The 44920-nt window shown below is 73.6% G+C and carries 34 protein-coding genes, 6 tRNA genes and 1 riboswitch (1 of these 41 running past the window's edge); of the genes, 24 read left to right on the forward strand and 16 right to left on the reverse strand.

The features are described from left to right. From C593_RS0105180 to purM, 4 genes are all read left to right on the forward strand, one after another. Positions 1-317: the 3' portion of a maleylpyruvate isomerase family mycothiol-dependent enzyme gene (locus C593_RS0105180; protein ID WP_018846242.1), read on the forward strand. The gene continues 475 nt to the left of window position 1, outside the view; the window shows 317 of its 792 coding nt (coding positions 476-792); its start codon lies off the left edge, out of view; the stop codon is at positions 315-317. A gap of 72 nt (positions 318-389) precedes the next feature. Next, positions 390-1196, forward strand: a complete 807-nt coding sequence (locus C593_RS0105185; RefSeq protein ID WP_026277369.1) for an META domain-containing protein — start codon at positions 390-392, stop codon at positions 1194-1196. Between the two features lie 531 nt (positions 1197-1727). Next, the gene (purF, locus tag C593_RS0105190; protein WP_018846244.1) at positions 1728-3254 is read left to right on the forward strand and encodes an amidophosphoribosyltransferase; all 1527 of its coding nucleotides are present in this window, start codon (positions 1728-1730) and stop codon (positions 3252-3254) included. 36 nt (positions 3255-3290) lie between these two features. Continuing rightward, positions 3291-4364 (forward strand): phosphoribosylformylglycinamidine cyclo-ligase, encoded by a 1074-nt coding sequence (gene purM, locus C593_RS0105195; protein WP_018846245.1) that lies wholly within the window; start codon positions 3291-3293, stop codon positions 4362-4364. Between the two features lie 171 nt (positions 4365-4535). Here purM and C593_RS0105200 read toward each other — a convergent pair whose 3' ends face one another. Further along, positions 4536-4799, reverse strand: coding sequence for a DUF3073 domain-containing protein (locus C593_RS0105200; RefSeq protein WP_026277370.1), 264 nt, complete (start codon positions 4797-4799; stop codon positions 4536-4538). A gap of 281 nt (positions 4800-5080) precedes the next feature. Beyond that, a complete protein-coding gene (locus C593_RS0105205; RefSeq protein ID WP_026277371.1) occupies positions 5081-6172 on the reverse strand; it encodes a Glu/Leu/Phe/Val dehydrogenase dimerization domain-containing protein in 1092 nt (363 codons plus the stop codon). A gap of 198 nt (positions 6173-6370) precedes the next feature. On the opposite strand from C593_RS0105205, the gene C593_RS0105210 reads away from it, so the two are divergent. Together C593_RS0105210 and bldC are read left to right on the forward strand one after the other, a co-directional pair. Next, positions 6371-7201, forward strand: coding sequence for a DUF8083 family protein (locus C593_RS0105210; protein ID WP_018846248.1), 831 nt, complete (start codon positions 6371-6373; stop codon positions 7199-7201). 475 nt (positions 7202-7676) lie between these two features. Next, a complete protein-coding gene (gene bldC / locus C593_RS0105215) occupies positions 7677-7883 on the forward strand; it encodes a developmental transcriptional regulator BldC (RefSeq protein WP_003949541.1) in 207 nt (68 codons plus the stop codon). A gap of 422 nt (positions 7884-8305) precedes the next feature. Here bldC and C593_RS33595 read toward each other — a convergent pair whose 3' ends face one another. The 3 genes from C593_RS33595 to hrpA all read right to left on the reverse strand — a co-directional run bounded on the left by C593_RS33595 (position 8306) and on the right by hrpA (position 12862). Continuing rightward, entirely contained in the window at positions 8306-8569 is a 264-nt protein-coding gene (locus C593_RS33595; RefSeq protein ID WP_078521181.1) for a DUF6274 family protein, read from the reverse strand. A gap of 164 nt (positions 8570-8733) precedes the next feature. Beyond that, a tRNA-Asp gene (locus C593_RS0105225) sits at positions 8734-8808 on the reverse strand. A 70-nt stretch (positions 8809-8878) separates the two neighbouring features. Beyond that, positions 8879-12862, reverse strand: a complete 3984-nt coding sequence (gene hrpA / locus C593_RS0105230; protein ID WP_018846250.1) for an ATP-dependent RNA helicase HrpA — start codon at positions 12860-12862, stop codon at positions 8879-8881. Positions 12863-13024: 162 nt separating this feature from the next. Here hrpA and C593_RS30895 point away from each other — a divergent pair, with 162 nt between their 5' ends. The 3 genes from C593_RS30895 to C593_RS0105245 are packed head-to-tail and all read left to right on the forward strand — an operon-like array spanning position 13025 to position 15333. Then, positions 13025-13624, forward strand: a complete 600-nt coding sequence (locus C593_RS30895) for a hypothetical protein (RefSeq protein ID WP_051093616.1) — start codon at positions 13025-13027, stop codon at positions 13622-13624. A gap of 51 nt (positions 13625-13675) precedes the next feature. Next, positions 13676-14476: a DsbA family protein gene (locus tag C593_RS28890; protein WP_018846251.1), complete on the forward strand. Its 801-nt coding sequence runs from the start codon at positions 13676-13678 to the stop codon at positions 14474-14476. Between the two features lie 2 nt (positions 14477-14478). Continuing rightward, positions 14479-15333, forward strand: coding sequence for a cytochrome c biogenesis CcdA family protein (locus C593_RS0105245; RefSeq protein ID WP_018846252.1), 855 nt, complete (start codon positions 14479-14481; stop codon positions 15331-15333). A 100-nt stretch (positions 15334-15433) separates the two neighbouring features. On the opposite strand, the gene C593_RS0105250 is transcribed toward C593_RS0105245, so the two are convergent. From C593_RS0105250 to C593_RS0105265, 4 genes are all read right to left on the reverse strand, one after another. Continuing rightward, positions 15434-15507, reverse strand: a tRNA-Phe gene (locus tag C593_RS0105250). A 22-nt stretch (positions 15508-15529) separates the two neighbouring features. Beyond that, positions 15530-15604: transfer RNA gene (locus C593_RS0105255), tRNA-Asp, on the reverse strand. Between the two features lie 39 nt (positions 15605-15643). Then, a tRNA-Glu gene (locus C593_RS0105260) sits at positions 15644-15716 on the reverse strand. Between the two features lie 93 nt (positions 15717-15809). Continuing rightward, a complete protein-coding gene (locus C593_RS0105265; RefSeq protein ID WP_018846253.1) occupies positions 15810-17483 on the reverse strand; it encodes a metallophosphoesterase in 1674 nt (557 codons plus the stop codon). A gap of 113 nt (positions 17484-17596) precedes the next feature. Between C593_RS0105265 and C593_RS0105270 the strand changes: the two genes are divergently transcribed. The 11 genes from C593_RS0105270 (at position 17597) to C593_RS0105320 (ending at position 26531) form a co-directional block, all read left to right on the forward strand. After that, positions 17597-17947, forward strand: coding sequence for a metallopeptidase family protein (locus tag C593_RS0105270; protein WP_199789999.1), 351 nt, complete (start codon positions 17597-17599; stop codon positions 17945-17947). Continuing rightward, positions 17944-18417 (forward strand): FluC/FEX family fluoride channel, encoded by a 474-nt coding sequence (locus C593_RS0105275; RefSeq protein WP_018846255.1) that lies wholly within the window; start codon positions 17944-17946, stop codon positions 18415-18417. Before C593_RS0105270 ends, C593_RS0105275 begins: the two co-directional genes overlap by 4 nt. After that, complete coding sequence (crcB, locus tag C593_RS0105280; protein WP_018846256.1) at positions 18414-18776, forward strand: fluoride efflux transporter CrcB; 363 nt, start codon at positions 18414-18416, stop codon at positions 18774-18776. The genes C593_RS0105275 and crcB overlap by 4 nt, the downstream gene beginning before the upstream one ends. Positions 18777-19014: 238 nt before the next feature. After that, positions 19015-19635 (forward strand): hypothetical protein, encoded by a 621-nt coding sequence (locus C593_RS33260; protein WP_018846257.1) that lies wholly within the window; start codon positions 19015-19017, stop codon positions 19633-19635. Between the two features lie 206 nt (positions 19636-19841). Continuing rightward, positions 19842-21965 (forward strand): DEAD/DEAH box helicase, encoded by a 2124-nt coding sequence (locus C593_RS0105290; RefSeq protein WP_026277372.1) that lies wholly within the window; start codon positions 19842-19844, stop codon positions 21963-21965. Positions 21966-22127: 162 nt separating this feature from the next. Beyond that, positions 22128-22298, forward strand: a complete 171-nt coding sequence (locus tag C593_RS0105295) for a hypothetical protein (protein ID WP_018846259.1) — start codon at positions 22128-22130, stop codon at positions 22296-22298. A gap of 99 nt (positions 22299-22397) precedes the next feature. After that, positions 22398-22473: transfer RNA gene (locus tag C593_RS0105300), tRNA-Lys, on the forward strand. Positions 22474-22574: 101 nt separating this feature from the next. Further along, positions 22575-23477: a bifunctional helix-turn-helix transcriptional regulator/GNAT family N-acetyltransferase gene (locus C593_RS0105305; protein WP_018846260.1), complete on the forward strand. Its 903-nt coding sequence runs from the start codon at positions 22575-22577 to the stop codon at positions 23475-23477. Between the two features lie 84 nt (positions 23478-23561). Beyond that, positions 23562-23635 (forward strand) — tRNA-Met (locus tag C593_RS0105310). A gap of 238 nt (positions 23636-23873) precedes the next feature. After that, positions 23874-25100: a PP2C family protein-serine/threonine phosphatase gene (locus C593_RS0105315; RefSeq protein WP_018846261.1), complete on the forward strand. Its 1227-nt coding sequence runs from the start codon at positions 23874-23876 to the stop codon at positions 25098-25100. Positions 25101-25314: 214 nt separating this feature from the next. Continuing rightward, a riboswitch (cyclic di-AMP (ydaO/yuaA leader) is annotated at positions 25315-25470 on the forward strand. Between the two features lie 11 nt (positions 25471-25481). After that, the gene (locus C593_RS0105320) at positions 25482-26531 is read left to right on the forward strand and encodes a M23 family metallopeptidase (protein ID WP_026277373.1); all 1050 of its coding nucleotides are present in this window, start codon (positions 25482-25484) and stop codon (positions 26529-26531) included. A 219-nt stretch (positions 26532-26750) separates the two neighbouring features. Here the strand turns inward: C593_RS0105320 and C593_RS0105325 are convergent, their stop codons facing one another. From C593_RS0105325 to C593_RS0105340, 4 genes are all read right to left on the reverse strand, one after another. Then, complete coding sequence (locus C593_RS0105325) at positions 26751-28130, reverse strand: PrsW family intramembrane metalloprotease (RefSeq protein ID WP_018846263.1); 1380 nt, start codon at positions 28128-28130, stop codon at positions 26751-26753. Between the two features lie 134 nt (positions 28131-28264). Continuing rightward, positions 28265-29050, reverse strand: a complete 786-nt coding sequence (trmB, locus tag C593_RS0105330) for a tRNA (guanosine(46)-N7)-methyltransferase TrmB (protein ID WP_018846264.1) — start codon at positions 29048-29050, stop codon at positions 28265-28267. Positions 29051-29304: 254 nt separating this feature from the next. Further along, on the reverse strand, positions 29305-30546 hold the full coding sequence (lhgO, locus tag C593_RS0105335; RefSeq protein ID WP_018846265.1) for an L-2-hydroxyglutarate oxidase: 1242 nt from the start codon (positions 30544-30546) through the stop codon (positions 29305-29307). A gap of 205 nt (positions 30547-30751) precedes the next feature. After that, positions 30752-32230 carry an NsdA family TPR-like regulatory protein gene (locus C593_RS0105340; RefSeq protein ID WP_018846266.1) on the reverse strand — a complete coding sequence of 493 codons (1479 nt, stop codon included), beginning with the start codon at positions 32228-32230 and terminating at the stop codon, positions 30752-30754. 674 nt (positions 32231-32904) lie between these two features. Between C593_RS0105340 and C593_RS0105345 the strand changes: the two genes are divergently transcribed. Then, positions 32905-35067: an asparagine synthase-related protein gene (locus C593_RS0105345; protein WP_106434566.1), complete on the forward strand. Its 2163-nt coding sequence runs from the start codon at positions 32905-32907 to the stop codon at positions 35065-35067. A 284-nt stretch (positions 35068-35351) separates the two neighbouring features. Here C593_RS0105345 and C593_RS0105350 read toward each other — a convergent pair whose 3' ends face one another. Both C593_RS0105350 and C593_RS0105355 read right to left on the reverse strand, forming a co-directional pair. Then, positions 35352-37334, reverse strand: a complete 1983-nt coding sequence (locus tag C593_RS0105350) for a sigma-70 family RNA polymerase sigma factor (RefSeq protein ID WP_026277376.1) — start codon at positions 37332-37334, stop codon at positions 35352-35354. A gap of 361 nt (positions 37335-37695) precedes the next feature. Next, positions 37696-38490, reverse strand: coding sequence for a TetR/AcrR family transcriptional regulator (locus C593_RS0105355; RefSeq protein ID WP_018846269.1), 795 nt, complete (start codon positions 38488-38490; stop codon positions 37696-37698). 335 nt (positions 38491-38825) lie between these two features. Here C593_RS0105355 and C593_RS28900 point away from each other — a divergent pair, with 335 nt between their 5' ends. Both C593_RS28900 and C593_RS0105365 read left to right on the forward strand, forming a co-directional pair. Beyond that, positions 38826-40331 carry an NAD(P)/FAD-dependent oxidoreductase gene (locus C593_RS28900; RefSeq protein ID WP_018846270.1) on the forward strand — a complete coding sequence of 502 codons (1506 nt, stop codon included), beginning with the start codon at positions 38826-38828 and terminating at the stop codon, positions 40329-40331. Between the two features lie 187 nt (positions 40332-40518). Beyond that, positions 40519-42204 carry a SpoIIE family protein phosphatase gene (locus C593_RS0105365; protein ID WP_026277377.1) on the forward strand — a complete coding sequence of 562 codons (1686 nt, stop codon included), beginning with the start codon at positions 40519-40521 and terminating at the stop codon, positions 42202-42204. 56 nt (positions 42205-42260) lie between these two features. Here C593_RS0105365 and C593_RS0105370 read toward each other — a convergent pair whose 3' ends face one another. Further along, complete coding sequence (locus C593_RS0105370) at positions 42261-43535, reverse strand: MFS transporter (protein WP_018846272.1); 1275 nt, start codon at positions 43533-43535, stop codon at positions 42261-42263. A 164-nt stretch (positions 43536-43699) separates the two neighbouring features. On the opposite strand from C593_RS0105370, the gene C593_RS0105375 reads away from it, so the two are divergent. Next, the gene (locus C593_RS0105375) at positions 43700-44266 is read left to right on the forward strand and encodes a MarR family transcriptional regulator (protein WP_018846273.1); all 567 of its coding nucleotides are present in this window, start codon (positions 43700-43702) and stop codon (positions 44264-44266) included. Positions 44267-44920 lie beyond the last annotated feature (654 nt).

Raw genomic sequence — 44920 nt, forward strand, 5'->3', positions numbered from 1 at the left:
ACGACGCGGCCGGGCTGGAGATCCCGTACGACCGGCAGGCGCTCGCCGCGTGCACCCGGCTGCTCGCGGACGCCCTCGCCGTGAAGGCGCCCGGCGCCTCGACCGAGGTGCGCGTCCCGCCGTTCGCGGTCGTGCAGTGCGTCGAGGGCCCCCGGCACACCCGGGGGACCCCGCCGAACGTCGTGGAGACCGATCCGCTCACCTGGACCAGGCTCGCCACCGGCCGCCAGAGCTGGGCCGACGCCCGGGAGAAGGCGCAGGTCAGCGCCGGCGGGGAGCGGGCCGACCTGGGCGCGCTGCTGCCGATCCTCGGCTGAGCGGCGGGCCGTGTGCGCTCCGGGCCGGGACCCCGGAGGGAACCGGTCGGGGGCCGGCTCCGTCCCATCCGCATGCGCAACCGACTGAGCATCCCTGTGACCGCACTGGCCCTCCTCGCGCTCGCCGCCTGCGGCACGGAGTCCCCGGCGGGCTCCGCGGGCGGCGGTTCGGTGGCGCCGGACGTGCCGCTCTCCGGCGTCCGGTGGTCCGTCGACAGCCTCACCGTCGACGGGAAACGCAGCGCCGCCCCCGAGGGCGCCCATGTCGAGATCACCGACGAGGGGCGCGCCGAGGGCAGCTACGGCTGCAACCAGTTCGGCGCGGACGTCACCGTCAAGGGCGACACCGTGACCGTGGGCGAGAGCCGGATGACCGAGAAGGCATGCGAGGGGGAGGTGCAGGGCTTCGAGGACGCCCTGCGCGGCGCGCTGACCGGGGAGCTGAAGGCGAAGCTCACGGACGGCCGGCTCACCCTCACGACGGGCGAGGGGGACACCATCGCACTCTCCGCCGAGAAGCCGGCGCCCCTGAAGGGCACCAAGTGGACCGTGGACTCCCTCGTGGACGGCACGACGGCCGCCTCCGTGCCCGAGGGCACCGAGAACAAGGCGCACCTGACCATCGCCGAGGACGGCACGGTCGGCGGCAGCCTGGGCTGCAACCGCTTCTCCAGCACGGCGGAGGTGAAGGGGGACACGATCACCTTCGGCCGGATCGCCGCCACCCGGAAGCTCTGCCCCGGTCCGGAGATGGACCTGGAGCGGCAGCTCACCGCGCTCCTGGAGTCCGGCCCGGTGACGTACGAGGTCGAGGACCGTTCCCTGACGCTGACCGCCGAGAACGGCAAGGGCGTCGTGGCCCGCGCGGCCGCCTCCTGACCCTCCCGGCGCCCGGCCGGCGCGCAGCCGCCGCCGCGGGACCCGCCTGCCGCCCGCCCCGGCCGACGCGGCGGCTCCCGCGTACCGCCCCGGCCGACGCGGCGGCTCCCGCGTACCGCCCCGGCCGACGCGGCGGCTCCCGCGTACCGCCCCGGCCGACGCGGCGGCTCCCGCGTACCGTCCCGGCGGATGCGCGGGACCCGGCGCGCCGGTGTTCCGCGGCGGGTTCCGGTGTGAACTCGCCCACGCGCCGGCGGGGCGTTCCGGCGCGGTCCGCGCCGGGCCCCGGGCGGCCCCGTGCCCGGGGCCGCGCCGCCGGGGTGGCCTGTGGTGTCCGGCCGTGCGGCCAGGGGCCGTTCCGGCCGGCGCCGGGCCCGGAGGGCCGGGGCCCGAGGTGATCCGGAAGCCCCGCGCGCACCGTCAAAACGATCAGTTCCGAGGCCGGATCACATAGCCCCCGAGGCCGGGAGAAAGCCCTTGCACGGCATCCCCAATTCGGACCAGTGGTCGATCTCGCCTACACTCGGTGCCGTGCCACGTGGTGACGGACGACTCAACCACGACCTGCTCCCCGGCGAGAAGGGCCCCCAGGACGCTTGCGGCGTCTTCGGTGTCTGGGCTCCGGGCGAAGAGGTCGCCAAGCTCACTTACTTCGGGCTCTACGCCCTCCAGCATCGAGGCCAGGAATCCGCGGGAATCGCGGTCAGCAACGGCTCCCAGATCCTCGTCTTCAAGGACATGGGACTGGTCTCCCAGGTCTTCGACGAAACCTCCCTCGGCTCCCTGACCGGCCATATCGCGGTCGGTCACGCCCGGTACTCGACCACCGGCGCCTCCGTGTGGGAGAACGCGCAGCCGACCTTCCGGGCCACGGCCCACGGCTCGATCGCGCTCGGCCACAACGGCAACCTGGTCAACACCGCGCAGCTCGCGGAGATGGTCGCCGACCTCCCCAAGGAGAACGGCCGGGCCACCCAGGTCGCCGCGACCAACGACACCGACCTGGTCACGGCCCTCCTCGCCGGCCAGGTCGACGAGGACGGGAAGCCGCTCACCGTCGAGGAGGCGGCCGCCAAGGTCCTCCCCGAGGTGCGGGGCGCCTTCTCCCTGGTCTTCATGGACGAGTCCACCCTCTACGCGGCCCGCGACCCGCAGGGCATCCGCCCGCTGGTCCTCGGCCGGCTGGAGCGGGGCTGGGTCGTCGCCTCCGAGTCCGCCGCCCTCGACATCTGCGGCGCGGCCTACGTCCGCGAGGTCGAGCCCGGCGAGATGATCGCCATCGACGAGAACGGCATCCGCACCTCCCGATTCGCGGAAGCGAAGCCCAAGGGCTGCGTCTTCGAGTACGTCTACCTGGCCCGTCCGGACACGGACATCGCGGGCCGGAACGTGTACCTCTCGCGCGTCGAAATGGGCCGGAAACTGGCCAAGGAAGCCCCTGTCGAGGCCGATCTCGTCATAGCGACGCCGGAGTCCGGCACCCCCGCCGCGATCGGCTACGCCGAGGCGAGCGGTATCCCGTACGGCTCCGGCCTGGTGAAGAACGCCTATGTCGGTCGCACCTTCATCCAGCCCTCGCAGACCATCCGGCAGCTCGGCATCCGCCTCAAGCTGAACCCCCTCAAGGAGGTCATCCGGGGCAAGCGCCTGGTCGTGGTCGACGACTCGATCGTCCGCGGCAACACCCAGCGCGCCCTGGTGAAGATGCTCCGCGAGGCCGGCGCCGCCGAGGTCCACATCCGGATCTCCTCCCCGCCGGTGAAGTGGCCCTGCTTCTTCGGCATCGACTTCGCCACCCGGGCGGAGCTCATCGCCAACGGCATGACCATCGACGAGATCGGCTCCTCGCTGGGCGCCGACTCCCTGGCCTACATCTCCATCGACGGCATGATCGACGCCACGACGATCGACAAGCCGAACCTGTGCCGCGCCTGCTTCGACGGCGAGTACCCGATGGAACTGCCGGACCCGGAGCTCCTCGGCAAGCAGCTCCTGGAGACCGAGCTGGCCGCCGGGCCCGCCGCCACCGCGGCGGCCGACGCGCTGCGCCGCCCGTAAGACCCCCCGCAGTAACGACACGAAAGCTCTGAAGCCATGTCTCAGACCACCGGTGCCAGCTACGCCGCGGCAGGTGTCGACATCGAAGCGGGCGACCGCGCCGTCGAGCTGATGAAGGAGTGGGTGAAGAAGACCCAGCGCCCCGAGGTCGCCGGTCTCGGCGGCATCGGCGGTTTCGCCGGCCTCTTCGACGCCTCCGCCCTCAAGCGCTACGAGCGCCCGCTGCTCGCCTCCGCGACCGACGGCGTCGGCACGAAGGTCGACATCGCCCGGCAGCTCGGTGTGTACGACACCATCGGCCACGACCTGGTCGCCATGGTCATGGACGACATCGTCGTCTGCGGTGCCGAGCCGCTGTTCATGACCGACTACATCTGCGTCGGCAAGGTCCACCCCGAGCGGGTGGCCGGGATCGTCAAGGGCATCGCCGAGGGCTGCGTCCTGGCGGGCACCGCCCTGGTCGGCGGCGAGACCGCCGAGCACCCCGGCCTGCTCGGACCGGACGACTTCGACGTCGCGGGCGCCGGCACCGGTGTGGTGGAGGCCGACCGGGTGCTGGGTCCGGATCGCATCCGTACGGGTGACGTGGTCATCGCGATGGCGTCCTCCGGCCTTCACTCGAACGGGTACTCGCTGGTCCGGCATGTGCTGTTCGACCGGGCGAAGCTGGCGCTGGAGGCGCGGGTCGAGGAGTTCGGCCGCACCCTCGGCGAGGAGCTGCTGGAGCCGACCAGGATCTACTCGCTCGACTGCCTGGCCCTGATCCGCACCACCGAGGTGCACGCCTTCAGCCACATCACCGGCGGCGGGCTCGCGGCCAACCTCGCCCGGGTCGTACCGGACGGACTGCACGCCGAGGTGGACCGCTCGACCTGGACCCCGGGCGCGGTGTTCGACATGGTCGGGAAGACGGGTCAGGTCGAGCAGCTGGAACTGGAGAAGACGCTGAACATGGGCGTCGGCATGATGGCGGTCGTCCCGGAGACCTCGGTCGACGTGGCGCTCGCGACCCTGGCGGACCGCGGTGTGGACGCCTGGGTGGCCGGGCGGATCACCGAGCGTGGCGACCGGGCGACCGGCGCCGAGCTGACCGGGGCGTACGCCCGCTGAGGGCACGGGTCCGGGGATGCCGGTGACAGTGACGGCACGACGAGAAGGCGGCCGGCCCGGGAGGGCCGCCGCCTCACCGGCCGGCGGGTACGGGACCCGGGCCGGACAGCACGGAGAGCGCACAGAACCCGGTCCGGGGTCGGGCCTCGGACCGGGTCGGTGGGTGAAGCGTCAAGCGCCGCGGCGCTGCGACGAAGGGCCGGACTCGTCGTCCTCGTCCCCGTCGTCGTTGTACATGTCCGCGTACCGTGCGTACGGGTCGTCTTCCTCGTCGTCGTCCTCGAACGCCTCGCCGTTCGGCGGCTGGTTCGAGAGCTGACTCGAAGTCGATGCGCCCAGCTCGTTGGCCAGACGCGACAGGTCAGTCCCGCCGCTGTTGTACTTCAGCTGGCGGGCGACCTTTGTCTGCTTGGCCTTGGCCCGGCCGCGCCCCATGGCTCGACCCCCTCGGTGACGGGGCTCGACGGCCCCAGAGTCTTGACACGCGTTCATGATGCGGAACGGGCTCCCCTCGGAGAGCTCGGTCCGTAGGGCTTCAACGGTACCTGTTTCCGCGGCCATACGGTACGCCGCCCGCATGAGGTGCCACGTCACACAACCCGCGAGGCGCCCCGTCCTCGCTGGTCAACTGCGATTTTAACCTCTTCTTCGCGCCCGACCCGCCGACCGGGGTGAGTCTTGTCTCCCGGTCGGGCGGGCCGGGCGCCCGCGGCGGCTCAGCGCAGCCGTGCCTCCGCGATCCGCTGCTCGGCGATCCGGTCGGCCGCGGCGGCCGGCGGAATCCCGTCCTCCTTCGCACGTGCGAATATGGCGAGCGTGGTCTCGTAGATCTTCGACGCCTTGGTCTTGCAGCGGTCGAAGTCGAAGCCGTTCAGCTCGTCGGCGACCTGGATGACCCCGCCCGCGTTGACCACGTAGTCGGGGGCGTACAGGATCCCGCGGTCGGCGAGGTCCTTCTCGACCCCCGGGTGGGCGAGCTGGTTGTTGGCCGCGCCGCAGACGACCGAGGCGGTGAGCACCGGGACGGTCGCGTCGTCGAGCGCGCCGCCGAGGGCGCAGGGGGCGTAGACGTCCAGGCCCGGGGTGCGGATCAGGGCGGCCGTGTCGGCGACGGCGGTGACCTGCGGGTGGCGGTCGCGCACCCGGCGGACGGACTCCTCCCGCACATCGGTCACCACGACCTCGGCGCCCTCGTCGACCAGGTGGCCGACCAGGTAGTGGCCGACCTTGCCGACGCCGGCCACGCCGACCCTGCGGCCGCGCAGCGAGGGGTCGCCCCACAGGTGCTGGGCGGAGGCGCGCATGCCCTGGTAGACGCCGAAGGCGGTGAGCACCGAGGAGTCGCCGGCGCCGCCGTTCTCGGGGGAGCGGCCGGTGACCCAGCGGCTCGCGCGGGCGACGACGTCCATGTCGGCGACGTAGGTGCCGACGTCGCAGGCGGTGACGTAGCGCCCGCCGAGGGAGTCCACGAAGCGGCCGTAGGCGAGGAGGAGCTCCTCCGTCTTGATCTGCTCGGGGTCGCCGATGATCACTGCCTTGCCGCCGCCGTGGTCGAGACCGGCCATGGCGTTCTTGTAGGACATGCCCCGGGAGAGGTTGAGCGCGTCGGTGACGGCCTCCTGCTCGGTGGCGTAGGGGTAGAAGCGGGTGCCGCCGAGGCCGGGGCCCAGGGCGGTGGAGTGAAGGGCGATGACGGCCTTCAGGCCGGTGGCGCGGTCCTGGCAGAGCACGACTTGCTCGTGTCCGCCCTGCTCCGATCGGAACAGGGTGTTCAGTACGTCGACACTGGCGCCGGTCACATCGGTCACGGTGGTGACTCCCAAGAGAGAAGCGGCGGGGGGAGGGTCTTCCTGTGGGTGGGGAAGGCCCGGTTCGGCACGAGAGTAAGTCCTACGCGCGCGTAGGGCGGACACAGTGCCGAGGATCACCCGCTCGCGCCGCCCGCGACCGGCCCCGGGGTCCGGTCCGGCCCGCGGGAGACCCCCCGGGCGTGGAAGGATTTGCGTATGCCAGCGCTGTCCTCGGTCCTTGTCCCGTACGCGGCCTATCTGCGGGTCTACGAGCCGCTGGCGGCCTTCCCGGAGCCCGAGCGGGCGCACTGGGAGCGGTACGCGGCCCGGGGCGCGGGGCCCACCGCCCAGGACGAACTGCGCCGCTCGCTGGCCGACTTGGTCCCCGTCCCGCCGGTCCCCGTCCGGGTCCACGAGAGCGCGGACGCCTTCGTGGCGGAGGTCGGCGGGGTGGTGTGCGTCTGCCCGTGGCGCACCCGGCTGCGGGGCTGGCTGGCGCTGGCGGAGCTGCCCGGCCGGCTGCCGGGGCCGCTGCTCGACGCGGTCCTGCCGCCGGTGGTCCGGGCGCAGGCCGCGGCGGACCACGAGCGGTGGCGGGAGCGGAACCCGGAGGCGCGGCCGTGGATCAGGACGGCGGTGTGGGGGGTTCCGGTCGGCTGGTTCGTCCTCTTCGCCGACGAGGAGCGGGCCTGGGAGTCGGACGCGCCGCTGCTGCGGTACCGGACGCCCATGGTCGAGGCGCGCCGCCGGCTGGCGCGGGGGTTGCGCACCCTGCGGGAGGCGATCGACGAGGGGCCGCTGACCGAGAGCCTGGTGGACGTCGGCCGCTGGCTGGAGGAGTTCCACCCGCGCTCGCTGGTGGAGCTGGACTACGGCGGTCTGGTGCACGCCCTCCCCGGCGAGCTGCTGGCCGGCGACCGCTCGGCGGCGGACACCGCGCGGGCGCTGGCGGCGCTGCGGGACGGCGACGGTGAGACGGCCGCCACGGTGTACGGACGGCTGACGGAGCGCTGGCGGGCCGTGAGGGACCGTCAGTTCGCCAACTGACGGCCGGGGTGACGGCGGGCCGGGCCGAGGGGGACAGAGGTCCTGATCCGGACGATTCCCTCAAGGGTGACGGACCGCACTAACCGCTCCCTTGCGCCCATCGCCTCCCCTCGTGTCAAAATAGGACAAGGAGTCCGGGGAGGGTTCCTTCCGTCCTGCCGTGGGCGGATTGCTCAGCATTGCACTCTATGGGGGGTCTGACGACTCCTGATCGCTCTGTGACTGATCGTTACTGTGACATGACTGTCCGTTATGGCATGGTCCATCGGGCTTCGGCCACTGATGGACACCTGAGAGGGCAATTCCATCGGTTTGGCCGACGTGGCTGGACAGATGGTGTAGTTGTAGTGCCGAGGACAAGCCGTTCGTCCTATAACCGACTCGGCCCGCGTCTGCCATTTCGGGCGACGTGGGTCAAGGTGCAGAATTTAGAGGAAAGAACCGAGAACGTTCGGTTCTCCCGAGGAGGCCGCTCATGACCGCTCGCACCCCTGATGCCGAGCCGCTGCTGACCCCGGCTGAGGTTGCCACGATGTTCCGCGTGGACCCGAAGACGGTCACCCGCTGGGCTAAGGCGGGCAAGCTCACGTCCATCCGCACGCTCGGAGGACACCGCCGTTACCGCGAGGCAGAGGTCCGCGCACTGCTGGCGGGTATTCCGCAGCAGCGCAGCGAGGCCTGAACACCCCTTTTGACCGGGCGCTTCAGGGGCCCCCACTCCTGAACCACCCATCACAGGCTCCACCTGACGTGCACCTGCCCCAACAGGTCTTCGTCGTCGATCGCGCTGGACTCCGCCGGGTCCAGCGCGATTTTTTTCATGCCCTGAACAGGGGCTCCCGGGCTCCCGGGAGGCCGCGCGGAAGCTTTGGGCAGGGCATCCGGGCCGGCCGGTATGACATCGGTGTCGCGCCCCGGGAGGGTCCCCGTGCGACACCCGGGGAGCCCTGGAGGCAGTGCAATGGCACATACTAAATGTGGGCGTTGTAGGGAGGGGTTAAACGTGGGGGTTCCTGAAACATGTTCGGTGACACCCGTCACAGTGCCCAACTCTTGCCAAAATCCAGCGTGTCACTGAAGAGGGTGCGCTGCAGGGGGCGTTGGTCACCCGTCGGGAGGACCGTGGTCCCCGTCGGCGGGTCTCCCGGGACCCTCGGGTGCGGGTGCGGGTGCGGGTGCCGGTCTCCCGGAGGCGGGTGCCGGCGCGGGCCGCTCGGCAGCCGGCGCCTCCGGGCGTTCCATGGCGAGCCGTTGGAGGCGGTGGCAGACCGGACAGGTGCGTGTGAGGTGGCGGTAGCCCGTGGCGGCCGCCAGATGGGCGCGCAGCAGCGCGCGGGTCTCGTGCCGTCTCGCGGAGGACGCCGCCATGCGCGTCACCTCCCGGTGAGTGCCGTCCCCTCGGGCGTCCAAGGGCCTGGAGACCGGAGTACCGGGCCCCCGAGAGGACGTCAACCCTCCGCGCACACAGCGCCGTCGGCACGAAGGCGCACGACGAAGGCCCGCATCGACTCGATGCGGGCCTTCGACTGCTGCGGTCCTGACGGGATTTGAACCCGCGGCCTCCACCTTGACAGGGTGGCGAGCACTCCAAACTGCTCCACAGGACCAGGTGTCGCAGCCGGTGTGTTCTCCTGGCTGCGAGAGAGACTGTACAGGAGGTCGCTGGTCTGGTCGAACTCACCGAGCGCCACCGCTCCGTGACGGCACGGCCGCGTCGATCGCCTTCACGATCCGCTTGTCGGAGACGGGGTACGCGGTGCCCAGGGCGTGCGCGAAGTAGCTCACCCGGAGCTCCTCGATCATCCACCGGATGTCCCGCACCTGCTGCGGCACGGGCCGCCCCTGCGGCAGCTGCTCCAGCAGCCAGGCGTACTCGTCCCGCATCTCGTGGACCTTCTCCATGCGGGTGGTGTCCCGCTGCACGGAGGTCGGCATCTGCTGGAGCCGGCGGTCCGCCGCGACCAGGTAGCGCATCAGGTCCGGCAGCCGGGCGAGTCCGGTGCGGGTGACGAAGCCGGCCGGCATCAGGGCCGCCAACTGCTCCCGGACGTCCTGGACGTTCTTCACCAGGGTCGGGCTGGCGGTGGCCTTCAGCCGCCGCTCGCACGCCTGCCAGGCCGCCAGGATCTGCTGCACCCGGTCGACCGTGCGCACCGTCAGGTCCACCAGGTCCGCGCGGACGGTGTCGAACAGCTTCCGGTACGCCTCCTCGTCCCAGGCCGGGCCGCCGTGGTCCGCGATCAGCCGGTCGGCCGCCGCGGTGGCGCAGTCCTCGAAGAGGGCCTGCACGGAGCCGTGCGGATTACGGGAGAGGGCCAGCTTCTGCTGGTTCGTCAGCCGGTCCGAGGCGAACTTCGCCGGGTTGACGGGGATGTTCAGCATGATCAGCCGGCGGGTGCCCTGCCGCATCGCCTCCGCCTGCTCGGCCTCGCTGTCGAAGAGCCGCACGGCGACCGTGGCGCCCTCGTCGACCAGCGCCGGGTACGCCTTCACCGGCTGGCCCGCACGGCGGGTCTCGAAGACCTTCGGAAGGGTGCCGAAGGTCCAGTCGGTGAGCCCGGCGCGCTCCAGGGACTGCCCGGTGGGGCTGGACGACGCGGCGGCCCTGGAGAGGGCCTGGCGGGCCCTGGGCCGCAACTGGACCCGCAGGGCCTCCAGGTCCTTCGCCTCGGCCAGTTTCCTGCGCCGCTCGTCGACGATCCGGAAGGTGATCTTGAGGTGGTCGGGAACGCGGGAGAGGTCGAAGTCCTCCGCCGTCACCGGCACGCCCACCCGGCGCTGCAACTCGCGCGCCAGGGCCTGGGGCAGCGGTTCCTGGAGCGGAACGACCGACTCCAGGAACGCCTTGGCGTAGTTGGGCGCCGGGACGTAGTGGCGGCGGACCGGCTTGGGCAGCGAGCGGATCAGCTCGGTGACGACCTCCTCCCGCAGCCCCGGGATCTGCCAGTCGAAGCCGTCCTCGGTGACCTGGTTGAGTACCTGGAGGGGGATGTGCACGGTGACGCCGTCGGCGTCCGCACCCGGCTCGAACTGGTACGTCACGCGGAACTTCAGCCGGCCCTGGCGCCAGGAGTCCGGGTAGTCGTCCTTGGTGACCGCGCCGGCCTTCTCGTTGATGAGCATCTCGCGCTCGAAGTCGAGCAGGTCGGGCTGCTCGTGGCGCTTGTGCTTCCACCAGGAGTCGAAGTGGGCGCCGGAGACCACGTGCTCGGGCACCCGCTGGTCGTAGAAGTCGAACAGGGTCTCGTCGTCGACCAGGATGTCCCGGCGGCGGGCCCGGTGCTCCAGTTCCTCGACCTCGGTCAGCAGCCGGCGGTTGTCCGCGAAGAACTTGTGGTGGGTGCGCCAGTCGCCCTCGACGAGGGCGTTGCGGATGAAAAGGTCCCGCGAGGTCTCCGGATCGATCCGCCCGTAGTTGACCTTGCGCTGGGCGACGATCGGCACGCCGTAGAGCGTGACCTTCTCGTACGCCATCACCGCCGCCGCGTCCTTCTCCCAGTGCGGCTCGCTGTAGGTGCGCTTCACCAGGTGCCCGGCGAGCGGTTCGATCCACTCGGGCTCGATCCGCGCGTTGACCCGCGCCCACAGCCGGGAGGTCTCCACCAGCTCGGCGGACATCACGAACCGCGGCGGCTTCCTGAACAGCGCCGAACCCGGGAAGATCGCGAACTTGGCGCTCCGCGCGCCCAGGTACTCGTTCCGGCCGCCGCCGCCCTTGCGGTCGCCCGCCCCGGAGTCCTTGCCGGACTCCTTCACGTCCTTCAGCCCGATGTGGGAGAGCAGCCCGGCGAGGAGGGAGACGTGCACCGACTGCTCGGGGGCGTCCTCCTCGTTGAGGTGGATGCCCATCTGCTTGGCCACCGTGCGGAGCTGGGCGTAGATGTCCTGCCACTCGCGGATGCGCAGGAAGTTGAGGTACTCCTGCTTGCACATCCGGCGGAAGCTGGAGGAGCCGCGCTCCTTCTGCTGCTCGCGGACGTACCGCCAGAGGTTGAGGTAGGCGAGGAAGTCGCTGGTCTCGTCCTTGAAACGGGCGTGCTGCTGGTCGGCCTGCGCCTGCTTCTCGGCCGGGCGCTCGCGCGGGTCCTGGATGGAGAGCGCGGCGGCGATCACCATGACCTCGCGGACGCAGCCGTTCCGGTCGGCCTCCAGGACCATCCGGGCCAGCCGGGGGTCCACCGGGAGCTGCGCCAGCCTGCGGCCGAGCTGGGTGAGGCGCTTGCGCGGGTCCTTCTCGGCCGGGTCGATCGCGCCGAGCTCCTGGAGCAACTGGACGCCGTCGCGGATGTTGCGGTGGTCCGGCGGGTCGATGAAGGGGAACTTCTCGATGTCACCGAGGCCGGCCGCGGTCATCTGCAGGATGACGGAGGCCAGGTTGGTGCGCAGGATCTCCGCGTCCGTGAACTCCGGGCGGGAGAGGAAGTCGTCCTCGGAGTACAGCCGGACGCAGATGCCGTCCGAGGTACGGCCGCAGCGGCCCTTGCGCTGGTTGGCGCTGGCCTGGCTGACCGGCTCGATCGGCAGCCGCTGGACCTTGGTGCGGTGGCTGTAGCGGGAGATCCTGGCCGTGCCCGGGTCGATCACGTACTTGATGCCGGGGACGGTGAGGGAGGTCTCGGCCACGTTCGTCGCGAGGACGATCCGGCGGCCGGTGTGCGGCTGGAAGACCCGGTGCTGCTCGGCATGGGACAGCCGCGCGTACAGCGGCAGGACCTCGGTGAAGCGGTACGCCTTCTTGTTGAGCGCGTCCGCCGTGTCGCGGATCTCCCGCTCGCCGGAGAGGAAGACGAGGATGTCGCCCTTGCCCTCGCCCATCAGCTCCTCGACGGCGTCCGTGATCGCGGTGATCTGGTCGCGGTCGGCCTCCTCGCCGTCCTCCTCCAGCAGGGGCCGGTAGCGGACCTCCACGGGGTAGGTCCGGCCGCTGACCTCGACGATCGGGGCGTCGCCGAAGTGGCGGGAGAAACGCTCGGGGTCGATGGTCGCGGAGGTGATCACGACCTTGAGGTCCGGGCGGCGGGGGAGGAGCTGGGCGAGGTAGCCCAGCAGGAAGTCGATGTTCAGGGACCGCTCGTGCGCCTCGTCGATGATGATCGTGTCGTAGGCGCGCAGATCGCGGTCGGTCTGGATCTCCGCGAGGAGGATGCCGTCCGTCATCAGCTTCACGAGGGTGTCGCCGCTCGCCTGGTCCGTGAAGCGGACCTTCCAGCCGACGGCCTCGCCGAGCGGGGTGTCCAGCTCCTCCGCGACCCGCTCCGCCACCGTGCGGGCGGCGATCCGGCGGGGCTGGGTGTGGCCGATCATGCCGCGCACGCCCCGGCCCAGCTCCAGGCAGATCTTGGGGATCTGGGTCGTCTTGCCGGAGCCGGTCTCGCCCGCGACGATCACGACCTGGTGGTCCCGTATCGCCTCGCGGATCTCGTCCTTCTTCTGGCTGACCGGGAGCTGCTCGGGATACGTGATCTCCGGGACCCGTTCGGCCCGCCGGGCGGTCCTGGCCGCGGACTTCTCCGCCTCGGCGGCGATCTCGTCCAGCACGGCCTGCCGCGCGTCGGGCTTGCGGATGCGGCGGGCGCCGTCGAGGCGGCGGCCGAGCCGGTGGGCGTCGCGCAGGGACGCCCCGGCGAGGAGGGTCTGGACGTCGGCGAAGGAAGTAGACATACGGGCTCCAGGATCGCACCCCCGCCGAAGAGGTGGCGAACCCATTTCACCGTTGCCCCGTCTCAGGTGGTGCAGTATGGAGCGAATCGTTCACGCGCCGGCCGTCCGAAGGGTGCGCCCGAGCGCCGCAGCCCGAGCCCGAGCCGGAAGGACCCGCCGCCCATGCAGAGCGCAGCCACCGGCCGCCGCGGGCACCGCCGGGTGCCGGCGGTGGTGTGCGTGCTGCTCGGTCTGCTGCCGGCGCTGCTGGGGTGTGCGACCGCCGCCGGGGGCGCGCCCGGGGCGGGGTCGGTGCCGTCCGGGGCCGTGGCGTCCGCCGCTGCCGTGTCCGCCGGGGTCCTGCCTGCCGGGGCCGCGTCCGCCGAGGGCGAGGCTTCCGCCCGGCCCGTTCCCGCCGGGGCCGAGGCTTCCGCCCGGCCCGTTCCCGTCGAGGCCGTTCCCGCCGGGGCCGAGGCCGAGGCGTCCGTGCGCTCCGTGTCTGCCGGGGCCGTGTCGCCGGTGCCGGTCGTGGACACCCTGCGGGACGGGGTGCCCGGGTGCGGCAGGAGCGGGGCGCCGGGGGAGGACGGCGGGGCGGTGCCCGGAACGCCCGCGCGCGGCGCCTCCGTGTACGAACTGCTCCCCGGGCTGCACCAGGTCCCGGTGCTGACCGGCGGCGCGCTGCCGCCGGCCGCCTGCGCCGGGCCCGGGTTCGTGACGCACCGGGGCCCGCCGCCCGTCGAACCGCCGACCCCGGTCGGCCTGTCCGTGCTGCGCGTGTAGATCGGGCGCCCCCACCGCCGTCCCTCGTCACACCACGCCCAGGAGCACGCCATGCCCGCCACCTCTTCGTCCACCCCTGCCCGCAAGCCGCTCGCGATCGGCGCGGGCGTCCTCGTCGCCGCGCTGCTGCTCGGCTACGCCTCCTACACCGCCACCAAGCCGGAGGACCCGGCGCCCGCCCGGGGCTCGTCCGCCGCCGAGGTCTCCGCGGAACCGGGTGCCGGGACCCACCCCGAACTGGCCGCCCTCGCCCGCCGCGACGCCGGCGACAAGCTCGCCGTCGGCCTCCCGGACGCGCCCGTGGTGATGATCGAGTACGCCGACTTCCAGTGCGGCTACTGCGGCAAGTTCGCCCGGGACACCGAGCCCGAGCTGATCGCCGAGTACGTCGACAAGGGCGTGCTGCGCATCGAGTGGCGCAACTTCCCGATCTTCGGCGAGGAGTCCGAGGCGGCCGCCCGCGCCTCCTGGGCCGCCGGGCAGCAGGGCCGCTTCTGGCAGTTCCACGCGGCCGCCTTCGCGGAGGGCGCCAAGGAGAAGGGCTTCGGCGAGGACCGGCTGCGGGCCCTGGCCGAGGAGGCGGGCGTGCCGGACCTGGACCGCTTCGGCCGGGACCTGGACGGGGAGGCGGCGCGCAAGGCGGTGACCCGTGACCAGGAGGAGGCGTACCGGCTGGGCGCGGCCTCGACGCCCTCGTTCCTCGTCGGCGGCCGGCCGATCTCGGGCGCGCAGCCGAAGGAGACCTTCGTGCAGGCCATCGAGGAGGCGGCCCGCACCGCGAAGAAGTCGCCCGTCGGCGGCGCTTCCGGCACAGGCGAGGGCGCCGGCGCTTCCGGCCCGGACGCGGGCTGAGCATGGCGGACATCGGTTATCTGGCCGCTTTCCTCGGCGGCCTGCTGGCGCTGGTCAGCCCGTGCAGCGCCCTGCTCCTCCCCGCGTTCTTCGCCTACTCGGTCGGCTCGGCGGGCCGGCTGCTCGCCCGGACCGGCGTCTTCTACGCGGGCCTGGCCACCACCCTGGTCCCGCTGGGCGCGGCCGGGTCTTTCGCCGGGCGCCTCTTCTACGGCAACCGGGACCTGCTGGTCGCGGTCGGCGGCTGGCTGATCGTCGGGCTGGGTGTGGCGCAGATCCTGGGCATGGGCTTCGCATCGCGCCGGATCGCGGAGCTGTCCGGCCGCATCCGCCCGACCACCGTGCTGTCCGTCTACGCGCTGGGCATGGTCTACGGCCTCGCGGGCTTCTGCGCCGGGCCGATCCTGGGCAGCGTCCTCACCGTGGCCGCCGTCGGCGGCAGCCCGGTCTACGGCGGGCTGCTGCTCGCCGTGTACGCGCTCGGGATGGCGGTGCCCCTGTTCCTGCTCGCCCTGCTGTGGGAGCGCTTCGACCTGGGGCGGCGGCGCTGGCTGCGCGGGCGGGAGGTGACCCTCGGGCGGCTGCGGCTGCACACCACCTCCCTGCTCTCCGGGCTGTTCTTCGTGCTCCTCGGCACGGTGTTCCTGGTGTTCGACGGGACCACCGCGCTGCCCGGACTGCTGTCGGTGGACGACTCGTTCGCCGTGGAGCAGTGGGTGTCCGGTATCGGGCGCGCGGTGCCGGACTGGGCGCTGCTCGCGCTGGTCGTCCTGGCGGCGGGGGTGTTCCTCGTGGCCCGGGCGGTGCGCGGTGCGCGGTCCGCGCGGGCGCCGGAGGAGATCCACGAGAAGGTCTGAGGGGTGCCCGGGACGCGGTCCGAGCGGGCCGCCCCCGGGCGACACCCACCAGCCCGGGAACGGCGAAGGCCCCGATCCGGGGATCGGGGCCTTCCTGAGGTGGCTGGGGCCGGGGTCGAACCGGCGACCTATCGCTTTTCAGGCGATCGCTCGTACCAACTGAGCTACCCAGCCGCGGAGCTCTTGCGAGTTCCAGCGGTCCTGACGGGATTTGAACCCGCGGCCTCCACCTTGACAGGGTGGCGAGCACTCCAAACTGCTCCACAGGACCATGCATTGTGCGAGCGCAAGTCTCGCACACGGTGATGCGTGCCCCCAACGGGATTCGAACCCGTGCTACCGCCTTGAAAGGGCGGCGTCCTGGGCCACTAGACGATGAGGGCTAAGGGCCCGCCGTGGGCGCTTCGCAGCGCGTCGGGGACGTGAGAAGCATATGGGATGGGGGGAGCTATCGCCAAAACGGTTTCCGGGGCCGTTCACGGGGAGGGCGCCGGGGAGGCCGGTGAGGCGCCGGCCCCGGGCGGCGACGCCCCCGGCGACGGGTCGGCCCCGGACGCCGACGGGCTCGGCGAGGTGCTCGGGTCGGGCTTCGGCGGGTCGACCAGATGGCGCCTGACCTCGGCGGTGGTCAGCCCCAGCCCGCCCAGGGTGATCTCGTCCCACGCCTGGAGCCGCCGCTCGCCCCGGTCCAGGTAGAGCACCGAGGCGCGGACCTTCTCCGGCAGCTGGTTCTGGACCGCGCGCAGCCCGCCGCCGCCCGTCGACCCCTCGATCTTCAGCCGGGTGCCGTGCTTCAGGATCTGCGTTTTCCGCTGGTGGATGTGCCCGGCCAGGACCAGCGGCACCGTGCCGTCGGTCTCCGCCGCCGCCACCGGGTTGTGGGCGACGGCGATGTCCACCGGCGTCCCCGCGCGCTTCTGGTCGCGCAGGGCGGAGGCGAACCGGATGCCCGCCATCCGCTCGGCCGGGTCCCCCTGGGCGACGACCGAGCGGTCCGGGGTGAACTGGGGGTCCCCCGTGCCCGCGATCCGCAGCCCGCCCACCGTCACCGCCCGGCCCTCGTCGAGGACATGCACGTTCTTCAGGCCCTCGAGGTACTTCTGGGTGGCGAGGGAGTCGTGGTTGCCGCGCACCCACACATAGGGCGCGCCCAGGTTGGAGGCGGCGTCCAGGAAGCCGTTCTCGGCGGCGGAGCCGTGGTCCATGGTGTCGCCGGAGTCGATGATCACGTCGATCCGGTACTGCTTCACCAGCGAGGCGATGATGTGCCAGGCCGCCGGGTTGAGGTGGATGTCGGAGACGTGCAGAACCCGCATGGTGTCCGGGTCGGGCCGGTAGGCCGGGAGGGTTGAGGTGGCCTCGTAGAGCTTGGTCACGTTGGTGACCAGCCGGGCCAACTCCTTCTGGTAGACGTCGAATTCGGTGACGATCGAGCGCGCGTTGCCGACCACGGAGGGGGCGGAGGTCAGCAGGCCGGAGAACCGGGGTTCCAGCACCGAGCCGGGGTTCCAGGTCGCCGCCGCCGAACCGGCGGAGGCCGCCAGCAGGGCGAGCGCGAGACCGCCGGCGGCGAGGGCCCGCCGGGGCCTCCGGTAGACGGCGAGGCCGAGGACGGTCGCCCCGGAGACCACGGCGACGCAGGAGCGCAGGGCCAGGTCGGCGGTGCCGGCGCGGACGTCCTCGGAGACCTCGTCCCCCAGACCGGAGAAGAGCGCCGGGTTCTCGACCAGGGCCTGGGAGCGGGCCGGGTCGAGACGGTCCACGTCGACGTCCAGGCGCAGCGGGGCGATGTGCGATTCCAGCTCCAGGTCGCCCAGCGGAGAGACGTTGATCTTCGTGCCACCGCTGAGCGAGGGGCGCAGGGTCATGGTCGTGTCCATGGGGCCGACCGGCGTACGGACGTTGCCGACGATCAGCAGCCCGAGCCAGGCGCCGACCAGCACCACCGCCGTGAGCCCGAGCGCGCGCGTCCACGGGTTCGGGGCGGCGGCGAGTCCCAGGTCCGGGCCGCCGCTGCGGGGCGGGCGCGACGCGCGGGCCGCGCCACGCTCGCGCTCGGCACGCGCCGAGCGTGCGAGGAACGACGGGAGACGGAACGGCAGGAGGCGGCGGCGGGCGGGGCGGCTGCGGTCACGGGCTTGGCGGGCCATTGGTGCCTCATGCCCCGTCGCCGCGCCGGGCATGCCGGGGGGCGGCCGGCGCCACCCCGTACGGGACAACCGTCCGCCCCGTACGGGACAATGGCCGGGTGGACAATGGCCCGGTGCTGGAGATGACGCGCGAGGAGTTCGAGGAACTGGTCGCGGAGGCGCTGGACCGGATCCCGCCCGAGCTGACGCGGCTGATGGACAACGTCGCCGTGTTCGTCGAGGACGAGCCGGGCCCGGACGATCCCGAACTGCTCGGGCTCTACGAGGGCACCCCGCTCACCGACCGGGGCGAGTGGTACGCGGGCGTCCTGCCGGACCGCATCACCATCTACCGGGGCCCGACCCTGCGCATGTGCGAGACGCGCGAGGACGTGGTCGCCGAGACCGAGATCACCGTGGTCCACGAGATCGCCCACCACTTCGGCATCGACGACCAGCGGCTTCACGAGCTGGGCTACGGGTGAGCCGGGAGCCCCTGGACCCGGACGTCGACCTCTCCGTCCCCGCGCAGCGGGCGGAGTTCACCGGACGCGGCCGGTGGGCGGTGCTCGGCGCGATCGCCCTCGGCGGAGCGGCCGGCGCGGTGGCCCGGCACGGCGCCCAGGTGCTGTGGCCGGCCCCGGCGGGCGGCTTCCCGTGGGCCGTCCTCGGGGTCAACCTCCTCGGCTGCGCGCTGATCGGGGTGCTGATGCCGCTGGTCGCCGAGGACGGCCGGTCCGCGCATCCGCTGCTGCGGCCCTTCCTGGGCGTCGGCGTCCTCGGCGGCTTCACCACCTTCTCGGCGTACGCCCTGGACACCGTCGACCTGCTGGAGCACGGGCGGCCCGGACCCGCCGTGCTGTACGCGGCGGGCACGGCGGCCGGGGCCCTGCTCGCGGTGGGGGCGGCGGCCCGTGCCACCCGGGCCGTACTCGGCCGGCGGGAGGCGCGGTGATCTGGCTGCTGGTGGCGGCGGGTGCGGCGGTGGGCGCGCCCCTGCGGTATCTGACGGACCGTGCGGTGCAGGCGCGGCACGCCTCCGGCTTCCCGTGGGGCACCTTCGCGGTGAACACCGCGGGCAGCCTGCTCCTCGGGCTGGTCGCCGGGGCGTCGGTCTCGTCCCAGACGTACGCGCTGCTCGGCACGGGGCTGTGCGGGGCGCTCACCACGTACTCCACGTTCTCCTACGAGACCCTGCGGCTCGCCGAGCGCGGGCGGGTGCCGGCCGCCGCGGCGAACGTGGCGCTCTCGGTGGCGGTCGGACTCGGGGCGCTGTACCTGGGGGCGGCGGCTGCGCGCGGGCTGACGGGCTGACGGCTGACGAGTTGACGGGCTCCGGCGGTGCGGGACGCGCCTGGGCGGGGCCCGGGCCGGATGCGGCGCGCCTCGGCGGTGGTCCCGGCGGGCGGTGACGGGCCTTTGGGGACGGCGGCCCCGGGGCCCTTTCCGGCCGGGCGGCCCGGACCGCCGGTGCGCAGGGCGTGTCCCCGGCGGGGGAACGGTAGTTGGGCAGGGGGACCCGCGTCCCCCCTTTTCGTCACGGAGGTCCCCCGTGCGCCAGTTGCCCGCCCCCGGCCGGACGGCCGCCCTGTTCGCCGCCGCACTGGCGGCCCTGGCCTCGGCCGGCTGCATGAGCGTGGGCGACGACGACGTCCGCAAGCCGAAGCCCAGCACCTCGGCCGAGCGCACCGGCGCCGCCGCCGACGGGCAGGACACGGGTGGTGGTGGCGTCCCCGGCGGCCCTCAGGGCTCGCACCACGACGGGGCCGGGCGGACCGGCGGCGCGGCGGACCGGGACGAGGAGGGCGACGACAAGGAGGCCGAGGACGGCAAGCAGGCCGAGGACAGCGGCGGCACGGAGGCCACACCGGACCCCTCCGCCGGCCCGACGGCCGGCCCCGCGCCCCGGCCCGGAGGCGGCGAGGGCAAGCCCGCCCCCCGTCCGACCCCGCCGCCCGAGGAGCCGGGCGAGCCCGCGCCGACCCCGCCCGTCGACCCGACCCCGGAGCCTCCCGAGCCCACGCCCACCCCGCCGGCCGACCCCAGCCCGCAGCCGTCCGCCTCCTCGGCCCCGGAGGTGCACGGCGGGGCGATGCGGGCGATGCGGGAACCGGAGCCGGAGCGCGTCCACGGCACCGAACCGGTGGCGTCTCCGCAGGCCGGACCGGCGTGAGCGGGGTCACCCGGCCGTGGTTTGCCTTGACGGGGTGAGGGTGCGTATGGTGGTAGATCGTTTGATCCCATTGCCCGGCGCCGAAACAGAAGAGCGCCGTGTGGCGCGTTCTCTCCCTAGCCGTGGCTGACCGCATTGAGGCGGTCGATATGCGAATTCACGGAGTTTGGGCGCGTGCCGAGACTCCGGAAGGTTTCGCATTTCGCATGTCCACTTTCAGTACTGATCACGCCGTCATGCCCGAGAACGCCGCCGCCGAGGAGGCGCTCGTCGAGGCCGTGGCAGCCGCCCCCGCCGACGAGCCGCAGGAGCCGCAGGTCACCTTCGCGGACCTCGGCCTCCCCGAGGGCGTCGTGCGCAAGCTCGCCCAGAACGGCGTGACCGTCCCCTTCCCGATCCAGGCCGCGACCATCCCGGACGCCCTGGCCGGCAAGGACATCCTCGGCCGAGGCCGCACCGGCTCCGGCAAGACCCTCTCCTTCGGTCTGCCGACCCTGGCCGCCCTGGCCGGCGGGCACACCGAGCGCAAGAAGCCGCGCGCCGTCATCCTCACCCCGACCCGTGAGCTGGCGATGCAGGTCGCGGACGCCCTCCAGCCCTACGGCGACGTCCTCGGCCTGAAGATGAAGGTCGTCTGCGGCGGCACGTCGATGGGCAACCAGATCTACGCCCTGGAGCGCGGCGTCGACATCCTCGTCGCCACCCCGGGCCGTCTGCGCGACATCATCAACCGCGGCGCCTGCTCCCTGGAGGACGTCCGGGTCGCCGTCCTCGACGAGGCCGACCAGATGTCCGACCTGGGCTTCCTGCCCGAGGTCACCGAACTGCTCGACCAGGTCCCGGCCGGCGGACAGCGCATGCTGTTCTCCGCGACCATGGAGAACGAGATCTCCACCCTGGTCAAGCGCTACCTGACGGACCCGGTCAGCCACGAGGTCGACAGCGCCCAGGGCAACGTCACGACCATGACCCACCACGTCCTCGTCGTGAAGCCGAAGGACAAGGCGCCCGTCACGGCCGCCATCGCCGCCCGCAAGGGCCGCACCATCATCTTCGTCCGCACCCAGCTCGGTGCCGACCGCATCGCCGAGCAGCTGCGCGAGGCCGGTGTGAAGGCCGACGCGCTGCACGGCGGCATGACCCAGGGCGCCCGCACCCGCACCCTGGCCGACTTCAAGGACGGCTACGTCAACGCGCTCGTCGCGACCGACGTCGCCGCCCGCGGCATCCACGTCGACGGCATCGACCTGGTCCTCAACGTGGACCCGGCCGGTGACCACAAGGACTACCTGCACCGCTCCGGCCGCACCGCGCGCGCCGGCAAGTCGGGCACCGTGGTCTCCCTGTCGCTGCCGCACCAGCGCCGCCAGATCTTCCGCCTGATGGAGGACGCCGGGGTCGAGGCCTCGCGCCACATCGTCGGCGGCGCGGGCGCGTTCGACCCGGAGGTCGCCGAGATCACCGGCGCCCGTTCCCTCACCGAGGTCCAGGCCGACTCCGCGAACAACGCGGCCAAGCAGGCCGAGCGCGAGGTCGTCGAGCTGACCCGCCGTCTGGAGCAGGTCCAGCGCCGGGCCGGCGAACTCCGCGAGGAGGCCGACCGCCTGGTGGCGCGTGCCGCCCGCGAGCGCGGCGACGACCCGGAGGCGGCCGTCGCCTCCGTGACCGAGGCCGCCGAGGCCGAGGTCCGGGCGGCCGTGCCCGCGCAGGCCGCCGAGCCCGCCCGCGAGGAGCGCCGGGACGACCGGGGCAACTTCGAGCGGCGCGACCGCCGGGACGACCGTGGCGGGTTCCGCCGGGACGACCGCGGTGACGGCCGCGGTGACCGCGGTGGCTTCCGTCGTGACGAGCGCCGGGACGACCGTGGTGGCCGTTCCTTCGAGCGCCGGGACAACGACCGTGGCGGGTTCCGCCGCGACAACGACCGCGGTGACCGCGGCGGTTTCCGTCGTGACGAGCGCCGGGACGACCGTGGTGGCCGTTCCTTCGAGCGTCGCGACAACGACCGTGGCGGGTTCCGCCGTGACGACCGCGGTGACCGTGGCGGGCGTTCCTTCGAGCGCCGGGACGACCGTGGTGGCCGTTCCTTCGACCGCGACCGTTCCTTCGACCGCGGCGGCCGCTCCTTCGAGCGCCGGGACGACCGTCCGTCCGGGCACCGCGGCAGCGACCGCCCGTTCAACCGCGACCGTCGCGACGACCGCCCCGCGGGCGGCCACCGTGGCGGCGACCGCCCCTACGGCCGCCGCGACGACCACCGCGGCACGGGCGCCGGTTCCTTCGGCGGCGGCCGCCGGGACGACAAGCCGCGCTGGAAGCGCAACGGCTGACACCGTGTGACCCGCGTGTGAGGACAGGGCCCGTACAGCACTTCGGTGCGGTACGGGCCCTGCCCCGTCTCCGCAGGTGAAACTCGGTGCCGATGCCTGTGTGACTGCTGTCGCAGTCACTCCGCTCGCGCGCGGGGGCACGGCCGGGGGCCGTTTGCGTCGGTGTATCCGGCGGGTACGGAGCGGACGGCCGCGTCGAACCTGAACGTCGCCGCCGGGGTCACGGTCCCCAACCTCGTCGTGGTCCCCGTCAGGGACGGGAAGGCGACGTTCCGCAACAACGCCGGGTCCCTGGACCTGATCGCGGACGTCTCCGGCTACCACACCCGCTGACGCGGACGGCTCCCGGCCGTCCATCCCCACGACGGGCACGCGCTGATACCCGATCGGATCCGGGGATCACTCCCGCTATGCTCGGGGGTGTTGTGCCGGGGGCCGTTAGCTCAATTGGCAGAGCAGCGGACTTTTAATCCGTTGGTTGTGGGTTCGAGTCCCACACGGCCTACCACCCGCAGGCGCGAGCGCCCCGACCGTTTCCGGTCGGGGCGCTTTGCCGTTTCCCGGGCGGCCCGACCTGTCGTGCATCCATTCTCTGACTAGAGTCAGAGAATGGACACCGAACAGATCGCACAGGTCCGCCGCTTCCATCGCACCGTCACCGAGCGGGTGGGTGTGCTGCACGAGCGCTATCTGGGGCGGGACCGGGCCATCGGGGCGGCGCGGTTGCTCTGGGAGGTCGGGGAGGAGGAGCGGGAGGTGCGGTGGCTGCGGGAGCGGCTGGGGCTGGACTCGGGGTATGTCAGCCGGCTGCTGCGGTCGCTGGAAGCGGACGGGCTCGTCACCGTCGGGGCGGGGGTGCCGGACCGGCGGGTGCGGACCGTGCGGCTCACCGAGGCCGGGCGGACCGAGCGGGCGGTGCTCGACGCGCGGAGCGACGAGCTGGCCGGCTCGCTGCTGGCGCCGCTCAACGCGGGGCAGCGCGCTCGCCTGGCAGCGGCCATGGCCGAGGTGGACCGGCTGCTGACCGCCGGGACCGTCACGCTGGACGTGGTCGACCCGGACCACCCCGACGCCCGGGAGTGCCTGCTCGCCTACTACCGGGAACTCGGCGAGCGCTTCGACACCGGGTTCGACCCCGCCCGCAGTCTGCTGCCCGACGCGGGCGAACTCCGCGACCCGCGCGGGCTTTTCCTGGTCGCGCGGCTGCACGGGGAGCCCGTCGGCTGTGCCGGGCTGAAGCTGCCCGCGGACGCCCCCGCGGAGATCAAGCGCATGTGGGTCGCGCCGGACGCCCGCGGTCTGGGCCTCGCGCGTCGTCTGCTCGGGGAGCTGGAGCGGCGGGCCCTGCGCGGCGGCCGGGACGTCGTGCGGCTGGACACCAACAAGGCGCTGGAGGCGGCGGTCGGGCTGTACCGCGCGTACGGCTTCCAGGAGGTGCCCGCGTTCAACGACGAGCCCTATGCCGACCACTGGTTCGAGAAGCGGCTGGAGGGGGCGGCCGGCGAGGGCTGACGCCCGGTGACGGGGTGGCCCGGGCGGCCCGGCGGAAAAGTGGTCGGGAAGGCGCGCGGGATGGCGTAAGGTGGTGTTCACCGACGCGGGGTGGAGCAGCTCGGTAGCTCGCTGGGCTCATAACCCAGAGGTCGCAGGTTCAAATCCTGTCCCCGCTACTCATGGCAGAGGCCCGGAATCGACGATGATCGATTGCCGGGCCTCTGCCGTTCGCTCGTCCAGGGCCGGTCCCGGGCCCGTCCGGACCCGGCCCCGCGCCCGGATGCAGGCCCGCGCCGCTGGCCTGGTGTTTTGTGCGGGAGGGCGGTGGCAAGTCGCCACGGCGCCCGAGGGCACGCAGCATGGAAGGGCACGGCACCGGTCCGTGGCCGTGGGTGAAGCGGCAGGAGTGCAGCAGTGGGGCGAGAGCAGGTCGGCGGCTTCCGGACTCCGTGGTACCTGCGCATCCTGCCCGCCGTGATGCTCGTCGGCGGTGTGCTCTACGACTCGCTCGCCCCGCCCCGCTTCACCGCCGTCCCCCTCTACGCGGCCGCCCCGCTGATCGCCGCCTCCCTCGCCTCCTTCGTGGTGACGCTGCTCACCGGCATCGCCGCGGTGGTGGCCACCAGCGCGCTGCACTTCTACGACGACAACGTCACCGAGATCAGTTCGTTCACCGAGATCAGCACGGTCTTCACGGTGTCCGCCGTGGCCCTGCTCGTCAACCGGGTGGTGCGCAGAGGCAGCGAGCGGCTGGCCTCGGCGCGGGTGATCGCCGAGGCCGCGCAGCGGGCCGTGCTGCCCACCCCCGAGGACCGGATCGCCGGGCTGCACATCGCCGCCCGCTACGAGGCGGCCCAGGCGGACGCCTTCATCGGCGGCGACCTCTTCGCCGTGCAGGAGACCAAGCACGGGGTCCGGCTGTTCGTCGGGGACGTGCGCGGCAAGGGGATGGAGGCGGTGGAGGCCGTCGCCGTGCTGATCGGGTCGTTCCGGGAATCCGCCGACCAGGAGGGGAGCCTGGAGGAGGTGGCGCAGCGGCTGGAGCGGGCGCTCCAGCGGGAGAGCGCGCGACGGGCGGGGCTGGAGTCCTTCGAGGGGTTCACCACGGCCGTGCTGGCGGAGATCCCGGCGGTACGGGACGGGGAGGTCGTCGGGGCGAGCACGGTCCGGCTGGTGAACCGGGGCCACCCGGACCCCCTGGTCCTGCACGCCGACGGCCGGGTGGAACTCCTCCAGCCGGCCGAGCCGGCGCTGCCGCTGGGGATGGCGGACCTGGCGGGCTGGCCCGACCGGGCCGAGACCTATCCGCTGCCCGCCGGCTCCACGCTGCTCTTCTACACGGACGGGCTCTCCGAGGCCCGGGACGGCTCCGGGGTCTTCTACGACCCGGTCGATCGGCTGCGGGGCGCGATCTTCCCGGAGCCGGACGATCTGCTGGACGCCCTCGTCGACGATGTGCGCCGCTACACGGGCGGCGGGTCGAGCGACGACATGGCGCTGCTCGCGGTGAACCGGCCGGCCGCCGGGCAGCCGGAGCGCCGCCGCACGGTGCCGGTGGTGGCCCCGCCCCGCGAACAGGGCGCCATCGCGGCGACCGCCGGGCGGCGTGGCGTACGGGTACGGCGCAGGTACCGTCCGTAGCCGTCCCGTGCCACCGCATACGGCATATGACGGGGCATCAGAATTCTTCCGAGACCGAAGCGTGATCAACTCGCCCGATTCCGGCTGCTTCTGTCCCGGAAAGTCCTGGCCACAGTCGTTAACGATCAGTGGGAACGGCTTGGATTCCGACCCGGCCGTCTATTAACGTTCGATAACGCAGCGCGGTCGTCCCAGCCGCCGCCAGTGGCGGCGCCGCGCGCACGCGCCGAATTCCGCAAGGGAACCGGGGAACCACTCATTGGGGTGAATCGGGCATCTCTGCCGCGCAGTTGTGCGGCCGAGGCACCCGTAGGAGACCTTCCTGCTCCGAACCCGTCAGCTAACCCGGTAGGCGAGAAGGAAGGAAAGGAGTACGCCTTCGTGGCGTCCAACATGCCTGCTCCCGAGGCTCCGTCGGTCTCCTCCCGATTCGGCGGTGACGCCCCGGAGCGCTCGCCGGGGGAGTGGAATCCCACCGAGGAGTCCATCCGCCCGGTTCGCGGCCGGCACCGCGTGGCCAAGCAGCGCGGCGGTCTCGCGCGCAGCTCCACCGTCCTCGGCGTCGGTGTCATCGCCGCCGTCGGCGCGGGTGGCATGGCCACCGCGCAGGACAAGCCCGCCGTCTCCATATCCCTTCCCGATGTCGTCACGGACAATCTCCCCGACGCGGATTCCCTGCCGGGCGTGGGCTCGCTGATCTCCGAGGACGCGGGGACGGACACCGCCACAGCCCACGCGCCCCTCACCGCGATGACCCAGGTCGCCGACACGGGCACCGTCGCCGGGGCCGAGCAGGGCGCCAACGCGGGCGAGGCCCTGCGCGCCCGCATCCTCCAGCAGGCCGAGCAGCAGCGCGCCGAGGCGGACGCCGAAGCCAAGGCCGCCGCGGAGAAGGCGGCCGCCGAACAGGCCGCCGCCGAGGCGAAGAAGCAGCAGAGCGAGGCCGAGAAGAAGGCCGCGGAGGAGAAGCGCAAGGCCGAGGAGGCCGCGCGGGCGAAGGCCGAGGCGGAGCGCCTCGCCAAGCTGGCCGCGAGCTGGTCCCTCCCGACCTCCTCGTACACCCTCACCTCCACCTACGGGCAGTCCGGCGCCATGTGGTCCTCCGGGCAGCACACCGGCCTGGACTTCGCCGCCCCCACCGGCACCCCGGTGAAGGCCGTGCACGGCGGCACCGTGAAGGCGGCCGGCTGGTCCGGCTCCTACGGCTACCGCATCCTGCTGGAGCTGGAGGACGGCACCGAGGTGCTCTACGCGCACCTGTCCTCCATGACCGCGAGCGCGGGGCAGAAGGTCACCACCGGCGAGACCATCGGCCGCGTCGGCGCGACCGGCAACGTCACCGGGCCGCACCTGCACCTGGAGGTCCACACCCCCGGCGGCGCCGGGATCGACCCCCTCGCCTGGCTGCAGGGCAAGGGCCTGAGCGTCTGACACCACCTCCACGCCCCGCCCCGGGAGTGCCGCTGAACAGGCGGCTCCGGGCGGGGCGTTGTGGTTCCGTGAACCCGGCCTCCGCCTCCGGGGAAGCCCACGAGGGCGCGCTCGCGGACGCGGCGGCCCGGGCGTGGCTGCCCGGACACGGCTGCCCGGATACGGCGGCCCGGGCGTGGCGCGCGGCCGTCCGGGGCGCCGGGAGCGGTCCGGCGGCGGTCAGGTGCGGTACGGGTTGTAGCCGTCGTAGTCCCGGTGCGGCGGCACGTACGCGGTCCGGCCCGTCGCCCGGGCCGCGTACGCGAGGGCCGGGGCTGCCACCTCGCGCCGCAGCCACAGGCGGTGCAGCAGCTCCCGCTCGCGCTCCACGAAGTCCGGGCCCGCCGCGCCGCGGTGGGCCCGGTGGCGCAGGAAGGCGAGGGAGGTGGCCAACCGCTCGTACTCGGAGACCGCGTGCCCGGCCGCCGGGCCGTACGTCCGCCGGGCCATGTCCCGGGCCATCGTCCGCGCGCGCATCGAGGACAGCGCCGGCGGCTCCGCCGGGGTGAGCCAGCCGGCCGCCGCGTAGGCCGGGAGGTGCGTGGATATCGTGTGCAGCTCCCGCTGCCTGGTCCAGATGGTCAGCCAGGTCAGCAGCCCGAAGGCGGGCACCATGAACGCCCCGTACACCGCGTAGAAGCCCCACGGCCCGAAGAGGGAGGTGGAGCCGTTCCACAGGGCGTGCATCCCCATCGCGAGGAGGAGGCCCAGCAGCGGCAGCGCGATCCGGCGGAGACGTCGGCGGCGGGCGGTCGCGGCGGCCAGGCCGAAGCCGAGGCCGCACAGGACGGTGAAGAGCGGATGCGCGAACGGCGACATGACCACCCGCACGAAGAAGGTCGCCGCGGTCACCGAGCCCAGGCCCGAGGTGCCGAACGCCTGGTCCTCACCGAAGGCGTTGCCGAGATAGAGGATGTTCTCGGTGAACGCGAAGCCGGTCGCGGTGAAGCCGGCGACCACGATGCCGTCCACCGCTCCGGTGAACTCCCGTCGGCGGAAGCAGAAGAGCAGCAGAAGCGCGACCCCCTTGGCGCTCTCCTCCACGACCGGCGCGACCACGGTGGCGCCCCAGGTGTCCGCCGAGGCGGGGTCCGCGGTCGCGGTGGCTATCCAGCGGGTCGCGAAGGTGTTCGCGAGGAGGGAGACGAGGGCGGCGGCGCAGGCGCCCCAGCCGAAGGAGAACACCAGGTTCCGCCAGGGCATCGGCTCCACCCGGTCCAGCCAGCGGAAGGCCGCCAGCAGCAGGGGCACCGGCAGGGTCGCCAGACCCAGGCCCACCAGGAAGCCGCGGGTGCCCGTCTGCTCCCGTACCAGCACCAGGATCACCAGCCCGCAGAGGGCGAGGAGGGTGAACACCCCGCAGAGCCGGAGCGCCCGGCTCCGCCACAGCCGCGCGGCCCGCGCCCGGTGGCGGGCACCGCGCGCGCCGCCCGCGACCGCGGTCAGTTCCGCCTCGACCTGCCGCTCGTCGTACGCGGGCACCGCCGGACGCGGGGCGTGCGGCGGGGGCGCGGAGCTCTGGCGGTGCGCCGGGGACGGCTGCGGGGACGCGTGGGACACCCGTCGACCCTAACGACCGGCTCGGACAGCCCGCGACGGTGCTCGGACAGCCCGCGACGGTGCTCGGACAGCCCGCGACGGTGCTCGGACAGCCCGCGACGGTGCGCGGGCGGGCCGTACCCGGCGGCGGGGGGTCAGCCCTGGTGGGGGCGGCGGCGGAACAGCAGGTCGTGGACGGTGTGGCCCTTGTCCAGGCCCTGGCCCTCGAAGCGGGTCAGGGGGCGGAAGGCGGGGCGCGGGGCGTAGCCGCCCTCGGGCACGGTGTTCTCGAAGTCCGGGTGCGCCGAGAGGACCTCCAGCATCTGCTCGGCGTACTCCTCCCAGTCGGTCGCGCAGTGCAGGACGGCACCGGGCTTGAGGGTGCCCGCGGCCAGGGTCAGGAACTCGGGCTGGATCAGGCGCCGCTTGTGGTGGCGCTTCTTGGGCCAGGGGTCCGGGAAGAAGACGCGCATCCCGTCGAGGGAGCGCGGGGGCAGCATCTCGCGGAGCAGGATGATCGCGTCGCCGTTGGCCACCCGGACGTTGGTCAGGCCGGCGCGCTCGGCGAGGCCGAGGAGGTTGCCCTGTCCGGGGGTGTGCACATCGACGGCGAGGATGCCGGTGCCGGGGTCGTCGGCGGCCATCTGCGCGGTGGCCTCGCCCATCCCGAAGCCGATCTCCAGCACGACCGGCAGCCCGCCGAACAGCTCCTCCAGGTCGAGGACCCGGTGCCCGTCGATGTCGAACCCCCACTGGGGCCACAGACGCCGCAGGGCGTCGCCCTGGCCGGTGGTGACCCGGCTGCGGCGCGGCTGGAAGCTGCGGATGCGCCGCTCGTGGTGGGACCCGGCCGGGTCGGCGGCGGGGCCGCCGGGGAAGCGGGGCTCGCGGTCGCGCGGCAGCCGGAGGGCGTCGGGGGTGGTGTTTCGAGACTCAGACACAGTGCGTCGATTCTACGAGCCGGACGGCCCGTCCCGGCGGGGTGGCGGTGCGGCCGGGATGCTGCGGCGGGGGTGGGGTTCCGTTCCCGGGCGGGGTGGCGGCCCCGGCCGGGAACCTCCGGCCGGGAACCTCCGGCCGGGAACCTCCGGCCGGGAACCTCCGGCCGGGGAGTCTCCCGCGCGGGTCCGTGGTGCGGGTCCTGTCCGGTCCGGGTCCGGGCGGGGTGACGGGGTGCCGTGGGGCCGTGGCGCCGTCAGGCCGTGGCGGCCGCCAGGGACGCCAGGACCCGCCGCGCCACCTCGCGCCCGATGGGCAGGGCGGCGGTCGCCGCCGGGGAGGGCGCGTTCAGGAGGTGGACCGTGCGCGGGGCCTCGCGGATGAGGAAGTCGTCGGCCAGGGTCCCGTCCCGCAGTACGGCCTGGGCGCGGACGCCCGGTGGCGCGGGGCGCAGGTCGTCCGCGGTGACCGAGGGCAGCAGCCGGCGCACGGCCTCGGTGAAGGCGCGCTTCGACAGGGAGCGGTGCAGTTCGCCGGCGCCGTAGCGCCAGTGGCGGCGTGCGACCTGCCAGGTGCCGGGCCAGCTCAGCACGTCCGCCACGTCCCGGGGGCGCACGGAGGTGCGGCGGTAGCCCTCGCGGGCGAGGGCCGGGACCGCATTCGGCCCGACGTGCACCCCGCCGTCGATGCCCCGGGTCAGATGCACCCCGAGGAAGGGGAAGGCCGGGTCGGGCACCGGGTAGACCAGGCCGCGGACGAGTCCGGGCCGGGCCAGCTCGTAGTACTCGCCCCGGAAGGGGACGATCCGCATCCCGGGGTCGTCGCCCGCGAGCCGTGCCACCCGGTCGCACTGGAGGCCCGCGCAGTTCACCAGGGCCCGGGCGCGCACCACAGCCCCGGTGGTCGTCCGGACGGCGACTCCCCACGGTCTGCGGTCCACGGCGGCGACCTCCGCGCCGTAGCGCACGTCCGCACCCGAGGCCAGGGCGAGCCGGGCGGCGACCGCGCCGAAGTCGCAGACGCCGGTGGTGCCGACGTGGATCGCCGCGAGGCCCCGGACCTCGGGCTCGTACGCCGTGATCTGGGCCGGGCCCAGCTCGCGGACGGGGATGCCGTTCTCCCGGCCGCGCTGGACGAGGGCGTGCAGGCGGGGGAGCTCCTCCCGCTCGGTGGCGACGACGAGCTTGCCGGTGACCTTGTGGTCGATGCCGTACTCGGCGCAGAACTTGACCGTCTCGGCGGCCCCGCGCACCGCGAAGCGGGCCTTGAGGGAGCCGGGGCGGTAGTAGATCCCGCTGTGGATCACCCCGCTGTTCCGGCCGGTCTGGTGGCGGGCGGGGCCGGGCTCCTTCTCCAGGACGGTGACCGAGGTCCCGGGCGCCGAGCGGGTCAGGGCGTACGCCGTGGAGAGGCCGACGATCCCGCCGCCGACCACCAGGACGTCGCAGTCGTATGCCCGACCGCGCGCCGCGGCCGGTCCGTGCGCCGCCGTCACCACGTCCTCGTCACCTCTCGTCCTTCCGCCCCTCTCACCCCGATAGTGCACTGGCCCGCCGGGCGCGCCTTCAAACCCGCTCGGCAGGGTGCCGGGCGTCACGTCCGCGCGGGGTGGTGCGCCGGGGGCGCGCGGGGCTCACGCAGGGGGCGCCGGCAGCGGGCGCGGGGGGCTCGGGCAGGGGGGGCCGGCAGCGGGTCCGCGGGGCTCACGCGGGGGCGGCCAGCAGCGGGCGCGCCCGCTCCCGCAACTCCATGACCTGGGGCTCGTCCCCGTACGGCTCCAGCCGGTGCAGCAGGTCCCGGACGTACTCCGTGGTGCGGGCCGAGGAGATGCGCCCGGCGACCTCGACCGCCCGCACCCCCGCCGCGCAGGCCGCGTCCAGGTTGCCGGACTCCAGCTCGGCGACGGCGCTGACCACCAGCCGCAGCCCGTGCGAGCGCACGAACTCCTCCGTCGGCCGGGAGAGCGCCTGCTCGGTGAAGCGGCGCACCTGGCGGGGCGCCTTCAGGTCGCGGTAGCACTCGGCCGCGTCGGCGGCGAAGCGGTCGTAGGAGTAGAAGCCGAGCCAGGACGGGTCGGCGTCGCCCTCGCGGGCGCGTTCCAGCCAGCCCTCGGCGGCCTTCAGGGCCTGGCCGGCCGCCGCCGCGTCGTTCGCCTTGGCGTGCGCGCGGGCCTCCACCAGCCGGAAGAAGCTCATGGTGCGTGCGGTGGCCAGGCCGCGGTTGCGCTCCAGGGCGGCCTGGGCGAGGTCGACGCCCTCGTCGGCGAAGCCCCGGTAGGTGGCCTGGAGGGACATGGAGGCGAGGACATAGCCGCCGAGGGGGACGTCGGCGGCGGCGCGGGCCAGGCGCAGGGCCTGGATGTAGTAGCGCTGCGCGGCCTCCTGCTGGCCCGTGTCGAAGGCCATCCAGCCCGCCAGCCGGGTCAGTTCGGCCGTAGCGCCGAACAGGGCCCGCCCCACCTCGTCCGAGTAGGAGCCGAGCAGCAGCGGGGCCGCGTCCATCCGCAGGCACTCCGGGACCATGGAGGAACGCCAGTCGCCGCCGCCGTACTTGGAGTCCCAGCGCCGGGCGTCCTCGGCGGCCTCACGCAGTTTGGCGACATCGCTGTGGCCCACCCGCACGGCCGCCTCGGGGCCGTCGGCCGGGGCCTCGGTAGCGGATCCGGCGGCCCGGCCCTCGCCGCCGCCACCGGGCCCGGCGGCGACCAGCCGTTCGACCGACGGGTCCGCGGGGGTTATCAGCCACCGCGAGGCGGGTGTGGCGTACGCGCTGACCGCGAAGGAACCCGCCAGCGACTGCCAGATGCCCCCGCCGCCGGCCCGCCGCCCGGCCAGATCCAGCCGGTACAGCTCGGTGGCCGATTTCACCGCCTCGCCGACGTCCCGCGGGAAGGCGAGGCCCACCTCGGGCGCCGGGTCGGCGTCCGCGAGGCCGATCTCGTGCAGCGGCACCGGACGGCCCAGCTTCGACCCGATCGCGGCGGCGATGAGATGCGGGGCGGCGCCTTGCGGCACCATGCCCTTCGACACCCACCGGGCCACCGAGGTCTTGTCGTAGCGGAGGGTCAGACCCCGCTGCGCGCCGAGGTCGTTGACCCGCCGGGCGAGACCGGCGTTGCTGATACCCGCGAGGGCGAGAACGGCGCCGAGCTTGTCGTTCGGCCCGCGTTGCTCCCTGGACATGCGCCACCCCTCGACACACAGACGGCAGCCGCGGCGCACGGGGCGCACGGCATTCGTGCGGTGTCCTCCCGGTTCGCACACCCCCTGGCCCCGGACGGGCCCGCCTGCAAAAGCACCTGGCCGAACCGCCCGGAATATGCGCGCCTGCGGAGAACAGCAGTGAACACAGCGTAGTTCGCCACATCCTGACCGTTAAGAGGCGGTGTTCCGTATGGCGGGATTGTGGTGCGGCCGCGCCGGGCGGAAGGCCGGGCCCGTGCTCCCGCCGTGTGGCCGTGCGCCCGTGCGTGCGCTCTCGCCGCGGGCCGGCGGGAGCGCTTCCATGGGTGCTGCGTGGGTCGGCCCACTGTGTACGGGAACCAGTGGGCTGGGGGATACCGCCGTCTCATTTCCCCGCGGACGGCGGACCGGGCCGGGAGGCGAACTGAGCCTCCCGGCACGGCAGTTGGTCTCCACCCCGGCATCCGAGAATGGCCGATAATCGACGGTCGCGAACCACTTCCGGGAGCCGCCGCCCCGACCTCGGAGCCCTCCTTCCGGCCACCCGGGCGGCGTGAAGTCGCCGCTGCCCCGCGTGTGTTCACCCGCCGCGCCCACCGTCGCGGCCCGAGCCCGCGCGCCTCCTTCGTGGCAGCATGTCCCCGAACGGCTTCGGGAACACGGTGGAGGCGGGGATGCGGTGGCTGGTGGGGTGGAGCAGTATCGCCGCGCACTTCGGGACGGCGGGCGCCGTTGCGGACCTTCCCGGTGACGACGAGGGCCGCACGCTCCAGCCCGTCGGAGCCCAACTCCTGTGGGGCGACCCCGACCCGCTGTGGGCGGTCGGCGACTGGCGCCCCGACGAGGTGCGCATCGTCTCCGCCGAACCCGCCGTACGGCCCGTCCCGGGCGGTGGCGCGAACCCGCCCGCCGTCACCCGGCTCGCCGTCCTCGGCTGCTGCGCGGCCAGCGACGAGGAGCTGCGGGTGGGCCTGTTCGCGGCGCGCGGGGGCGCGCTCAGGCATCTGACGGCGTGGCCGGGCAGCTACACGGTCGTCGTCCAGATCGGCCGTCGCATCACCGTCGTCGGCGATCTCGCGGGCGCCCGGCCGGTGTTCCACACCCCCTGGGCCGGCGGCACCGCGTACGCCACGGCCGCCCTGCCGCTCGCCGACCTCATCGAGGCGCAGCTCGACATCGGCCACCTGGCGGCGCTGCTGGCCTGCCCCGAGACGCCGGAAGCCCTGCGCGACTCCACCCCCTACGCCGGGGTCAAGCGCATCCCGCCGGGGCACGCCCTGATCCTGCGGGAGGGGTCCCGGGAGATCACCGGGTACGAGCAGCTCTCCTCGCTGGCGGTCGCCGGGCCGCAGACCGACCCGGCGCAGGCGGTGGACGGGGTGCGCGACGCCCTGGTGGAGGCGGTGCGCGCCCGGCTCACCGCACCCCGGCACGCGCCGGAGACGATGCCGCCCGACCCCGGGCCGGTCCCCGGTATGGGGCCGGCGGAGCGGCGGGCCGCCCGGGGCGCGCCCGCCCCCGGCATCGGGGCCGACCTCTCCGGCGGCAGCGCCTCCAGCACCCTGGCCCTGCTCGCCGCCGGTCTGCCGGGCGTGCCGGGGACGGTCCTCGGGCACGGCACGGGCGCGGGCGAGCGGCTGGTCGCCGTCACCTTCAACGACCTGGCCACCAGCGGACACGAGACCCGCGAACCGGAACTGGAACGGGCCCGCGCCATCGCCGCCAACCCGCGACTGCACCATGTCGTGGTGGCGGCCGGGGAGGAGGCCCTGCCGTACGCGGGCCTGGACACCGGTCCGCTGACCGACGAGCCCGCGCCCTCGCTGGTCATGGCGGAACGCCACCGCAGCCGGCTGGCGGCGGGCAGCGCCGACCACCTCACGGGGGCCGGGGCCCGGCAGGTGCTGGACGCGCATCCGGCGCGCCTGGCCGATCTGCTGCTGGACCGGCGCAGACGGCCGCTGCTCCGGCCGGTGACCGCGCTGGCGCGGGCCGACGGCTCCTCGCCGGGGTCGCTCTTCGTGCCGCTGACCGTCTACCGGGCGGCGCGGCGGCTCGCCCGTACGTCCTACCGGGCCGGTCTGGAGACGGCGGCCGAGCGGGTGCTGACCGCCAACCGCATCGGGACCGTGGGGCTCAACGGGGCGGTCGGGGCGTCGCTGGCGGCGCTGAACTGGGCCCGGCCGGGGCCCGCGGCGCGCTGGCTGACGGGTGAGGCACTGGCTGAAGTATCGGTTCGCCTGGCGGAGGCGGCGACCCGCCCGGTCACCGTTCTGCGACCCGGCGAGGCGCGGGCCCGCGCGGCCCTCGCCCGGTACGCGGCGGACCACCGGATCCTGGAGCAGGCCGCCGAGGTCCGCAGCCAGCGGCTGCACGCCCCGTTCCTGGACAACCAGGTGGTGCGCGCGAGCCGGGCCCTGCCGGAGTCCCTGCGGGTGCAGCCGGGGGCGCGGGCGGAGGTGCTGCGCACGGTGCTGGCGGGGTCGGGGATCCACGACCTGCCGCCGGGCTGGGGGACCAGCGCCCATGCCTCGCACACGGCGGTGACGACGGCCCGGACCGGGCTGCGGGTGGCCCTCCCGCATTTGATCGCCCTCTTCGACGCGCCCCTGCTGGCGGACGCGGGTCTGGTCGAGGCCCGGGTCGTCCGCCGGGCGCTGCGGGCGGCCTCGGAGGGCGAACCGGTGGCGCTGGACGGGCTGGCGGACCTGGTCTCCACGGAACTGTGGCTCCGCAGGCTCCTCTCCCGCCGGGGCACCTGCTGGACGGGTACGGCCGCGCCCCGCCGCCGCGCGGTGGCGGGCGGCGTCCCGAAACGTCCGACGCTGCGCTCCTGAAGCGGGAGCTCGGAACGCGGGACGCGGGCGCGGGGTTCGGGTTCGGGGGCGGGGTTCGGGGCCGTCGGGCGGAATTCGGGGTCAGGTTTGGGCGCGGGCGCGCGGTCTGGGGCGCGCGGTCTGGGGCGCGCGGGCGGTTTTGGGCGCGGGGGCGGTGGGCTTGCCGGGCCCGGTGGCGCGTTGGGCGCCTTGGGCCTGGTGACGCTTCGGGCGCGGGCCCCGGGCGTGCCGGGCCCGCGTCTTACGGGACCGGGCCGCCGCCTCCGGCGGCGATCGACCCCGCCTCAGCGGCAGCTGATCTGTGAGCGGGCCCAGTCCGCGAGCACCCCGAGGCCGCCCAGGCCCTCGGGCTCGACGACGAGGCGGAGGGTGGAGCGCCCCTCCAGGGGGACGCGCACCGGGACCGCGGCGTCGCCCCGGGAAAGAGGCGCGGAGCGCCAGAGGCGGACGCCGTCCGCGTAGACGGAGAAGCGCACCGCGCGGTTGCCGAGGGTCAGGTCGTCCACCCCGGCGAGCGCCTCATAGGAGGAGCACTGCCGGTTGAGGTCGATGACGACCGAGGACCGGCCGTTCACCGTCGCGCCGTGGCCGTACCGCTCACCGTCGATCGACAGACCGGAGCGCTGCCACAGCCAGCTGCTCTCGCCGAGGCGGATCTCCGGGCCGGTGCGGTCGCCGAGCAGCCCGTACGCCAGCCGGCTGACCTGGTAGACCTGCGGCGCCGGTGCGGGCGGCGGCGTGGGCGAGGGGGACGGCGGCCGGGGCGTCGGACTGGGTGCGGGCCTCGGCGGGGCGGGGGACGGGGCCGGCGTGGGCGGGGGTGCCGGTTCGGCGCTGGGCGCCGGGGTGGGCGTGGGGGTGGGCGTGGGGGTCGGACGGGGCTCGGGGCTCGGGCTCGGCCGCCCGGCAGGCGCAGGCGATGCGGGCGGGGGCGGCTCCGGTGCCTCGGGCCGCGGGGCGGGCTCGGGCGGAGCGTCGGGCGCGACGGGCATCGCGGCCGGCGGCTTCGCCTCCGCCCGGGGCTCCGGCGCCGGGTCGCCCACGAGTGCCCACACCAGCCCGGCGGCCGCCGCCACGGCGACGGTCGCCGCGATACCGGCCTTGGCCGACGCGCCGAGGCCCTCCGAGGCGGCTCCACCGGCCGCACCTCCCGCGCTGCCGCCGGTGGCGGCGGCCGCCGCCCCGGCACCGGCCGCCCCGGCGGCTCCTCCCGCCACGGCGCCGGCCGCCTTGACCGAGTACCCGGCGGCGAACCAGCCGATGACCGCGATCGGCAGCAGCGCCGGAATGCCCGCGTTCACATGGGCCAGTTCACCCGCTGCGAGCCGGCAGCGGGTGCACTCGTCCAGGTGCTTGCGCAGCCCGCGCTCGGCCCGCATGCGCAGCCCGCCGCGCGCGTACGCGCCGAGCCTGTCCGCGTACCGGGCGCAGTCCCCGCCCGCGGTGAGCGAGGTGCTCACATGCGCCTGGAGATACGCCTGCTTGAGGCCCTCCCGCGCCCTGCTCGCGAGAACCGCCGTCGCGTTCGCCGTCAGCCCGAACAGCGGGGCGACGTCACTCGGGGACTCCTCCTCCACGGTCGTGTGCCACAGGACGGCCTGCCAACGCTCCGGCAGCGAACGGAACGCCTGCATGGCGAGGGACTGCTCGGCGTCGTGCATCGCGCGGACGTCTGCGCCCACGTCGAGGGTGTCGCCCCCCGCGGTATCCCCGCCGCGGACGGCCTCCGCGGCGAACACCGCGAAGTCATCGACCAGTTGCTCCCGCTTCGCGGTCTTCGTCCACGCCGCGGCGACATGGCGGACCGTGGTCAGCAAATACGCCCGCACCGCGTGCGCGGGGCCCGCGCCGCCACGAACCGCCTGGAGGGTCCTCGCGAACACTTCGGCGGTCAGGTCGTCGGCGGTGTCCTTGTCCCGGCAGCAGGTCCGCGCGTACCTGCGGACGGCGTCGGAGTGGCGCAGGAACAGCTCCTCGTAGGCGCTGTCGTCGCCCTCCCGCATCCGCCGGACCAAGTCCCCGTCGGAGGAGGGAAGTTCCCGGGGCGGAGGCAGCACGGAGCCCTCGCTCCCGCCGGCACGCTGCTGCGGGACCGTGTACCCCTCGTCGCCGGGGACCTCCGGCCGTGGCGCGCCATCGGAGCCGGGCGCGGCGGCCGAAGCTCCCCGCCCGCCCTGGCTGGGCACCGCTTCCGGTGGCACCTGCTCCTGTACCGCGTCCGGACCGCCCGCCGTGCCGTGTGACTCGTCCCGACCGTCACCGCTCATCGCGGAAGCCCCCGTAAGCACTTCAGACCCGGATTACCGGGCAAGCGTGCCACACGGCGGACCTACGCCGTACCTCCAAGTACCGCAACCACCCGTCCGGGGAAACGCCCGTGGAAACGTCCGGAGGTGTGTCCGGGACATGTCGGGCCAATCCCCGGAAACCATGGCGCGGAACGCGAACCCCCGGCAACGCGGACGCCGTTCGCACCCGACCACCCGACCACCCGACCACCCGACCACCCGCATCGCCGGGGCCGCGTGCCCGCAGCCGGCCCGCGCTGCCCGCGTCGCCGGAACCAGGCCCGAACCACCCGAGCTGCGTGCCCGGACCGACGGGACCGCGCGCCCGGCCGCCCCCGGATCACGCCCGCGGGCGAAGGCCCTCCAGAAGGATGTCCAGCAGCCGGGAGGACGCGGCCTCCTGCTGCGCCGGGTCCGGCAGGGACGGCGCGGCCGTGGCTATCACCAGCAGCACATCGGCCACCGTCACATCACCGCGCAACTCGCCCGCCGCCCGTGCCCGGGCGACCAGCTGCCCCACGACGTCCAGCAGTTCATCCACTCCGGTGTCGTCGTCCTGCTCCTCGGCGGGCACCGGCCGGGGAGCCACCACCCGCAGGCCGCCCGGCGCACCCGCGCGCTGGTGCGGCACCCGGGGCTCCTCCCGGCCGTCCTCCGTCACGGCCCCCGCCCCGGCCGCCTGGTCCGCCGTCTCCTCGCCGTCCACGCCCACGTGCAGCACCTGGGGCGGCAGCAGACGCCCCGCCCCGGAGGCCACCGAGGTCCGCAGGAACCGGGAGAGGGCCGACCACGGCTCGTCCTCCTGCCCGAGCGCGGTGCGCGCCTGCTCCGTCAGCCGGGCGGTCTCCTCCGCAGCTATCCGGCGCACCAGCACGTCCTTGCTGGGGAAACGGCGGTAGACCGTGCCCACGCCGACCCGGGCGCGCCGGGCCACGTCCTCCATCGGCGCGCCGTACCCCAGCTCGCCGAACACCTCGCGCGCCGCGCGCAGGACGTGCTCGAGGTTGCGCTGGGCGTCGACGCGCAGGGGCGCGGGGCGGCTCAGCGCGGCCGGCCCCGGCCCTCCGTTCCCGTTGCCCTCGGCGGCCGGAGCCGGCGCGACGGCGGTCTGCCAATGCGAATCCTGAATATGCATGAAAGTTCCCCCGGTCATGTCGTCTCCCCCCGGAGACATCCCCGCCCTGGTCTGGTCCGACCGGACATGCCGAGCCCCGGCACTCCGACCGGCTACGAACATAGTTGAGCCGGAGTCAATTCAGAAGGGGGTACTTCGCACGGAGCGCCCCCCGATCGGAGCAAGGACCGGATCGCTCCCAATTCCGCCCCCGCCCTCTCGCACCCTCCTCGCCGCTGACCTGCGGACCTTCCGAAATGCCCCGGATCTCCTGCCGACCCGGCCGCCGACGCCTTCCGGTCACACAATTCGCCGGGCCTGTGGACAAACGCCGGAGCCCGTTGCGTCATGGGACGGTGAAGGCTGCGAACCCCCGGGACACGACCCCCGGCACCCCGCCCCGCACGCGGATCCTCGTCGTCGGCGGCGGCTACGTCGGGATGTACACCGCGCTGCGCCTCCAGCGGAAGCTGAAGCCCGAGCTCGACCGGGGCGGGGCGGAGATCGTCGTGGTCGCTCCCGACCCGTACATGACGTATCAGCCGTTCCTCCCGGAAGCCGCCGCGGGCTCCATCTCCCCCCGCCATGTGGTGGTGCCCCTGCGCCGGGTCCTCGGCAGGTGCCGCATCGTCATCGGGGAGGCCCGGGCCGTCGACCACGCCAAGCGCGTGGCGACCGTCGTCACCCTCGCCACCGAGGAGGAGGGCACCGGCGCCGTCGAACTCGGCTACGACGAACTCGTCATCGCCCCCGGCTCGGTCTCCCGCACCCTCCCCGTGCCCGGTCTCGCCGGCTTCGGCATCGGGTTCAAGACGGTCGAGGAGGCCATCGGCCTGCGCAACCACGTCATCGAGCAGATGGACATCGCCTCCTCCACCCGCGACCCGGCCGTCCGCGACGCCGCCCTGACCTTCGTCTTCGTCGGCGGCGGCTACGCGGGCGTGGAGGCCCTCGCCGAACTGGAGGACATGGCCCGCTACACCTCGCGGTACTACCACAACATCCGGCCCGAGGACCTGAAATGGATCCTCGTCGAGGCCGCCGGCCGCATCCTCCCCGAGGTCGGTGAGGAGATGGGCCGCTACGCGATCCGCGAGCTGCGCGCCCGGAACATCGACGTCCGCCTGGACACCCGTCTGGAGAGCTGCGAGGACCGCGTCGCCGTCCTCAGCGACGGCTCGCGCTTCCCCACCCGGACCTTGGTCTGGACGGCCGGCGTCAGACCCGCGCCCGTCCTGGCCGCCACCGACCTGCCGCTCGACGATCGCGGCCGCATCGTCTGCACCGCCCGGCTCTCCGTGGACGGCACCGACCACGCCTGGGCCGCGGGCGACGCGGCGGCCGTCCCCGACCTCACCGCCCGCGAGCCGGGCACGTACTGCGCGCCCAACGCCCAGCACGCGGTGCGCCAGACGAAGATCCTCGCGGAGAACATCGTCGCCTCGCTGCGCGGCCGGCCGCTCACCGAGTACGCCCACGACTACGCCGGCTCCGTCGCCTCACTCGGCCTGCACAAGGGCGTGGCCCATGTCTACGGGCGCAAGATCAAGGGCTATCCGGCCTGGTTCATGCACCGCGCCTATCATCTGAGCCGCGTCCCCACGTTCAACCGGAAGGCACGCGTCCTCGCCGAGTGGACGCTGTCCGGTCTCTTCAAACGCGAGATCGTCTCGCTCGGCTCGCTGGAGCACCCGCGCGCCGAGTTCGAGCTCGCCGCGGGTTCCGGCCGGTCCGGCGCCGCCCCGGACGCCCGCGGAGCGCGCAGCGGCGACGCGACCGGACCCCGGCAGGCCGATCCGCCCGGCGCCAGCCCGCCGCGCGACGGCAAGGACGAGTCCGCCGACGGCTCCCCGGACCGCTGACCCGGCGGCCCCGCCCGCGCCCGCCGCGCGGGTTCCCCGGCCCCGCCGCGCGGCACGAGGACGACCTGGCACGCGGCGCAAAGACGACTGTCAGTCCGGTCGGGGACACTGGACGTGTGACCATAGGTGGGCTCACACCTGCACAGAGTGACCCTTGGCAACCACCCCCATTGAGGCTTGAAAGTCAGTGAACTTCACGCGTTGGAGCGCAATGCTCCCCGGTACGCAGCGCCGCGCCGCAGCCCGAGGGGCGGACCAGGGTCACTCCGTGGCGCAGCGGGGCGAGGGCTCCGTGCCCGCCGCCCGTGGCGGCGCCGGCCGGCAGTCCGAGCAGGCCGCGGACGCCCTCCTGACCCTGGAGGACTTCGTCCTGCCCGAGATCCTCGGTAGCCTCCCGGCCCTGGTCGCCCTCGTGCACGGCCCCGACCACCGCATCGTCTACGTCAACGACGCGTACGCGGCGGCCTTCGGCGCGCGCCCGCCCGGCACCCCCGCGGCGGACAGCTGCCCGGAGCTCACCGAACTCGGGCTGCTGCCCCTCATGGACCAGGTCCTCCGCAGCGGGAAACCGCGCACGGTCAAGTCCCGCAGGATCCAGGCCGGCAGCGAGGCCCGGGGCAAGCGCGGGGAGGGCTCGTACACCGTCACCTGCCTGCCCGCAGGGCTGCGCGGCGGTGAGGAGACGGCCGGTGTCCTCGTCTTCGCCGCCGACGTCACCGACCACGCCGAGGCCGCCGAGCGGCTGCGCGCCAGCGAGCGCCGGCACCGCGAGACGGCGGTGACGCTGCAGCGTTCCCTGCTGCCCCAGGAGTTGGAGCAGCCCGACGACCTCCGCTTCGCCGCCACCTACCAGCCCGGCGGCACGGACGCGGCGGTCGGCGGCGACTGGTACGACGTCATCACCCTCGGCGCGGGCCGCACCGCGGTCGTCATCGGCGACGTGATGGGCAGGGGCGTGCGGGCGGCCGCCGTGATGGGCCAGCTCCGCACTGCGGTGCGCGCCTACGCCCGGCTCGACCTGCCCCCGCACGAGGTGCTGCAACTGCTCGACGGACTGGCGGCGGAGATCGACGCCAGCCAGATCGCCACCTGCGTCTACGCGGTCCACGACCCCAACGAGGGCCGCCTGGTCTACGCCTCGGCGGGCCATCCGCCGATCCTGGTGCGCGACGAGGACGGCACGGTCCGCCGGGCCGAGGAGCCGACCGGCCCGCCGCTCGGCATGGGTGGCTGGCTGCACACCTCGGGCAGCATCGCCCTGCCGCCCGGCTCCACCGCCGTCCTCTACACGGACGGCCTGGTGGAGCGCCGGCGCGAGGACATCGACGAGGGCATGGCGGCCCTCGAGCGCGCCCTGTCCGGGGCGACGGGCACCCCGCAGGTGGTCTGCGACCGGCTGCTGCGCTCCTTGGGCGTCACCGCGGAGCACGACGACGACGTGGCCGTGCTCGTCCTCCAGCACCCGGCGCGCGTCGGCGGGGACGCGGAGCTGTTCCACAACGCGGCCCTCGACCTGCTCGGCGGCACCGAGGCGGCGCCGCGCGCCCGGGCGTTCGCGTCCGGGGTGCTGGCCTCCTGGCGCTTTCCGACCGAGCTGCACGACCTCGGGGTTCTCGCGGTCAGCGAGCTGGTCGCGAACTCCCTCCAGCACGGCACCCCGCCGATGCGGCTGCGGCTGCGCCGCACCGACCGGCGGCTCATCGTCGAGGTGACGGACGGCGACGAGCACCTGCCCCGCCGCCGCAGGGCGGAGACGGAGGACGAGGCGGGCCGCGGGATCTCGATCATCGCGACGATCGCCTCGTCCTGGGGGTCCCGCCGCACACCGGACGGCGGCAAGGCCGTCTGGTGCGAGTTCGCCCTGCCCCGCTGACCGGCCGCGGCCCGATGGTGTCCGGTGGATCCGGGTCGGACACCCCGGGCCCGCTGCTAGCGCGCCGCGGCGACGCTGTCGCTCTCGTCGGGCATGTGTACGGCGACCACACGGGACTTCGCCGCGAGCCACGGCCGGTCCTGCGCTGGCGTGAGCCGCTTGCCCATCCGCAGTGCCAGGGCGGTGATGGCCAGCGAGAACAGTACGAACGTCACGATGTACGGGCCGTGCAGCGTGGCGCCCATCGGACCGCCGACAGCGGGCCCGATCGCCAGCGCGAGCTGCTTGACCAGCGCGAACGCCGAGTTGTACTGCCCGACCGTCCCCTCCGGGGCGAGATCCGCGACCAGCGGCGCGACGGTCGGCGACAGCATCGCCTCACCGAGTCCGAACAGCGCGTACGTCGAGATGAACGCGGCCGTGGCCATGGCCTGGCTGCCCTGGCCGAGTCCGGCCCAGCCCGCCGCCAGCCAGGCGACGGCCCAGATGATCCCGACGGCCGCGATCACCTTGCTGCGACTGCGCCGCTCGACGAAGCGCAGCACCAGGAACTGGGCGGCCACGATCACGGCGGTGTTCGCGGCGAGGGCGGTGCCGAGGGTCGCGGGCTCGATCCCCGCAGCCTCCGTGCCGTAGGCGGCGAGCCCCGACTCGAACTGGCCGTAGCACGCGAAGAAGAGGACGAATCCCAGGACGAGCAGCTGCACCATGGCGCGGTGGCCGAGCAGGGCGCGCATCCCGCCGCGGCCGCCGGTCCCGGAGGGACGCGCCCCGGGGAGGACGGCGCCGCCGGGCAGCCGGACGGTGAGTCCGATCCCGGCGAGGACCAGGAACATCACGGCCTCGATGCCGAACAGCAGCAGGAAGCTGGAGGGCCGGCTCGCGTCGACGATGTGGCCGCCGATCAGCCCGCCGAGACCGAGACCGAGGTTCTGCAGGAAGAACTGCATGGCGAAGGCGCGGGTCCGGGTGGTGCTGTCCGAACACCAGACGATCATGGTCGCCAGGGCCGGCTGCATCACCGCCGTACCGGCACCGAGCAGCGTCGCGGAGAGCACGGCCGACGGAACGGTGTCCGACAGGCCCAGCCCCGCGGCGCCGACCGCCGCGAGCAACGCGGCGGCTACCAGCACGGGCAGCGGCCCGCGCCGGTCGATGACCCGTCCGGTGAACGGCAGCACCACCAGCGCGGCCATGGCGAACACCGCGAGCACCACACCCGCCGTGGTCACACCGAGATCCCGCACCTGCGCCACATAGACGTAGAGGTACGGGACCGTGAAGCCGAGCCCGAACGCGCTCAGCGCGTTGCCCGCCTGAATCCGGCGCATCGCTGCGCCCCTCGCCCTGGTCACACTCACCCACTTCGACATCGCGGGCTGAGTCCTCCAGATCCGGAGGACTCAGCCCTGAAGACTTCAACACTAAAGTTCGATCCTTAACTCTACACACCGAAGGACTTCAACGCCAATGAGCGCATGCCATACTTCGCCGCATGCCAACCGAGCCCCCCGGTCCTCCGCTGTCCGGACCGCAGGAACCGACCCTCGACGAGCAGATCGCCGCCTACCAGCGTGAATACGGTGACCTCGACCCTCAGGTCGAGAAGGTGGTCTCCGCCCTCGGCCGGCTGAACCGGCGCATGAACGTCGCCTACGGCCGCCAGCTCGCCGACCTCGGCATCAGCAACGCGGAGTGGGAGGTCCTCAAGACCCTCGTCCTCGCCGGCACTCCGTACCGCCTCGGCCCGGGCGAGCTCGCGAAGCGCCTCGGCCTCACCCCGGCCGCGATGACCCACCGGATCGACCGGATGGCCGCCGAGGGGCTGGTGACCCGGGACCGCGACGAGAACAACCGGGTCCGCGTGATCGTCGAACTGACGGACGACGGCCGTACGAAGTGGCTGGAGGCGATGCGGATGGCCTCCACCTTCGAGGAGGACCTGCTTCAGGACCTCGCCGGCGACGAGCGCGCCCTCCTGGGCGACCTGCTGACCCGCTTGCTGCGGCGAGTGGAGGACGACCAGCCGGACGCGGGCGGCCGGCTCACTGACCTGGACTGACGGCGGCCACGGGTCGGCGCGGATCTCTGCTGAGCTGCGCCGCCAGGTCCGCGCCGAGGGCGGTTGACACGGTGCTTCCCGATCCGTAAGGTTCTTCGAGTTGTCACGGAGCCGGAACGGTTCCTCGGCAACCATCCTCGCCGCGTATGCGGCAGCCAACCTCAGTACGATCTCCCAGCCGGGACGCATTTCGGCATGCCGAAATGTATTTCGAATGGCCCGATTATGAGCCGCCCGGGAAATCCGCTAGAGTTTGGGCGTCGGAACGGCTCAACGGCCGGGAGGGCGAACCCCGCTGACTGGGAATCAGGCCCGAAAGAGTCTGATAGAGTCGGAACCGCCGGAAGGCCGAAAGGGCCGGAAAGCGGAGAGTGAAACCGAGGAAATCGGATCGGGAAACGGTCTGATAGAGTCGGAAACGCAAGACCGAAGGGAAGCGCCCGGAGGAAAGCCCACAGAAGTTCTGGGGGTGAGTACAAAGGAAGCGTCCGTTCCTTGAGAACTCAACAGCGTGCCAAAAATCAACGCCAGATTAGTTGATACCCCGTCCAGCCGACGTGAGTTGTTGGTTGGTCGAGGTTCCTTTGAAGAAACACAACAGCGAGGACGCTGTGAACCGTCGGGTATTTTCCGCCCGGCTGGTTCCGCTCCCTG

The sequence above is a fragment of the Streptomyces sp. CNT372 genome, assembly GCF_000377145.1.

What these genes read in the sequence shown, in the direction of transcription:
- C593_RS0105185 (WP_026277369.1), top strand. Translation starts at nt 390, where the DNA reads ATGCGCAACCGACTGAGCATCCCTGTGACCGCACTGGCCCTCCTCGCG.
- purM (WP_018846245.1), top strand. Translation starts at nt 3,291, where the DNA reads ATGTCTCAGACCACCGGTGCCAGCTACGCCGCGGCAGGTGTCGACATC.
- C593_RS0105200 (WP_026277370.1), bottom strand. Translation starts at nt 4,799, where the DNA reads ATGGGGCGCGGCCGGGCCAAGGCCAAGCAGACAAAGGTCGCCCGCCAG.
- C593_RS0105210 (WP_018846248.1), top strand. Translation starts at nt 6,371, where the DNA reads ATGCCAGCGCTGTCCTCGGTCCTTGTCCCGTACGCGGCCTATCTGCGG.
- bldC (WP_003949541.1), top strand. Translation starts at nt 7,677, where the DNA reads ATGACCGCTCGCACCCCTGATGCCGAGCCGCTGCTGACCCCGGCTGAG.
- C593_RS33595 (WP_078521181.1), bottom strand. Translation starts at nt 8,569, where the DNA reads ATGGCGGCGTCCTCCGCGAGACGGCACGAGACCCGCGCGCTGCTGCGC.
- hrpA (WP_018846250.1), bottom strand. Translation starts at nt 12,862, where the DNA reads ATGTCTACTTCCTTCGCCGACGTCCAGACCCTCCTCGCCGGGGCGTCC.
- C593_RS30895 (WP_051093616.1), top strand. Translation starts at nt 13,025, where the DNA reads ATGCAGAGCGCAGCCACCGGCCGCCGCGGGCACCGCCGGGTGCCGGCG.
- C593_RS28890 (WP_018846251.1), top strand. Translation starts at nt 13,676, where the DNA reads ATGCCCGCCACCTCTTCGTCCACCCCTGCCCGCAAGCCGCTCGCGATC.
- C593_RS0105245 (WP_018846252.1), top strand. Translation starts at nt 14,479, where the DNA reads ATGGCGGACATCGGTTATCTGGCCGCTTTCCTCGGCGGCCTGCTGGCG.
- C593_RS0105265 (WP_018846253.1), bottom strand. Translation starts at nt 17,483, where the DNA reads ATGGCCCGCCAAGCCCGTGACCGCAGCCGCCCCGCCCGCCGCCGCCTC.
- C593_RS0105290 (WP_026277372.1), top strand. Translation starts at nt 19,842, where the DNA reads ATGTCCACTTTCAGTACTGATCACGCCGTCATGCCCGAGAACGCCGCC.
- C593_RS0105305 (WP_018846260.1), top strand. Translation starts at nt 22,575, where the DNA reads ATGGACACCGAACAGATCGCACAGGTCCGCCGCTTCCATCGCACCGTC.
- C593_RS0105340 (WP_018846266.1), bottom strand. Translation starts at nt 32,230, where the DNA reads ATGTCCAGGGAGCAACGCGGGCCGAACGACAAGCTCGGCGCCGTTCTC.
- C593_RS0105345 (WP_106434566.1), top strand. Translation starts at nt 32,905, where the DNA reads ATGCGGTGGCTGGTGGGGTGGAGCAGTATCGCCGCGCACTTCGGGACG.
- C593_RS0105350 (WP_026277376.1), bottom strand. Translation starts at nt 37,334, where the DNA reads ATGAGCGGTGACGGTCGGGACGAGTCACACGGCACGGCGGGCGGTCCG.
- C593_RS0105355 (WP_018846269.1), bottom strand. Translation starts at nt 38,490, where the DNA reads ATGCATATTCAGGATTCGCATTGGCAGACCGCCGTCGCGCCGGCTCCG.
- C593_RS0105370 (WP_018846272.1), bottom strand. Translation starts at nt 43,535, where the DNA reads ATGCGCCGGATTCAGGCGGGCAACGCGCTGAGCGCGTTCGGGCTCGGC.
- C593_RS0105375 (WP_018846273.1), top strand. Translation starts at nt 43,700, where the DNA reads ATGCCAACCGAGCCCCCCGGTCCTCCGCTGTCCGGACCGCAGGAACCG.